Origin of the sequence: Vibrio sp. 2092 (assembly GCF_033339635.1) — a bacterium.
Classification (GTDB): Bacteria; Pseudomonadota; Gammaproteobacteria; order Enterobacterales; family Vibrionaceae; genus Vibrio; species Vibrio alginolyticus.
In genome coordinates this window covers 228,689-286,359 of record NZ_JAWOUY010000005.1, presented here as the reverse complement: position 1 = coordinate 286,359, position 57,671 = coordinate 228,689, and the positions used below count along the sequence as shown (strand labels likewise).

Annotated in this window: 53 protein-coding genes (2 of these 53 running past the window's edge); 19 read left to right on the top strand and 34 right to left on the bottom strand. The window is 44.7% G+C overall.

Features of this window, described 5'->3' with window-relative positions:
• The 6 genes from R7P80_RS11705 to R7P80_RS11680 form a co-directional block, all read left to right on the top strand.
• Window positions 1–605: the final stretch of a GGDEF domain-containing protein gene (locus R7P80_RS11705; RefSeq protein WP_053307917.1), read on the top strand. It extends 979 nt beyond the left edge of the window; 605 of the gene's 1,584 nt are visible here — the last part of the coding sequence; its start codon lies beyond the left edge, outside the window; its stop codon occupies window positions 603–605.
• 244 nt (window positions 606–849) lie between these two features.
• On the top strand, window positions 850–1,230 hold the full coding sequence (locus R7P80_RS11700) for a DUF3302 domain-containing protein (RefSeq protein WP_005375135.1): 381 nt from the start codon (window positions 850–852) through the stop codon (window positions 1,228–1,230).
• A complete protein-coding gene (locus R7P80_RS11695) occupies window positions 1,230–2,360 on the top strand; it encodes an HlyD family secretion protein (protein WP_213901266.1) in 1,131 nt (376 codons plus the stop codon). The genes R7P80_RS11700 and R7P80_RS11695 overlap by 1 nt, the downstream gene beginning before the upstream one ends.
• A 335-nt stretch (window positions 2,361–2,695) precedes the next feature.
• Window positions 2,696–3,244, top strand: a complete 549-nt coding sequence (locus tag R7P80_RS11690) for an ECF-type riboflavin transporter substrate-binding protein (protein WP_225491631.1) — start codon at window positions 2,696–2,698, stop codon at window positions 3,242–3,244.
• Between the two features lie 6 nt (window positions 3,245–3,250).
• Window positions 3,251–4,990, top strand: coding sequence for an ABC transporter ATP-binding protein (locus R7P80_RS11685; protein WP_225491630.1), 1,740 nt, complete (start codon window positions 3,251–3,253; stop codon window positions 4,988–4,990).
• Complete coding sequence (locus R7P80_RS11680) at window positions 4,987–5,826, top strand: energy-coupling factor transporter transmembrane component T family protein (protein ID WP_138939430.1); 840 nt, start codon at window positions 4,987–4,989, stop codon at window positions 5,824–5,826. Before R7P80_RS11685 ends, R7P80_RS11680 begins: the two co-directional genes overlap by 4 nt.
• Before the next feature lie 122 nt (window positions 5,827–5,948).
• On the opposite strand, the gene R7P80_RS11675 is transcribed toward R7P80_RS11680, so the two are convergent.
• The 4 genes from R7P80_RS11675 to napG all read right to left on the bottom strand — a co-directional run bounded on the left by R7P80_RS11675 (window position 5,949) and on the right by napG (window position 9,442).
• A complete protein-coding gene (locus tag R7P80_RS11675) occupies window positions 5,949–6,230 on the bottom strand; it encodes a YrhK family protein (RefSeq protein ID WP_025768568.1) in 282 nt (93 codons plus the stop codon).
• Between the two features lie 206 nt (window positions 6,231–6,436).
• A complete protein-coding gene (locus R7P80_RS11670) occupies window positions 6,437–7,618 on the bottom strand; it encodes an MFS transporter (RefSeq protein WP_005375129.1) in 1,182 nt (393 codons plus the stop codon).
• Between the two features lie 199 nt (window positions 7,619–7,817).
• Window positions 7,818–8,672, bottom strand: coding sequence for a quinol dehydrogenase ferredoxin subunit NapH (gene napH / locus R7P80_RS11665; RefSeq protein ID WP_225491629.1), 855 nt, complete (start codon window positions 8,670–8,672; stop codon window positions 7,818–7,820).
• Window positions 8,672–9,442, bottom strand: coding sequence for a ferredoxin-type protein NapG (gene napG / locus R7P80_RS11660; protein ID WP_149191635.1), 771 nt, complete (start codon window positions 9,440–9,442; stop codon window positions 8,672–8,674). The genes napH and napG overlap by 1 nt, the downstream gene beginning before the upstream one ends.
• A 395-nt stretch (window positions 9,443–9,837) precedes the next feature.
• Between napG and R7P80_RS11655 the strand changes: the two genes are divergently transcribed.
• Window positions 9,838–10,338: a GNAT family N-acetyltransferase gene (locus R7P80_RS11655; RefSeq protein WP_017820512.1), complete on the top strand. Its 501-nt coding sequence runs from the start codon at window positions 9,838–9,840 to the stop codon at window positions 10,336–10,338.
• A 46-nt stretch (window positions 10,339–10,384) separates the two neighbouring features.
• Here the strand turns inward: R7P80_RS11655 and R7P80_RS11650 are convergent, their stop codons facing one another.
• Together R7P80_RS11650 and R7P80_RS11645 are read right to left on the bottom strand one after the other, a co-directional pair.
• Window positions 10,385–11,362: an ecdysteroid 22-kinase family protein gene (locus tag R7P80_RS11650; protein WP_225491646.1), complete on the bottom strand. Its 978-nt coding sequence runs from the start codon at window positions 11,360–11,362 to the stop codon at window positions 10,385–10,387.
• Window positions 11,359–11,634, bottom strand: coding sequence for a GNAT family N-acetyltransferase (locus R7P80_RS11645; RefSeq protein WP_115386799.1), 276 nt, complete (start codon window positions 11,632–11,634; stop codon window positions 11,359–11,361). The genes R7P80_RS11650 and R7P80_RS11645 overlap by 4 nt, the downstream gene beginning before the upstream one ends.
• Window positions 11,635–11,761: 127 nt before the next feature.
• Between R7P80_RS11645 and R7P80_RS11640 the strand changes: the two genes are divergently transcribed.
• The gene (locus R7P80_RS11640; protein WP_042521645.1) at window positions 11,762–12,508 is read left to right on the top strand and encodes a flagellar brake protein; all 747 of its coding nucleotides are present in this window, start codon (window positions 11,762–11,764) and stop codon (window positions 12,506–12,508) included.
• 125 nt (window positions 12,509–12,633) lie between these two features.
• Here the strand turns inward: R7P80_RS11640 and R7P80_RS11635 are convergent, their stop codons facing one another.
• The 3 genes from R7P80_RS11635 to R7P80_RS11625 form a co-directional block, all read right to left on the bottom strand.
• Entirely contained in the window at window positions 12,634–13,593 is a 960-nt protein-coding gene (locus tag R7P80_RS11635; protein WP_213870604.1) for a porin, read from the bottom strand.
• Between the two features lie 397 nt (window positions 13,594–13,990).
• Complete coding sequence (locus R7P80_RS11630; RefSeq protein ID WP_005375120.1) at window positions 13,991–15,619, bottom strand: methyl-accepting chemotaxis protein; 1,629 nt, start codon at window positions 15,617–15,619, stop codon at window positions 13,991–13,993.
• A gap of 293 nt (window positions 15,620–15,912) precedes the next feature.
• Window positions 15,913–18,273, bottom strand: coding sequence for a Lon protease family protein (locus R7P80_RS11625; RefSeq protein ID WP_225491628.1), 2,361 nt, complete (start codon window positions 18,271–18,273; stop codon window positions 15,913–15,915).
• A gap of 187 nt (window positions 18,274–18,460) precedes the next feature.
• Here R7P80_RS11625 and R7P80_RS11620 point away from each other — a divergent pair, with 187 nt between their 5' ends.
• Together R7P80_RS11620 and R7P80_RS11615 are read left to right on the top strand one after the other, a co-directional pair.
• Window positions 18,461–18,958, top strand: a complete 498-nt coding sequence (locus R7P80_RS11620; RefSeq protein ID WP_005375116.1) for a hypothetical protein — start codon at window positions 18,461–18,463, stop codon at window positions 18,956–18,958.
• An 85-nt stretch (window positions 18,959–19,043) separates the two neighbouring features.
• Window positions 19,044–20,675 (top strand): ABC transporter ATP-binding protein, encoded by a 1,632-nt coding sequence (locus tag R7P80_RS11615; protein WP_213870606.1) that lies wholly within the window; start codon window positions 19,044–19,046, stop codon window positions 20,673–20,675.
• Between the two features lie 242 nt (window positions 20,676–20,917).
• On the opposite strand, the gene R7P80_RS11610 is transcribed toward R7P80_RS11615, so the two are convergent.
• Together R7P80_RS11610 and R7P80_RS11605 are read right to left on the bottom strand one after the other, a co-directional pair.
• Window positions 20,918–22,951, bottom strand: coding sequence for a prolyl oligopeptidase family serine peptidase (locus tag R7P80_RS11610; RefSeq protein ID WP_225491627.1), 2,034 nt, complete (start codon window positions 22,949–22,951; stop codon window positions 20,918–20,920).
• A gap of 120 nt (window positions 22,952–23,071) precedes the next feature.
• A complete protein-coding gene (locus R7P80_RS11605; RefSeq protein WP_005375112.1) occupies window positions 23,072–23,971 on the bottom strand; it encodes a LysR family transcriptional regulator in 900 nt (299 codons plus the stop codon).
• A gap of 162 nt (window positions 23,972–24,133) precedes the next feature.
• Between R7P80_RS11605 and R7P80_RS11600 the strand changes: the two genes are divergently transcribed.
• Both R7P80_RS11600 and lldD read left to right on the top strand, forming a co-directional pair.
• Window positions 24,134–25,825: an L-lactate permease gene (locus R7P80_RS11600; RefSeq protein WP_005375111.1), complete on the top strand. Its 1,692-nt coding sequence runs from the start codon at window positions 24,134–24,136 to the stop codon at window positions 25,823–25,825.
• A 315-nt stretch (window positions 25,826–26,140) separates the two neighbouring features.
• Complete coding sequence (gene lldD, locus R7P80_RS11595) at window positions 26,141–27,280, top strand: FMN-dependent L-lactate dehydrogenase LldD (RefSeq protein WP_005383962.1); 1,140 nt, start codon at window positions 26,141–26,143, stop codon at window positions 27,278–27,280.
• A gap of 90 nt (window positions 27,281–27,370) precedes the next feature.
• Here lldD and R7P80_RS11590 read toward each other — a convergent pair whose 3' ends face one another.
• Entirely contained in the window at window positions 27,371–27,718 is a 348-nt protein-coding gene (locus R7P80_RS11590; RefSeq protein ID WP_005375109.1) for a helix-turn-helix domain-containing protein, read from the bottom strand.
• Between the two features lie 301 nt (window positions 27,719–28,019).
• Here R7P80_RS11590 and R7P80_RS11585 point away from each other — a divergent pair, with 301 nt between their 5' ends.
• Window positions 28,020–29,123, top strand: coding sequence for a mechanosensitive ion channel family protein (locus R7P80_RS11585; RefSeq protein WP_065275477.1), 1,104 nt, complete (start codon window positions 28,020–28,022; stop codon window positions 29,121–29,123).
• A 72-nt stretch (window positions 29,124–29,195) separates the two neighbouring features.
• Here R7P80_RS11585 and R7P80_RS11580 read toward each other — a convergent pair whose 3' ends face one another.
• The 11 genes from R7P80_RS11580 to R7P80_RS11530 form a co-directional block, all read right to left on the bottom strand.
• Window positions 29,196–29,915 carry a carbonic anhydrase gene (locus tag R7P80_RS11580; protein ID WP_065275478.1) on the bottom strand — a complete coding sequence of 240 codons (720 nt, stop codon included), beginning with the start codon at window positions 29,913–29,915 and terminating at the stop codon, window positions 29,196–29,198.
• A gap of 141 nt (window positions 29,916–30,056) precedes the next feature.
• Window positions 30,057–31,025 carry a spore coat U domain-containing protein gene (locus R7P80_RS11575; RefSeq protein WP_065275479.1) on the bottom strand — a complete coding sequence of 323 codons (969 nt, stop codon included), beginning with the start codon at window positions 31,023–31,025 and terminating at the stop codon, window positions 30,057–30,059.
• A complete protein-coding gene (locus tag R7P80_RS11570) occupies window positions 31,022–33,448 on the bottom strand; it encodes a fimbria/pilus outer membrane usher protein (protein ID WP_406707479.1) in 2,427 nt (808 codons plus the stop codon). The genes R7P80_RS11575 and R7P80_RS11570 overlap by 4 nt, the downstream gene beginning before the upstream one ends.
• Window positions 33,448–34,203, bottom strand: coding sequence for a molecular chaperone (locus tag R7P80_RS11565; protein WP_065275481.1), 756 nt, complete (start codon window positions 34,201–34,203; stop codon window positions 33,448–33,450). The genes R7P80_RS11570 and R7P80_RS11565 overlap by 1 nt, the downstream gene beginning before the upstream one ends.
• A 20-nt stretch (window positions 34,204–34,223) precedes the next feature.
• Window positions 34,224–34,721: a spore coat U domain-containing protein gene (locus R7P80_RS11560; RefSeq protein ID WP_017820521.1), complete on the bottom strand. Its 498-nt coding sequence runs from the start codon at window positions 34,719–34,721 to the stop codon at window positions 34,224–34,226.
• Window positions 34,722–34,760: 39 nt separating this feature from the next.
• Window positions 34,761–35,306, bottom strand: coding sequence for a spore coat U domain-containing protein (locus R7P80_RS11555; RefSeq protein ID WP_021035866.1), 546 nt, complete (start codon window positions 35,304–35,306; stop codon window positions 34,761–34,763).
• Window positions 35,307–35,695: 389 nt separating this feature from the next.
• Window positions 35,696–36,727: an L-threonine 3-dehydrogenase gene (gene tdh / locus R7P80_RS11550; RefSeq protein ID WP_033906709.1), complete on the bottom strand. Its 1,032-nt coding sequence runs from the start codon at window positions 36,725–36,727 to the stop codon at window positions 35,696–35,698.
• Between the two features lie 44 nt (window positions 36,728–36,771).
• Window positions 36,772–37,965, bottom strand: coding sequence for a glycine C-acetyltransferase (locus tag R7P80_RS11545; RefSeq protein ID WP_065275482.1), 1,194 nt, complete (start codon window positions 37,963–37,965; stop codon window positions 36,772–36,774).
• A gap of 212 nt (window positions 37,966–38,177) precedes the next feature.
• The gene (locus tag R7P80_RS11540; protein ID WP_213903430.1) at window positions 38,178–40,508 is read right to left on the bottom strand and encodes a putative bifunctional diguanylate cyclase/phosphodiesterase; all 2,331 of its coding nucleotides are present in this window, start codon (window positions 40,506–40,508) and stop codon (window positions 38,178–38,180) included.
• Entirely contained in the window at window positions 40,505–41,437 is a 933-nt protein-coding gene (locus tag R7P80_RS11535) for a transporter substrate-binding domain-containing protein (protein WP_017820522.1), read from the bottom strand. Before R7P80_RS11535 ends, R7P80_RS11540 begins: the two co-directional genes overlap by 4 nt.
• A 62-nt stretch (window positions 41,438–41,499) precedes the next feature.
• A complete protein-coding gene (locus R7P80_RS11530) occupies window positions 41,500–42,909 on the bottom strand; it encodes an aminotransferase class V-fold PLP-dependent enzyme (protein ID WP_025768582.1) in 1,410 nt (469 codons plus the stop codon).
• 541 nt (window positions 42,910–43,450) lie between these two features.
• Between R7P80_RS11530 and R7P80_RS11525 the strand changes: the two genes are divergently transcribed.
• Complete coding sequence (locus tag R7P80_RS11525) at window positions 43,451–43,966, top strand: superoxide dismutase family protein (protein WP_017635497.1); 516 nt, start codon at window positions 43,451–43,453, stop codon at window positions 43,964–43,966.
• A 28-nt stretch (window positions 43,967–43,994) separates the two neighbouring features.
• On the opposite strand, the gene R7P80_RS11520 is transcribed toward R7P80_RS11525, so the two are convergent.
• From R7P80_RS11520 to R7P80_RS11505, 4 genes are all read right to left on the bottom strand, one after another.
• Window positions 43,995–45,368, bottom strand: a complete 1,374-nt coding sequence (locus R7P80_RS11520) for a sensor histidine kinase (protein ID WP_065275485.1) — start codon at window positions 45,366–45,368, stop codon at window positions 43,995–43,997.
• 116 nt (window positions 45,369–45,484) lie between these two features.
• Window positions 45,485–46,216, bottom strand: coding sequence for a response regulator transcription factor (locus tag R7P80_RS11515; protein WP_005375088.1), 732 nt, complete (start codon window positions 46,214–46,216; stop codon window positions 45,485–45,487).
• A 146-nt stretch (window positions 46,217–46,362) separates the two neighbouring features.
• Window positions 46,363–47,058: a spondin domain-containing protein gene (locus R7P80_RS11510; RefSeq protein WP_005375087.1), complete on the bottom strand. Its 696-nt coding sequence runs from the start codon at window positions 47,056–47,058 to the stop codon at window positions 46,363–46,365.
• Between the two features lie 9 nt (window positions 47,059–47,067).
• Window positions 47,068–47,751 (bottom strand): spondin domain-containing protein, encoded by a 684-nt coding sequence (locus tag R7P80_RS11505; RefSeq protein ID WP_005375085.1) that lies wholly within the window; start codon window positions 47,749–47,751, stop codon window positions 47,068–47,070.
• A 288-nt stretch (window positions 47,752–48,039) separates the two neighbouring features.
• On the opposite strand from R7P80_RS11505, the gene R7P80_RS11500 reads away from it, so the two are divergent.
• From R7P80_RS11500 to R7P80_RS11490, 3 genes are all read left to right on the top strand, one after another.
• A complete protein-coding gene (locus R7P80_RS11500) occupies window positions 48,040–48,513 on the top strand; it encodes a hypothetical protein (RefSeq protein ID WP_005375082.1) in 474 nt (157 codons plus the stop codon).
• Window positions 48,514–48,590: 77 nt separating this feature from the next.
• On the top strand, window positions 48,591–49,520 hold the full coding sequence (locus R7P80_RS11495) for a LysR family transcriptional regulator (RefSeq protein WP_005375081.1): 930 nt from the start codon (window positions 48,591–48,593) through the stop codon (window positions 49,518–49,520).
• Window positions 49,521–49,550: 30 nt separating this feature from the next.
• Window positions 49,551–49,934, top strand: a complete 384-nt coding sequence (locus tag R7P80_RS11490) for a VOC family protein (RefSeq protein WP_005375080.1) — start codon at window positions 49,551–49,553, stop codon at window positions 49,932–49,934.
• A gap of 51 nt (window positions 49,935–49,985) precedes the next feature.
• Here R7P80_RS11490 and R7P80_RS11485 read toward each other — a convergent pair whose 3' ends face one another.
• From R7P80_RS11485 to R7P80_RS11460, 6 genes are all read right to left on the bottom strand, one after another.
• On the bottom strand, window positions 49,986–51,425 hold the full coding sequence (locus tag R7P80_RS11485) for a PepSY-associated TM helix domain-containing protein (RefSeq protein ID WP_005375079.1): 1,440 nt from the start codon (window positions 51,423–51,425) through the stop codon (window positions 49,986–49,988).
• A 415-nt stretch (window positions 51,426–51,840) separates the two neighbouring features.
• Window positions 51,841–52,200, bottom strand: coding sequence for a hypothetical protein (locus R7P80_RS11480; RefSeq protein WP_080276971.1), 360 nt, complete (start codon window positions 52,198–52,200; stop codon window positions 51,841–51,843).
• 174 nt (window positions 52,201–52,374) lie between these two features.
• Window positions 52,375–52,764, bottom strand: a complete 390-nt coding sequence (locus R7P80_RS11475) for a cytochrome b562 (protein WP_225491626.1) — start codon at window positions 52,762–52,764, stop codon at window positions 52,375–52,377.
• 156 nt (window positions 52,765–52,920) lie between these two features.
• Window positions 52,921–53,673: a phosphatase gene (locus R7P80_RS11470; protein ID WP_005375066.1), complete on the bottom strand. Its 753-nt coding sequence runs from the start codon at window positions 53,671–53,673 to the stop codon at window positions 52,921–52,923.
• A gap of 83 nt (window positions 53,674–53,756) precedes the next feature.
• A complete protein-coding gene (locus R7P80_RS11465; RefSeq protein ID WP_170889967.1) occupies window positions 53,757–54,203 on the bottom strand; it encodes an SRPBCC family protein in 447 nt (148 codons plus the stop codon).
• A 99-nt stretch (window positions 54,204–54,302) separates the two neighbouring features.
• The gene (locus R7P80_RS11460; RefSeq protein WP_033906700.1) at window positions 54,303–55,226 is read right to left on the bottom strand and encodes a DMT family transporter; all 924 of its coding nucleotides are present in this window, start codon (window positions 55,224–55,226) and stop codon (window positions 54,303–54,305) included.
• Between the two features lie 128 nt (window positions 55,227–55,354).
• On the opposite strand from R7P80_RS11460, the gene R7P80_RS11455 reads away from it, so the two are divergent.
• Complete coding sequence (locus tag R7P80_RS11455; protein ID WP_033906699.1) at window positions 55,355–56,248, top strand: LysR substrate-binding domain-containing protein; 894 nt, start codon at window positions 55,355–55,357, stop codon at window positions 56,246–56,248.
• Between the two features lie 73 nt (window positions 56,249–56,321).
• Window positions 56,322–57,380 carry a S1 family peptidase gene (locus R7P80_RS11450; protein ID WP_225491625.1) on the top strand — a complete coding sequence of 353 codons (1,059 nt, stop codon included), beginning with the start codon at window positions 56,322–56,324 and terminating at the stop codon, window positions 57,378–57,380.
• A 16-nt stretch (window positions 57,381–57,396) separates the two neighbouring features.
• On the opposite strand, the gene fliJ is transcribed toward R7P80_RS11450, so the two are convergent.
• Window positions 57,397–57,671: the 3' portion of a flagellar export protein FliJ gene (gene fliJ / locus R7P80_RS11445; RefSeq protein ID WP_005384016.1), read on the bottom strand. Its footprint extends 166 nt past the window's final position; the window shows 275 of its 441 coding nt (coding positions 167–441); its start codon lies beyond the right edge, outside the window; the stop codon is at window positions 57,397–57,399.

Sequence of the window (57,671 nt, the reverse complement as noted above, 5' to 3'; positions counted from 1 at the left end):
CTCAACTACGCCGACTTTCACGCTTTGAGTTACAACTCAAACTCATTTTGTCAGAGCTAGAAAACAAAGAACTAAAAGAAACCACCAAGCAGCATAAAAATACTGTTGCTCAGCTACAGCAGGACGTCTTTACCGATCCACTTACGTCTTTACACAACCGACGCTGGTTAGAAGTTAAACTAAAAGATCTACTTCTGCACGATACTGCATTTGCATTGATGGTCATCGATATCGATCACTTCAAATCCATCAATGACGAACTAAGCCACTTGGTGGGCGACAAAGCGATCAAAAGTGTGTCACAGGAACTGGCGTCCTACTTCAGATTTAAAGGCGCATCGTGCGTACGATTTGGTGGTGAAGAGTTCCTCGTGATCCTTGAGAATACCCAACTGGAACGCGCAGAAATGCATGCCGAGAATTATCGTGAACGGATTTATCAATATGGTTGGGACGATATTCTTGGTGAACGGGGGCTGACCGTATCCATAGGGATTACCTTGCATCGAGAAGGCGAGAATACTCAGCGAACTTTTTATCGTGCAGACAAAGCTCTTTATCGCGCCAAAGCCAATGGCAGAAACCAAGTCTGTACCGAACTTTAAACCATGCCCCGGTTGACACCTGGGGCTTTAGTATACTTTTTACTTATCCTTCCTATATCACTTCACTGCTTGTTTAAATAAGTACTCAGCAACACCTTAACTGTCAATAAACATCAGTGGATACTTACATCGCATAAACATAATTCCTACATAAAAACCGCTTGATTCATCTGTAGTTAAGACAAATACTTAAATTGTTAATTTACGTAGATTTTCCATTTCGCAATACGCACAGGTAGGTAAGATGTTTCTAGACTATTTTGCACTTGGGTTACTCATCTTCGTTGCTTTAGTGATCTTTTACGGAATCATTGTCATCCATGATATTCCATATGAAATCGCCAAAGAGAGAGAGCACCCGCACCAAGACGCAATTCACTACGCTGGCTGGGTCAGCCTTTTCACTTTGCATGCGCTGTGGCCATTTTTATGGATCTGGGCAACATTATGGCGCAAGGAACGCGGCTGGGGTTTTAAACAACTAGAACAAGAAACACACGACATTCATCACCGCCTTGAAGAACTCATCGATGAAGTCAACGAACTCAAAAACGAAGTATCGATGTTGAAACAACAAAAGATTCAGCAAAAGCCTTTGCCTGAACAAAGTAAAGAGGACGAATAATGGACTTATTGCTGATTCTGACTTACGCAGCTCTTTGTATTGCCATTTTTAAAATTTTCAATATTCCTCTAAACAAATGGACCGTTCCAACCGCCGTACTTGGCGGCGTAGTGTTAGTGGGCACACTCGTGCTGCTTATGAACTACAACCACCCATTTACTCAATTGGGTAACCAAGTGTTCCCGACTACGCCTATCGTCTCTGGCGTGCGTGGCCGCGTGGTGGAAGTGCCAGTCCAGGCCAACCAACCGCTCAAAACGGGCGATATTCTTTTCAAAATCGATCCTGTGCCTTTTGAAGCAGAAGTTGCTCGCCTTAAAGCGAAAGTCAAAGAAGCAAGCCAAGGTGCCCTGGGTTTAGAGTCTGATCTAAGAGAAGCAGAAGCTGCTGTATTGAAAGCGCAAGCGGACAGAGATAAAGCACAAAGGGAATTTAGCCGATATCAAAGGGGCTTTGATCGTGGCGCGTTTACTGAACAAGATTTGGATACTCGACGCCAAGCGTATAAAGCGGCAGAAGCCATGTTAGACGTTGCGATTTTGCAACAAGAACAAGCGCAAATCGCTCTGGACTCTGAAATCGGAGGCGAAAATACCCAAGTCGCGCAACTTCTTGCCGAGCTGCGTAAAGCAGAGTTTAACCTAGAGCAAACCGTCGTTCGTGCGCCAACCGATGGTTACGTTACGCAATTGGCTTTACGTCCTGGTGTTATGGCTGTGCCGTTGCCACTTGCCCCGGCAATGACCTTCGTACATACCGAAGACATTACGTACACCGCGGCATTCAGACAAAACTCATTACAACGCTTGAAGCCAGGCTTTGAAGCAGAATTTATGTTCCGCGCTATCCCGGGCAAAGTGTTCCGTGGCGAAGTCATTGACGTAATTCCAGCCATTGGTGAAAGCCAAATTCAAGCGCGAGGCGCTCTGCTGGGGACTGATGCCTTGCGCACGAGCGGACGTGTTTTTGCGAAGCTGAAAATTACCGACGACTTGAGTGGATACCACCTACCAATGGGTACTGCGGTTGAAGTTGCAGTTTATTCAGACAGCTTTACTCACGTATCAGTGATGCGCAAAGTGCTTATTCGTATGAAGAGCTGGCAGAACTATTTATACCTCGACCATTAATGAACATATAGCGCATTCATTTATTGGTAAAAATAACATCAAACCGTGTAATCAGGGGCTGACGATCAGCCCCTGATTCATTCTAGCCATCCAGATAGATAGCATTCCCACTTTTATTAATATTCTGTATAATGCGCGCCTTATTTTTAATGCTTGCTAAAACCAAAGCCAGTCAAAGGGATGCGTGAATCAAATCACACATTTCCTGAAGAAAAATAGAGCAAACAATAAGCAGCTTGGTTGTTTTGAATATATGTTACACAATCAAATAACTAACGCTTTCCAACAATATAAATGAACGTTCTTTAAAATCGACTATTGAACTGAGGTTATCTATGAATCTTTCCGCTAAAACTGTTGTGGTTATTGCAATCGGTGCTGCTCTTTACGGTATCGGCGGCTTACCTATGTTTGGCATCCCTGTGTTTGCAAACACAACGCTAAAACCAGCAATGGCAGTATTAGCATTGTTCTCAGTACTATTTGGACCATTTGTTGGCTTCTTGGTTGGTTTTATTGGTCACTGGGTTACTGACCTATTTGCAGGTTGGGGCGTATGGCTCACTTGGGTACTTGGTTCAGGTATTGTTGGTTTGATTATCGGTCTATTCCCTTCTCTAACGCGCTACCGTTTGGAGAAAGGTGATTTCAATATGAAAGACTTCGCGTTATTCGTAGTACTTGCGCTATTAGGCAACGTATTTGGTTACGGTTGCTCTGCATTCCTCGACACGATTTTATACGCAGAACCGTTCACTAAAGTGTTTACCCAGCTTTCTATTATCGCGATCGTTAACACCATTCTTATTGCTATTGTTGGCTTCTTCATTCTTAAGTCTGTCGCTAAACGTAACAAGCAAAGCCGTAACTTAACAGAGGCTTAATGTCGAATGACAATCGAATTTTCTAACTTCTCTTTTAGATATGAGTCGCTGGACAAACCGACGCTAAAAAATATCAATCTAAGGATAGAGAAAGGAGAGAAAATCGTCATTATCGGTCCAAGTGGTAGTGGTAAATCTACCCTTGGGCAATGTCTTAACGGACTGATCCCACACGCAATCAAAGGGGAAACCAGTGGAACATTGACCATCAATGGTCAAGACACCGCCCCTTTCGACATGCACCAATACACTGAGCAAGTTGGCACCGTACTGCAAGATACGGACAGCCAATTTGTCGGTTTGAGCATTGGCGAAGACATTGCATTTGCGCTGGAGAACCAGCTAACTTCAAATATCGACATGTACCCATTGGTCAAAGCCACGGCCAAAATGGTCGACTTGGAACAGATGCTAGAACGCTCACCCCACGATTTATCTGGCGGGCAGAAACAGCGTGTTTCTTTGGCGGGCATTCTCGTCGATGATGTCGATATCCTTTTGTTTGATGAACCACTAGCTGCGCTTGACCCTAAAACGGGTAAAAAAACCATCGAGATCATCGATGATCTACACCGCGAAACGGGCAAAACCATCGTAATCATTGAGCATCGTCTTGAAGACGTTCTGCATTGCTCAGTTGACCGTATTATCTTGATGGAAAGCGGCAAAATCATTGCCGATACAACGCCAGATGAAATTTTAGCGTCGCCTCTGCTAGAAGATTACGGCATCCGTGAACCGCTTTATATTTCAGCACTGAAAGAAGCAGGCTGCGCGATTGAGGGCGATGCAAAACCTTCTAGCTTAACTACCTTACCGTTGGAGCAATATAAACCGGCAGTACAAGCATGGTTTGATGGTTCAACAGCACAACCACCTAAAACGCCAGCCGAGACTTTGTTTGAAGTCCGTGGCCTCACCTATTCTTACGACGGTGAGAAAAACGCGTTAGAAGACGTGAGTTTTGACATCAAGCGTGGCGAGTTTGTCTCTGTACTTGGCAAAAATGGCTCGGGTAAATCGACCATCACCAAACTGATTATGGGCGTTATTGAAGCGGATAGCGGCTCAATGAGTATGAATGGTCAAGATCTTAACGAACTGACCATCTTCGAGCGCAGCCAGAAAGTGGGCGTGGTGATGCAAAACCCGAATCACATGATTTCCCATCACATGATTTTCGACGAAGTGGCCTTCGGCCTCCGTAATCGTGGCGTTGAAGAGAAACAAATCGAAGCTAAAGTACTTGAAGTCCTTGAGCTGTGCGGTTTGAGCAAATACCGTCACTGGCCAATCGAAGCATTGAGCTACGGCCAGAAAAAGCGCGCAACCATTGCGTCAATTTTGGTATTGGAACCAGAGCTTCTGATCCTTGATGAACCGACGGCAGGTCAGGACTATCGAAACTACACGTCTATGCTGAGTTTCATCGAAAAGCTCAATCGCGAGTTGGGCGTAACCGTGATGATCATCTCTCATGACATGCATTTAGTGCTGGAATACACCACGCGCTCTATCGTGATTGCAGACAGTAAATTAGTCGCGGATGCACCAATGACGCAGGTATTCAGCAGTCCAGAGCTACTAGACCGAGCAAACCTCACCACAACAAGTCTGTTTGAGTTGGCTACGAAAGTTGGCATCGAAGACACCAATGGCTTTATGCAGCACTTTATCAATGTAGAAAAAGCGCACCGCCAACAAAAAAGCGACGACGTAAACCAACTAGAGAAAGCGGTGGCATGAAAGACAATAAGATGAAGTTTGGTATCAACTACATCGATACCCAATCACCACTTCATAAGTTGAATGGCATTACTAAGTTCTTGCTTTTCATTGCTTGGGTAACGGTGGTGTTGACCACATTTGACTTGCGAATCATCGCGCTGTTGATCGTGCTTGGTTTAGGCTTACTGAAAATGACCAAAGTGCCCTTTCATGTCTACAAACCGCTGTTATTCGGTACAGGCACGGTATTACTGATCAATGCCCTGTTTATGTTCGCGTTAGCACCGCAACAAGGTACTGAATTCATGGGCTCATCAACGGTTTTACTCTCGTTACCCGGTAATTACTCGCTCACTCAAGAGACGTTGTTTTACCTAGTAACAGTGACGTTGAAATACTTCAGCATGTTTCCAATCGCGTTGGTGTTTGTATTTACCACTCACCCGACGGAGTTTTCAGCCAGCTTGAACCGCTTGGGTGTACCTTACAAAATCGCCTATGCCGTAAGCTTAACGCTGCGCTACTTGCCGGAAGTGAAAAAGGACTTTGTTAACATCATGCACGCGCAACAAGCACGCGGAGTAGAACTGAGCAAGAAGGCTCCGTTGTTCACTCGTATGAAGAACGTCGCGAAGATTCTTGGACCTCTGATTTTCTCTAGTTTAGACAGAGCCGATCAAATCTCAAACGCGATGACGCTACGTGGTTTTGGCCGCCACTCCTCTCGCACTTGGTACAGCTTAAAACCACTGACCAAAGCCGATATGATCTGCATGGCTGGGATTGCGGTGATAGTGATTGCTGCGATCAGCAAGCGTGTGATGGACACACAACTGTTCTGGTATCCGTTTTAAATTCTGAAGCTTCAAACTGAACATAACGTGGTTAGTGTTGTGACCACGTTATCTTCCGTCTTTCCCCTCGATAACTCGCCTGTTGGCTTCTTGCTTGCAAGTATTCAAAAGAAGCGGTAATTTCAGCGGCTCGCTGATGTGCCAGAAAGTTGCTTATTCAAACGGCCAACATGAACTAAACTCATCAGTTTTATCAGGGGCTTAATGATCAACTGCGCACTGCCCACGATGAAAAGCCAAGTACCACTTTCAATCAACGAATCATTCAAAAAGAAAAAGCTACCAATTAAAAACCAAATAGCAATGAGTAGGTCGTTTGCAGCACCTAACGCCTCATAGCGGCGCTGAATAACGATGTGACGGCTTCCTAGATCTAAATCCAACTCTCTGCCATGTATCTGCACTGTATAGCTCCCCTCTTATTGTTTCGCGTCAGTTATGCCCAAGTTATTTCGAAATACTTAGTTCTAAACCCTAACGGACGTGGCATGCATTGACAACCATTGGAGGGATTATCTATTTGCAATAAAAAGAAAAGGGCGCATAAGCACCCTTTTTAGCGAGTCTAATTACAGGTATTCGCTTTAACGATTAGATAGTGAGTACCAACTTAACTCCACTTCAACAAGCGAGTTTCGTTGCCTTCTTCCGGCTTCGCTGGAATATTGAGTGACAACAGCAAGCTCACTGCTGCCATACCAGCGCCGATGTAAAATACGCTCGCAGGTGAAACAAGCCAGATGACACCAAACGTAACAGGTATTACAACTGCAGCAATATGGTTAATCGTAAACGCAACGCCTGCGGTCGACGCCATATCGGCAGGATCGGCAATTTTCTGGAAGTAGGTTTTAATCGCAAGCGCTAACGCGAAAAATAAATGATCGACAACATACAATGCTGCCGCCCACTCTGCCGTTTGCACCAAACCGTACCCGACGAACACGAAGATCAAACCGACGTATTCAAACATCAACGCTTTGCGCTCACCAACAACGCCGATAAAACGGCCTATTCGCTTCGCAAACAAGAAGTTAAAGACATAGTTAATCAGGAACAGCAACGTAATATCTGCGGCGGAGTAACCAAACTTTTCTACCATCAAGAAACCAGCGAACACCGTAAAAATTTGACGGCGTGCTCCACTCATAAACGTAAGCGCATAGTATAACCAGTAACGTTTACGCAGGATGAGCTTCTTGTTCTGAGGCACTTTTGTCTTAAATTGTGGGAAGGCAAATGCCATCACCAAAATGAGCACAAAACCTAAACCACCAGCCATTAAATAGACCGTTTTAAAATCAAGTTTGAGCTGTTCGAGCGAAACCCAAATGGCGCCGTAGGTAAACAGAGAAGCCAAAGCTCCAACAGAAATAAACTTACCCAGCATTTCTGGCGCTTCTTCTTTAGATAGCCATTGTAAAGACAAAGACTGCTTGAGTGTTTCAAAGTAATGGAAGCCGGTGGACATTAACAAGGTTGTAAAAAGTAGACCGTACAAAGTGGGAAAATAACCTGTTAATGCCGTACCAAGCGTAAGCATCGCCAAAGAGACGAGCATAAAGCGTTGCTCTCGGATAAACAGCAATACAAATACGGCGGTAAAGGCCAAAAAACCCGGAATTTCACGCACACTTTGCAATAAGCCTATGTCTGCACCATCAAAGTTTGCTTTCTCGATAACAAAGTTGTTCAACAACGCCATCCAGGTAGAAAAAGCAATGGGCACGATAATGGAAATTAACAGGAGGAAATTTTGCGGCGTTCTCCAGCCGTGCGATGAGGTAGTCATGATGTTTCCTTTAAATATGAAGGCATCATCATAGCTTTAAATGTAACAAATTCGCAATATCATTATTATTTTAAGCCCAGAGCAAGCAGATATGGCTGAGGAATATTGTTATGAAGATAAACATCGCGCTTAACTCCTTGGCTAAGCGCGATGTTCAAGTATCAAGAGAAATAAAGCATGAGTAAATGTGCTCAGTGGCTTAATCAATGACTTTTACTGATAGGCGATTTTTAAATTCAAACACATGTTCTGGACATACATCCAAACAACGACCACAGCTAATGCAGTTTTGATCCATAACTCGACGATCTCCCTCTTTCAAAGGCTGCCGAAGCACTTCTGGTTCTGGGCAAACGTAAAAGCAATCCATGCATTTGGTGCAATCTTCGCGCCGAACAGCAGTAACGCGCAACAGGCTTTTTCGGCCTATCACGCCATAGGTAGCCCCCAGTGGACATAAGTGCCCACACCACCCATGCTCAACCAAGAGTAAATCCAACACAAACACTAGGGCGATTAGCACCCAACCTGCGCCCATACCAAACACCAACCCGCGATGCAGTGCCGCAACTGGATCTAACCATGTCCAAAGAATCGCGCCAGATAGCGCACTGCCCAACATCAAAACAGGGATCAGCCAATAACGAATCATGGGAGACCAACGATAGCTCACTTTAATGTTGAACTTTCGACGCAACCACGCCGCCAAGTCTGTCACGATGTTCAACGGGCACACCCAAGCACAAAATGCGCGCGGAGCCAAAATCGCGTAAAACACCACGACAATCACTACGCCTAACAACGCATTAAACTCCGGAACATGCCCTGTCGCCAAAGCTTGAAGCACAATTAACGGGTCACTTAACGGCACGTTATCGAGCAACATACTTGATGACAGATTACCAGTTAGAATTCCCAGCGTCGGCCCAGCCATAAACAGCGCAATGATGGTGAACTGACATAGCCGACGTAAAATCAAAAACCGATGCGCGCGCCACCAACCAAGCTTTTCAAGCGCTTCTTGGCCAGCATTTTGAGCTAAATTCTTTGCCATTACTTACCTCCTTTTAGCGATTCAAGCGCACCTTCCGGTACAGGCGTCTCACTAGGGAGGATGTTTTCGAGTGGTTTGTCGATCTCTTTCCAACCAAAATTGTAGTGGCTGCCCACTTTGCCTTTCGCCAAATCCGTCGGGACGACTTTAATAGCAGCGACATCCAACACGCACGCTTGTTCACACTTACCACATCCGGTACACACTTCGGAATTCACTGTAGGGATAAGTTTGGCGTGATAGCCAGTTCGATCGTTGTGAACCATCTCTAACGTGATGGCTTCATCAATCAGCGGACAAACGCGATAACAAACGTCGCATCGTAACCCTTGCCAGTTAAGGCAAGTTTCATGGTCAATAAGAACCGCTGTACCCATTCGAGCATCATCAATATCGGTTAGTTTCGGATCCAACGCCCCACTCGGACAAGCGACAACACAAGGAATGTCTTCGCACATTTCGCAGGGAATATCGCGTGCAGTAAAGTAAGGTGAGCCAGTCGCGACGGGTGAAAGTAATGTCGCAAGTTTCAAGGTATCGTAAGGACATGCCTGAACACACAAGCCACATCGAATACAAGTTGATTCGAAATCGCCTTCCGGCAATGCACCAGGCGGACGAATAGGCACACCTTTGGTTTCTCGAGCTTGGCTTTGTAGCGATTGTAAGCCCAATACACACGCAGCTGCGCCAACACCAGCCGCAGTCCGAGCTGTATCACGCAAAAATCGGCGCCGACTTTGCGATATTTTAGACTGAGAGGATTTCATGCTATTTCCTCAACAAAACTCCCTTATCAAGTTAAGCATAAATAGCCCTAAACGTGTCGTTTCCCTATACCTCATAGGAGGTAACCCCATCCTCTATTGATTCAAGTCAACTGACGCACAGTGCCGTCGTCACAGTTTGACTAAATGCGTTTATTTACTGCGACATGAAATTCACCACGATACTCTGCAGTACGCGCCATTCTCAGTACAATAATTCAACACCTTTACAATCTATTCGCTCAATTCGATGATAAATCACTACTGAAAATTAAAAAAAAGACATCATAACAAGCTAATTTAAAAGGCATTTATCCATTAAACATAAAAAAATACTATCCAAATAAGAAAACTGTGGTTAGATTAAAAATTAAAACTAAAAAGCGAAGGAGAGAGGCATGGAAATTATCGTACGTCCAACGACCGTCGAAGACGCAGCGGCACTCGTAGAAATCTATTCACAACCAAAAGCACAACGTGAAACCCTGCAACTCCCAAAGCCTTCGCTCGCGATGTGGGTGGAAAGATTGTCAAACATACCTGATGGTGTTTATAGCTATGTCGCTGAAATTGATGGTAAAGTCGTCGGTAATATTGGCTTTCACCACTCTCTACGTCCAAGAACGATGCACACGGCATCGTTTGGCATCGGAGTACATGATAGTTTCCACGGACTCGGTATTGGTAGCAAATTGATAGAAACAGTCACTGAACTAGCAGATAACTGGTTAAATGTGAGAAGAATTCAGATAGAGGTCAATGCCGATAACGACGCCGCCATTGGGCTTTATAAAAAGCATGGATTTCAAATTGAAGGTGAAGCGATTGACGGTTCCTTCCGTGATGGTGAATTCATCAATACCTATTACATGGCGCGCATCAGACCAGGCCAAAGATAAAACAAAGCCTCCTACTAATTGGAGGCTTTTCTTTTTAAACTTCGACTCACTTTCGTAAGTAAGCCAACGCTCTGCGAGTCAATGCTTCTGTGTAGGGATTGATCTTCCAGTGGTCGGAACTCCAACCTTTCACAAAGCGCTGAAAGTCTGCCCAAGCCACAGCAAACAAAGGACGCCATTCACGCTCGACTTCATTAGGGTCAAGATTCGGTTGATAGACCATTAGCGCGTGTTGCAACTGAGCAAAATACGTATCCAAAACCCAAACTTCCATCTCTGCACAACGTTCTGGCTTAACGGCGCTACTCATAAACAGTGCCACATCTTTCATTGCACACCCACATCCAACGTATTGAAAGTCAACCGCAGCAACGCTTGATTCTTCTTCATCAAAACAGAAGTTCGCCAATTTGGCATCACCATGTACTAGTGTTTTAAACTTAGCTTGCGAAAGCGTTTGATCAATCAATTGAGCCGCATTTTGTAGCTCAGTGTCTTGCAATGCTTCAAGCTCGTCGGGTCTGGTTGCTAAGTGCCAGTATGTTCCGGTATGCCACAACTTATCCGAACGAACATCGATGTATCGCGCATGAAAGTTCGCCAACCAAGTGAGGCAGGCTTGTAGATGCTCTAGCTGTGCATCTGTGATGACTTTTGGAAAGCCCACCTCGGCGAGATCTTCCATCACAATGAGCCATTCATTCTCCGATTGGAACGTTTTTAGACCTTGTGGTACTCGGCAGCGAGTATCCACCCCTCCGGAAAAATGCTCATACCAATTCACTTCCACCTGATAAGAATGCAACTTTCTTTGATGAGAACGGTCCGTATTCCAGCCTCTAGGATGCTCTGAAGGCTTAGGGAGTTTTACATGCTTAATGATCACCGAACGAGTAGAATAAGTAACTCGGACTAACTCTCCATAGCCTCCCCATAGCGATTGTATGACTTCTACAGAGCGGTAATTACCTAGATTGAGTTCCTGGCCAATATTTTGGTAGCGTTGGTGGTTGTTACTCATCATGTGAGCAGATGTGACCACGTTTGGTTCTTCTCCATGTAGTGAATAACATATGGGCAAACTGGTTTGATTTGATAACCGAGTGACTCAATTTCTGGCAACACCGCTTCCATCATCACTTTTCCGTACCCCTTACCTCGCAGTGCTTCAGGAACAACCGTTGATGTAATGTGCATGACATTACCCTTAAGCTGATAAATTAACTTGGCTTTATAGCCCTGCTCTAAATCAACCCAGAATGTACTATTCGTGGCTTCATGAGTTACTTTATGCATATCTTGCTCTCTAATTTTTGTTACAGATTGATTGAATCAAACTATATCACTGAATAAAATCGATACCATGCGAGAGTGCTGCTTCGCCTCACGCGATTACGTTCTTACATCAGGTACGACAATTATAATGAGAAATATGAGCCCAATTGCCAGAGACGGCAAGCTACCTCTGCAAAGCAAGAAGGCACCAGAACGTCAGGCAAGTACATTAAATAGCACCGATGCAATGGCAATGGTCGAACACGGCAGTGAAGTGAGCTTAAACGTCACCACCCCCGTTGGTACAAAGTTTATTACAACCAGCACATTTGTTGGCTGTCACTCAAATAATACTGCATTGATAGAGGTTCCGAACATCTCCGATGAAGACTTGAAGTTCTATTTTCAAGAAGGCTTTTGGATCAATGTAAAAGCCTACTCTCATCGAGGTGAAGGGGCCGTTATCCCATTTCGGGCCCAATTACAGCATCGACTAGGCGATCCGTACCCAATTTTGGTGCTAGACCTACCCAACACTATGCAGGTCTTTCAGCTTCGCAAAGAAGTGCGTTACGAAGTAAATTTGAGAGCGCGTGTTTGTTTAGAAGCCTATCGAACTGAATGCGAAATAAGAGATTTATCTCGTAGTGGCTGTCGTTTTGTAACATCACCAATGAGCCGGCCACTTCAGGTTGGTGACCACGTTTCATTGGATCTAACGATGCCCGGAGAAAGTCGTATGCTAGCGCCATTGCGAGGTCGTATTTGTAATTTACAAAAATCAACGCACTATGCTCGCTACGGAATGGAGTTTGATGAGGTCGGTAAAAACAACGCTAAAAACCTCCTCAGTCACCTCAAATTTGATGGTACTAAGCTCACACTAAAAAGATAGATTTGATAGCCCCTATCGCTTATCAAGAAGCTTTGAAGTGCTAGAAAACAAGAAACCCCTTACTTTTCAGTAAGGGGTTTCTTGTTTTCTAAGAATAAGGCAGTATCTTAGATAAGAGTCATGACTTAGAAGTCGTAACGTAGACCTAGCGCTAGCTCATCTTTTTCAGCCGCGCCTTCGTTATCCATTAGATCGAAGTTGTATGATGCGTAGCCACGGAAGTTAGGCTTGAAGTAGTAAGTTACATCAACAGCTAGGTTTTCTACAGTATCTGCCTCTTCTAGTTCACCTTTGTTGAACGTAGAAGTGAATACAGTTTGACCCATAGTGTAAGCAGCGGCTAGTTCGTAGCCTTTGTAATCAAAAGTCTTACCTGCAACATCCATATCCGCGCCAGTGTAGTTACCAGCGAAGTAGAAGTCACCTACAGAGTATGCAGCTACCAGCATGAACTCATCGCTGTCGTTTTGATCTGCGTAACCAGCACCTAGTTCAAAACCAGTGTTAGCAAACGCGTAAACACCAGATAGAGAGAAGCCATCTTCCTCGTTGTCTGTAAAGCCTTGTGCATCTGTTGTGCGATCAGCAAAACGGTAGCTAGCACGTACAGCTAGTTGCTCGAATTGGCCTTTGTAAGACAGCATGTTATCTGTACGGTCAGAAACAGGCAGTTTAAGTGCTGCTGTGTTACCGTGGTAAGCCATAATGTCAGTAAAGTCAGTAAGAACCACTAGTGCGCCGTCGTTTTTACCGTAAGTTACTTCACCGTATTTGCCACCCAGACCCGCATAAGCGTAACGAGTTTCAAGATCACTATTGTTATCTACGGCACCTTCTTCTTTTGTTTTGAACTCACCTTCCCAAAAACCAACGCCGTATAGGTTTTCATTGATTTCCTGTTTGCCTAGGAAGTTAAGACGGATGCGAGTACGGTCTTCTGCCTTACCATCCATCATAGAAAGACGCGCTTCAGCGCGGCCGCCCATCTCAAGAGAAGTGCCATCTTGGTTGTATAGTTCTGAAGCGACAACTTGAGATCCTGATGCCATTAGCGCCACTGCTACAGCTAAAGTTTTTAATTTCATTGTTATTTTCCATATCATTGTTTTATATGTGTTTTCTCACCAGAAAAACAGGACTTTTCTGTACCAACGAGAAAACTGGCGGCATAGTAGCAGCTGTTATTTTTCACGCAACGTGTTGAATAAACAGCACTTATAGAAGAAAACACCACTTAAAATGACGATATGAATACCTCTCAACCATCAAGTTATCGGTTGAGTTAAAAAAAATGTTCGCGTCAAAAAAAAATTGACGAAAAAAATGTAAAAACAATATCACAAAACGTGATATTGCCCGCAAAAAAATCTTGTTAACTGACTGTTTTAGATAGACTTATTGATAATAAATCCGATTATTACAAACAAAAAAATCCCTGAGCATTCACTCAGGGATTTAGAGATTTGATAAGTAGATGATGAATTAAAGCTTAAAGAAACTTAATTGCTCTTTCTGCTTCTCTGCAAGTAATGAAAGCTCAGTACTCGCACTTGCACTTTGGCTGATGCCCGCTACGTTTTGGTTTACAAGCTCCGACATGTTAACCACGTTGCGATTGATATCTTGAGTAACTTGAGACTGCTCTTCGGCTGCGGTTGCTACTTGCGTGTTTGAATCGTTGATGTTGGCGACCGACTCGGTAATTCCAACCAACGCTTCATTCGCTTGTTGCGTCAGCTCGTTGTTGCGGCTAAGCATATCAAGGCTGACTTGCATACTGTCATTCGCCAGCCCAGACTGCGCTTGAAGCTCTTCAATGATCGTTTGGATCTCTTGTGTCGAGTCTTGAGTACGCGCTGCTAGCATGCGTACTTCATCAGCTACTACCGCAAAACCACGACCAGATTCACCAGCTCGCGCCGCTTCAATCGCAGCATTCAATGCTAGCAAGTTGGTCTGCTCAGATACGCCGCGAATCACTTCAATAACATCGTTGATCTGTACAGATTGCTCTTTTAGACGCAAAACAACTTGCGCTGCATCGTTCAATGCTTGAGACATTTGCGCACTTGCTTCCGCACTTTCTTGGAAGATGGCCAAACCTGATTGAGCAAGTCCATCAGCTTCACGCGCAGTTGCGTCAGCAGAGGTCGCGTTATCACTCACATTATTCGCAGTGCTTGCAAGCTCATTAACCGCAGATGCAACTTGCTCGATCTCCGCCAACTCTTGTTGAGCGTTCGCTTCCGCTTGCGTCATTACCGCAGCCAATTCGGTCGATGCAGATGCAACTTCCTCACTAATACGGGTTAACTGGTCCACAGTGTTGTATAACTGCTCTGCGGTTTGGTTTACATCTTTGCTCAGCTTAGAGATCTCATTGTCCCCATCGACATCTGCACGTACTGATAGATTACCCATTGCTAACTGACGCATCACTTCTTGCAGCTTTTGGATTGGTGTAACAATCATGCCAGATAGGAACCAAGCGCCTATCAATGAGAAAGCAAATACCGCTAAAACCGTCAACATAGCGTTATTTTGCACACGTTCATTTTGCTGATGACTTCTGATAGTAGATTGTTCAGCTTGCTCGTTTACATGCTTTGATAGCGTGTTAATTTGTTGGACCATTTCTCGACCAACATTGCGATACTCTTTGACAAATGCACGGTACTCGCTATCCGATTTCAAACCTTGATCGTATTGGTTGAAGAAAGCAACTGAGCGCTCTGAATATCGCACATAGGATTCAATTGCTTGGCGAACTTTAACGGCATCGTCACGGAATAGGTTTCGGGCTTCAATTGCACTTAAATCGGCATCAACTTGCTTTAAGCCTTCTTTCAATTCGGTTAGAAAATTCTCACGACGAGAAGCATCGTAAATAGCGTAAACCGCGCTTATGCGCAGAGGGTAAATTTGGTCGTCAATACTCGCCAATGTGTCTTTGTGAAAAACCAAAGATTCTTGGTTGGAAGCAATAACATCTTGCTCTGCTTGAAGATTGTTTTTAGTAATCCAAAGAGCAATAAACAAAACAATTGCGGTAAATAATACCGGAACCAAAATTTGCGTTCGTACTGACAAATTTTTCAGTGATAACTGCATGACAGGGCCTCAGTTGTATGCGTGATGTCTATATCCAAACAAACTCGATCAGTGCCTATAACAACGTTACTTTTCGGCAGTTTGAATATCTATGCTTCCTTGCGACGGGATAAATCCCAGACGAATAAACAAGCGGCGAATATTAGAGGTCGATCACACTTTTGTCTAGTACAAAAACTCTCCATTTTCAATCTGTTATTGACAACATCCCGACAGTAGCGTCGGGATATTGTCGTTATGATAAATTATGATCACTTATGATGAGATACATTCACATTTAGGACGGTTTCAGCCTATTTTCTCAACGAATTGAGCTTAGCTTGAGCAAGGCCAAAAATGGTATCGATTGGATAAGAACCTTCATCAGTTGGCTCACCAGCAACTTTCCCCGTAAACAATTCGATAGCTTCAGTAACATGGTCAATCGCCCAAATATTAAACTCGCCTTTTTCGACTGCTTTCACGATGTCGGAACGAAGCATTAGATTGTGAACATTAGAGCGCGGAATAATGACCCCCTGCCCGTCATGACGACCTTTAATTACACACACATCATAAAAGCCTTCGATCTTTTCGTTTACGCCACCAATAGGCTGAGCTTGGCCAAATTGATTCATCGATCCTGTTATCGCAATGTCTTGTCGGTTTGGTTGCTTTGAAAAAGCAGACACAACCGCACATAACTCAGCCATGCTGGCACTATCACCATCAACACCACCATAAGATTGCTCAAAGGTAATGGTTGTCGTTAATGGCACTCGTGCCGTTTTACCAAATACGGAAGATAAGTAGGCAGACAAAATCATCACGCCCTTAGAGTGAATACTGCCCCCCAAATCCACGCTGCGCTCGATATCGATAACATCCCCATCACCGTAACACGTCGTCGCTGTGATGCGATTCGGTGCACCAAACATGTAGTCACTAGTGCTCAATACCGAAAGTGCGTTCACTTGGCCTACGGCTTCTCCTTCGGTGCGAATCAGCGTTGTGCCGTTAATAAAGGTTTCCATTACGTTATCGCGTAATCGGCTTACTCGCATTTCTTGGTTATTGAGCGCCTCTTCAACATGACCAATACGGATCATGTTAGAGTTGGCTTGACGAGCCACGTAGTTCGACTCTCGAAGCAAGTTGGCGATATTAGCCGAATGTAGAGATAGCTTGGATTGGTCGCCAGACAAACGTGAGCTGTATTCGATGATCCGAGCAATGGCTTTGCGATCGCAATGCAGCATATTGTTGTCATGCACCACGCTAGAGATAAAGCGCGCGTAATGCAGCTCAGACTCCGGCGTACGTTTCATTTCGTCTTCGAAATCTGCCGTCACACGGAACAACTCGCTGAACTCTGGATCGTAATGTTGGAGTAATTGGTAAGTTCGGTAATCACCAAATAAGATAATTTTGATATCAAGCGGAATCGGTTCAGGATCGAGTGATACCGCCCCCGTCAATGTGACTTCTTTTTCTAGAGACGTAAAACTCAATTGACGAGCACGCAATGCGCGCTTCAAACCATCCCAAACGTAAGGCTGTTCAAGTACTTTCTGAGCATTCATTAATAGAACGCCGCCATTCGCCTTATGCAAGCTCCCTGCACGAATCAGCGAGAAGTCGGTAAACACCGTTCCCTTGAAAGTGGCAGTCTCAATCGACCCGAAGAGTGAATGATAGTTGGGATTTTCTTCAACAACGATAGGAAATTCGCTGCTTTTACGGCTTACCAAGACGTTCACTTTATAACGACGTGGCAATTTTTTATCCAAGGATGCCGTCGCAATTTCGCCTTGCTCACCACTTTGGTCAAGGAAGATATCTGCGTTTTCAACAATATCTTTTTGCAGCTCAGTTAAGTAGGTTTTGATTTCGGAATATTGCGCGTAATCCACTTTGAGTTTTTTGATGAAGTGAGTAATAACATCAAGCGTCACTTCATCATTGAGCTTTTTGATTTTATCGCTGTATGTCTCTTCCCACTCCGTAAGCTCACGAACCATCGAGCGCAATCGCACTTCGAGTTCATCAATAGCATCGCTGAATTGCTCTTGTTCTTTTTTGCTTAGTACATCAAAAGACTCTTCCGTATGAAGCTCATCACCGTTCATGGCGACAAACTGATAATCCCCCTGCGTAGTCAGTGTTAGGCTGATGCCTTTTTCTTTTGCCTCTCGACTAATACGATCCAGCTCGTTTTGTTGCTTAGCTGCCAATTGATTTTTTAATCGCTCAGCGCGGCTAAAGTACATTTCATTGTCGAATGCTAGGGGTAAAGCATTCAATAATTTGCCCATTAAAGCTTCAATATCAACACGTAGCTTATTTCCGATACCACAAGGCAGCTTTAATACCTTTGGTGTACGGGTATCCTCAAAGTTCGCAACGTAACACCAATCAAACAGGGCTGCTGCATCGTGCTGGTGACGATTCAGATAGCGCAAGATCATGGTGCGTTTACCTAGCCCATTCTGACCAATGGCGTAGATGTTATACCCTTTCTCTTTGATGGACATCGCAAACTCGACCGCTTTTTGCGCGCGCTCTTGGCCCACGATTTCATCAATTGGAGGTAACTCCTTGGTCGACTTACATGGCATATTCTCTAGATCTGCTACAGAATATAGCTGCTTAGCTTCCAATCTTAGTATTGCCATATCCACTTCCTTTTTTCTTATTTTCGTTATTTGAGTGTAGAGATTATTTGCTTAATTTTAAGTGATTTACCTTCCACCCTAGATTGATTGGACATTTTATGAACACATAAGTGATATTAACACGCACTTGCAATTGATAATCAATTTCATTTAATATCTAAACAAATCAAATGTTGTGGAGATGGATATGAATATTGAGCAATGCTGGATGCGCTACTTAAAAGCAGAGCAACTGATGGAACAAGGCCATTGGCCAGAAGCTCATCGTTTATATGACGACGTGCTCAACAATCTACCCAACCACATTCATTTAGCGCTAGAAAATGCACAAACTAAACCTTGCCAGTTTGTATGTCTCATTACGGGGCTTAGAGATGCCAGCGTGACGCAATCAGAGATTCTCAACAAACTCGGCTTACAACATGATGCGTTCTCAATACTCAATCAAACTTACGCGCTATTTCAATTTTTGCAGCTAGAGAGCCATGAACTGATTGAGCGCGTAGGTCACCTACTTGGTCAACAGAGCGAAGACTTGTTAGCTCACATGGCGGCATTTTGCTCTGCCCAACGTAATGCTCAATGGATGATAGAACTCGAGCACGTAACGCGCGCGCATGAGCAGTTCTTACATTTGCAAGCAATGAGTTCGGCAAAATCTTCGCCTTCTCACCTGTATAATTAATCTAAAGCTCAAGTATTGAGGCCAACTAGGTTTGTGCTGTCCATTGCTTGAGTATCATTTGCTTTATCAACCACAAGGATCTGTGATGTCTTCTAAAACCATTCTTTCGGTGAACAACCTATCAGTCAGCTTTACGACAAACGATGGGATCGTCGATGCAGTAAAGAATGTTAGCTTCGATTTAAAAGCAGGCGAGACGCTGTCCATCGTTGGCGAATCTGGCTCTGGCAAGTCAGTATCAACCAATGCACTGATGAAACTACTGCCAGACAACGCTATTTTGCATGAAAGCTCATCCATCATGTTTGAGGGTAGCTCCATCTTGGATAAAACAGAGCGTGAAATGCAAAGTATTCGCGGTGATCGCATTGGCATGATTTTTCAAGAGCCGATGACCTCACTAAACCCGTACATGCGGGTGGGTATCCAAGTCGCTGAGGCCATCATGTGTCACCGCCCGGTCGACAGACGAACAGCAAAAGCAAAGGTGTTAGAGCTGTTTGAATTGGTTCATATGCCAAACCCAGAAAAAGCGTACAACAAGTACCCACACGAATTTTCTGGTGGTCAATTGCAACGTATCATGATTGCGATGGCACTGATTAACGAGCCCGATATTTTGATCGCCGACGAACCAACAACGGCGTTGGATGTCACGGTTCAAGCAGAAGTGTTGCACCTGATTAAAGAAATTCAGGCTCAGATGGGCATGGCAATCCTATTTATTACTCATGACTTAGGCGTCGTAAAACACTTTGCAGACCGTGTCATTGTGATGTGTAAAGGAGAAGTCGTCGAAGAAGGCGAAACGCAAACACTCTTCGAGGACCCAAAGCACGAATACACACGTATGCTAATCAACTCGATTCCTAAAGGCAGTAAGGAGCCTATTAGCGAAAGGGCTACACAGCTGTTAAAGGCCGACGATATACGAGTCAAATTCTTGGTAAAGTCGCATTTTATTGCGAGCAAGAATGAGTACTTCGAAGCGGTAAAAGGCATTTCTCTTGAGCTGAAACAAGGAGAGACCCTCGGGATCGTTGGGGAATCCGGTTCAGGTAAGTCTACACTCGGCCGAGCATTGATAGGCCTACTGCCATCCACAGGTAAAATCGAATACAAAGGCCAAGATATGGCCTTGCTGACAAACAAAGAACGTTTTGAGCTGAAAAAAGACGTTCAGATGGTATTCCAAGACCCTTATGGTTCGCTTTCTCCTCGTATGACTATCGGCGAGATCATCACAGAAGGATTAACTGTCCACCAACCAATGTTGAGTAAAAAAGAACGTATGCAGAAAGCGCGCGACGTGCTCCGTGAGGTCCGCTTAGATCCCGCGTCCATCAACCGTTATCCGCACGAGTTTTCAGGAGGCCAGCGTCAGCGTATTGCTATCGCGCGAGCACTGATCCTTGAACCTTCGTTTATTCTGCTTGATGAGCCAACCTCTGCATTAGACCGCTCGGTGCAACTGACAGTGATTGACCTTCTGAAAGATTTGCAGAAAAAACACAATATTGGCTACTTGTTTATTAGCCACGATCTATCAGTAGTTAAAGCACTCTCTGATCGTGTTCTAGTCATGCAAAAGGGCGAGGTCATGGAGCAAGGTACGGCCGAAAAGATTTTCCAAAACCCTAAAAATGACTACACGAAAAAACTGATAGATGCCTCATTTGATCTTGAAAACAGTGAAAATCAGCACAATGCGGCTTAGGTTCATCACAGTTTCATATTCATAAACTAGGATTAAGAAAAGGTGATAAATTCATCTTGTCTTAAGAATGGCGTAGCTGCCTTTCGGTTTGGCCGCCGAGACTGGTTGGTTCAAGAGTCAGACTTAGTCAACCTGGCTCAAATACTGGCAAACAGTATGAATTGAGTTCCCCCAACCATGAAAAATGCCGCGACACTGTCGCGGCATTTTTTTATTCTCAGAAGCTTCGAACAACTAGGGCATTAAATCGACTCAATACCCATATTATGTAACGTAAATGCATACATGTCTGTGGTGAGGTCAATTTGCTTACTCAGCGGCATTCCTGCACCATGACCGGCATTAACATCAATGCGTATCAATACTGGATTAGCGCCTTGCTGTTTGTCTTGCAGCTCCGCAATAAACTTGTACGAATGTGCTGGAACCACACGATCGTCGTGATCGGCGGTTGTCACCAATGTCGCAGGATATTGCACGTTTTCTTTTACATTGTGAACAGGAGAGTAGCCAAGCAAGTATTGGAACATCGCTTCGCTTTGCGAAGACGTGCCATAGTCATACTTCCAGCCTTCTCCAGACGTAAACGTGTGGTAACGCAGCATATCAAGCACGCCAACCGCAGGCAGCGCGACTTTGAATAGTTCAGGGCGTTGCGTCATACACGCTCCAACTAACAAACCACCATTAGAACCACCGCGAATCGCTAGGCGATCCGAGCTAGTGTAGTCGTTTTCAATCAGGTATTCCGCCGCCGCAATAAAGTCATCAAACACATTTTGCTTTTGCTGCTGAGTGCCCGCGTTGTGCCAGGCTTTACCGTATTCACCGCCGCCTCGCATGTTGGCGACAGCGTATATACCACCCAACTCTAGCCAGTTGGCTACATTGCCAGAAAACATTGGAGTGAGGCTGATGTTAAAACCGCCGTAACCATACAACATGGTTGGTGCTCTACTATCAAGTGCAATGCCCTTCTTGTATGAAATGATCATCGGAACTTGCGTGCCGTCTTTTGAGGTGTAAAACACCTGTTTTGATTCATACTCATTACGATCGAACGGTGCCTTTGATTCTTGAAACAGTGTCGATTCACCAGACTCAACATCAAATGAGAAGATCGTCGGAGGCGTCACGTAGTTAGTGAATGTGTAATAAAGTGTGGTTTCTTCTTTTTTACCCGCCAGACCATAAGCCGTACCTTCTCCCGGCAATTGTACAGCTCGAATCCACTCACCTTGGTAGTTAAACTGCTGCACTTTAGAAAGCACATCTACCATATAAGTCGCAAACAGATAACCGCCACCTTTGCTGATTTCTAACGGCTGTTCTTGTTCAGCAATCACGTCAGCCCATTGTTCTGTCTGAGTGTTGTAGCTGACAACTTTGCCATTCGGCGCGTCTAGGTTGGTGTAAAGCAGCAAGGTTGCGTCTTGGCTATCAATTAAGTAGGTGTCTCCTTGCGTTGTCTCGCGCAGCGTCACAATTGCCTGTAACTCAGACTGTAAATCAATATAAAACAGACGATTACCCGATGTAGATTCTGCGCCAGAGATAATGAGGAGGCGATCATCTGTCGTCGTCGTACCAGACACATAACGATGAACTTGCGTATCCAACTCACCGAAAATCACTTTATCTTCAGACTGAGGTGTACCGAGTTCATGATAATAAAGCTTGTGATGCTCAGTTCGAGCTGACAACTCGCTGCCTTGCGGCTTATCGTAGCTTGAGTAATAGAAGCCTTTGCTGCCCAGCCAAGAAATCGACGTAAACTTCGCATCAACAATCTCAGGCTCTAACTGTTCTTTGGTTTCCGTATCAATGACAAAGATCTTACGCCAATCACTGCCCCCTTCCGAGATGGAATACGCGACCAAACGATAGTCTTTAGAGAAGCTGACTTCGCCAAGAGAGGTCGTGCCCTCTTCGGAGAAAGTATTTGGATCAAGGAAAACCTCGGCTTCTCCCTCGCCTTTACGTCGATACAATACGCTTTGGTTTTGCAAACCGTCGTTTTTGTAGAAGTAGGTGTAGTCACCACGTACAAATGGCTGGGAATATTTTTCGTAGTTTTGACTGTTCGCCACTAAGTCACGGATTTGTTGGCGGTACGGTATCTGACCAAGGAAATCGAAGGTGACCGAATTTTGACCCGAAACCCATTGTGCGGTTTCTTCACTGCGATCATCTTCTAACCAGCGATAAGGGTCGGCAATGTCGTGACCAAAATAAGTGTCCACGACAGAATCTTTAGGTGTTTTTGGGTAATGCATAACGTCCGTGTTACTCCGTTGTTTTTATTAAGTTGTTTATCTTCAATCGTTTTATTGCGGTGATTACCTTAGAGCACCCAATTTTGATTTCAACGACATTGTTTTAAATCTATGAAGAACCTAGAAATAATGAGATATCGTTAAGTACCGGTCACGAATGTGCTCAATAAGCAGCTTCACTTTGTTCGGTGGTTGACGAGTAAACGGATACACCGCGTAGATACCCAACTTTTTACCTACTAATTCAGGAAAAATATCCACCAGTTGACCATTACGAATATCGTGATACACCAAGCAGCGCGGGACGTAAGCAATACCATGGCCGCCCAGAGCGGCTTTACGTAATGCGGTCGCGTTATCAGTAGAAAAGCAGCCCGATACTTTGACGATGTAATTGCCATCTTCTCCTTTAAACTCCCAATCCGTTGCACCTGTGGTTTGGTAAGCGTATTGCAGACAATTGTGCGTGGTGAGATCAATCGGCTCGATCGGTTTCCCATTTTTCGCAATATAAGAAGGTGACGCGCATACCACCCATTGGGAATCGAGAATATGTCGTGCGATCAAACTGGAGTCGGCTAGGTAGCCAGTTCGAATGACTAAATCGTAACCATCAGCCACTAAATCGACAAAGCGATTATCCAATGACATGTCCACGGTCAGACCCGGATGAAGGTTACAAAATTCGGCAACAGCATCAGCAAGTATCAAATCTCCAGAGATACACGGCACGGACATTTTTATATGACCGCTCACATTCTCTCCAAAGCCTGCAACAGCATCCATAGCCTCCTGAGTGGCCTGCTTCACATTTTTAGCACTGTGGAGTAACACCTTACCTGCCTCGGTCAAGGTTAATTTGCGCGTTGTTCGATATAATAGCTGAGCCCCTATTTCTTCCTCCAACCTCGCCATTCTTTTGCTAACTACCGAATTTGTAAGGTTATTTGCCTCTGCAACCTTACTAAAGCTGCCAAGTTCGATTACTTGAGAAAATAGGATTAAGTCGTCTGCTCTCATACCATTATGTCACTTTTGGAATTAATTATTTTCATTATTTCCCTATATCAACAAAAAATAAAGGAGTAAATTCACGCCAAATTAACAAAACCATTACAACAAAAAGTCACCTCTACAGCGGATTGACACCGTTCGAGAAGTCAGCGTACGAAGGATGTACAAATGAGTGAAACCCTACTTGCCCTAGTGGCATTTTCGCCAATTGTTGTTGCCGCCATCTTATTGGTTGGTCTCAACTGGCCTGCTAAAAAAGCCATGCCTGTTGCGTTCGGTCTAACCGTCGCTATCGCACTTATGTTTTGGGATATGTCAGCCAATCGCGTACTGGCTTCCGTATTCCAAGGACTCGGCATTACTGTCTCTGTTCTATGGATCGTGTTTGGTGCCATCTTCTTGCTCAACACTTTAAAACACACTGGAGCGATCACCACAATCCGTAATGGATTTACCGATATTTCGGCTGACCGCCGTGTACAAGCCATCATCATTGCTTGGTGCTTTGGCTCGTTCATTGAAGGCGCATCTGGGTTCGGTACCCCGGCAGCAATCGCTGCACCACTGCTGGTTGCAATCGGCTTCCCTGCGCTAGCCGCTGTCCTAATGGGCATGATGATTCAGTCTACGCCTGTTTCATTCGGCGCGGTAGGCACGCCTATCATCGTAGGTGTAAACAAAGGTTTAGACACCCATAACATCAGTGAGTCGTTGGCCGCACAAGGTGCAACGTGGGAAATGTACCTGCAAGATATCACAGCACACGTTGCTGTCATTCACGCAGTCGTAGGTACGATGATCCCGGTATTAATGGCGATGATGTTAACACGTTTCTTCGGCAAGAACAGAAGCTGGAGTGAAGGCCTGGATATTCTACCATTTGCGCTATTCGCTGGTGTCTCTTTCACCGTTCCATACGCGTTAACCGGCGTATTCTTGGGCGCAGAGTTTCCTTCACTTATCGGTGGTTTGGTTGGTCTGTCTATCGTTGTTACCGCAGCGAAAAAAGGCTTCTTAGTACCAAAGACTAAGTGGGATTTCGAAAGCGAAGACAAATGGCCTGCAGAGTGGTTAGGCTCGCTAAAAGTCGATCTAAACGACAATCCGGGCAAGCCAATGAGCATCGTAAAAGCTTGGGTTCCATATGTAATGCTGGCAGTTATTCTCGTCGCAAGCCGCGTTAGCCCTGAGCTGAAAGGCTTTGTACAAAGCGTAAGTTTGTCGTTCAGCAACATTCTTGGTGAGACTGGCGTTAGCGCTGCGATTCAGCCGTTATACCTTCCTGGTGGCATTCTGGTGTTTGTCGCACTACTTGCTGCAATGTTACAAAGCGGTAGTGTAAAGCCATTGCGTGAAGCGTTTGGCGAGTCAAGCAAAACACTGATTGGGGCGGGTTTTGTCTTGGTATTTACCATTCCGATGGTTCGTATCTTTATCAACTCAGGCATCAACGGTGCTGACCTAGCAAGTATGCCCGTCACAACCGCAAACTTCGCCTCTGACCTTGTTGGTTCTGCGTTCCCAGCGCTGAGTGCCACCGTTGGTGCACTGGGTGCGTTCATCGCTGGCTCAAACACGGTATCAAATATGATGTTCAGCCAGTTCCAATTCGAAGTGGCACAAACGTTGTCTATTTCGAGTGTGATTGTTGTATCACTCCAGGCCGTCGGTGCTGCTGCAGGTAACATGATTGCGATTCACAACGTTGTTGCCGCATCAGCCACGGTAGGTTTGCTTGGTCGAGAAGGCGCAACATTGCGTAAGACGATTATCCCTACGTTCTACTACATTGTAATGACAGGCATTATTGGATTGGTGCTGATTTATGGCTTCCAAATGACAGATGTCTTAATGAAGTAACGCGAAACGCAGGGTTTACAACCCTGCCTAATTTGACACAGCTGTCTGCACTACTACCCCGACATGTTGATTTAGCTTGCTACATCAATTCCCCCGACAGCTGTGTCACCCTTTCCAGTTTGCATAACTGATTGAGTGATTTAATAAAATTTTTCAACCAATTATGTAAATGGGTTACCAACATCACCGGTTCAAACGTAAGTGAACCATAGGTAACTATACTCATTTTGATGTCTTCACTGCTTTGCGATGAAGACTCAACGAAAGAGCAAATTGCTCCACAACTTTGCTTAGAATAACCGCTAGGACACCATTATGATTATCTCAGCTTCTACTGACTACCGCGCTGCCGCGAAAGCCAAGCTTCCCCCGTTTCTATTCCATTATATTGATGGCGGCTCTTACGACGAACGCACGCTGAAGCGTAATACTGACGATTTAGGTGATGTCGCTCTTCGCCAACGCGTCCTACGCGATATGACAGATTTGAGCCTCGAAACCGAGATCTTCGGTGAGAAACTGGCAATGCCAATCGCGCTAGCTCCTGTTGGTCTAACTGGTATGTACGCGCGCCGAGGCGAGGTGCAAGCAGCAAAAGCAGCCGAGAAAAAAGGCATCCCATTTACTATGTCGACTGTTTCGGTTTGTCCGATTGAAGAAGTCGCACCTGCAATTGAACGTCCAATGTGGTTCCAGCTTTACGTGCTGAAAGATCGTGGCTTTATGAAAAACGTACTTGAGCGTGCAAAAGCAGCAGGTGTAACAACGCTGGTGTTTACCGTTGATATGCCAGTTCCTGGCGCACGTTACCGTGACATGCACTCAGGTATGAGTGGTCCTAACGCAGCCATGCGTCGTGTATTCCAGGCGATGCGCCACCCAAGCTGGGCGCTGGATGTGGGTCTACTTGGTAAACCGCACGACTTAGGTAACATCTCAACTTATCGTGGCGAACCAACAAAGCTAGAAGATTACATCGGCTGGTTAGGCGCAAACTTCGACCCTTCTATCTCCTGGAAAGATCTTGAGTGGATTCGTGATTTTTGGGATGGTCCAATGGTTATCAAAGGCATTCTGGATGAAGAAGACGCGAAAGATGCGGTACGTTTCGGCGCAGATGGCATTGTGGTATCTAACCATGGTGGCCGTCAGTTAGATGGCGTACTTTCAAGTGCTAAAGCACTACCAAGCATTGCGGATGCGGTAAAAGGTGATCTTAAGATCTTCGTAGACTCTGGTATTCGTACTGGTCTTGATGTCGTTCGTATGCTCGCACTTGGTGCAGACTGTACGCTTCTTGGCCGTTCATTTGTGTACGCATTGGCAGCACAAGGCGGAGCAGGCGTTGAAAACCTACTGGATCTGTACGATAAAGAAATGCGTGTAGCAATGACGCTGACTGGCGCTAAGTCTATCGCGGATCTTTCACGCGATTCGCTAGTGAAAATCCCATAATCTTTGCAATCGAGCAAAACAGAAACGAAAAAACGAGCCAACAGTGGCTCGTTTTTTATTGCTCTTCAACCCGATAATTTGACGAGCAAGCTAGCTAACTTGGTGAACGTACTCGATCACGACTTGGTTTCCGTCGATAAACACGTTACTGATATCGCCATCCACCGTCACACGATTTTGTAAATAAACGGTACCAGATGCAGATAGATCACGCTCCGTCAAAGACGGAATCACCTGACCAGGACGTACATGTAGCTGCTCGCATAGCTGTTTTACAAAACCTAGCGTCAGTGGAGAATTACCACGTAACAAGCCAGAAAACTCGTGTAGACTCAAACCAAGGCGCTTCGCCATTTCCATTTGAGTGATGTGCATTTTGGCTTTTTGTGACATCCAGATGTCGTAGAGCGCGTTTCGATCCAGCTCTGTAAATTCCATATCTGCCTCCGCTAATTCAAGAGCCAATACACTCTCACACTTACTTAAGATAAATGTTAGCGATAAGTCAGAGAAGTTATAATTGATCGTCCAAATATCAACCCTCAATCATTGGTAGCGTACCTCTGAACATGCATGAAGCGGTCGCTCAACAGAACATTGAGGTGACTCTCTTGTCATCGGAAGGAAAAGTCCATCTCGGACGGTTTAGACATAAGTAAATGATTTAAAGGAAATCACTGGGGTGAAGGAGTAATATCTGCTACCTTTCCTTCCATGGTTCACTAGAAATAAGTTACATATGCCACAGTGGTTTACCGAATTACAAAGCTACATTGAAACGTCTCATCAAAATTGGAGTGGGAGCGTCCTTTTCATTACGCTCGCTAGCTTTATAGCTTGGATAGCTTGGCGGCTGATCCGCTCTCGCCTCGCTGCGCTCGTAGAGAAAACGCCCTTCCACTGGGATGACATGTTGCTTGATGCGCTAAAAGCACCAGTCAGTACACTCATTTGGTGTTGGCCAGCAACCGTCTCTATCGGCATCATATTAGAGAGCGAGCTCAACGATAAAATAAACTGGTTGAGTACGCTGAAACTGATTTTAATCATCAGCATCTTCGTATGGACCGTTATGCGGCTCATTACCAATGTTGAAGAGCATGTTCTCGAACAAAAGAACCGAGATGAAACAACAGTACAAGCGATAGCTAAGGTCGCGCGCCTGTTCTTTATTACCGTCGGAATTCTAACCGTAATGCAGGCATTTGGTCTGTCACTATCGGGCCTACTTACCTTCGGTGGTGTTGGTGGTTTGATCGTCGGTTTAGCGGCGAAGGATTTGCTGTCTAACTTTTTTGGAGGTCTTATGATCTACTTCGATCGTCCATTTAAAGTTGGCGATTGGATCCGTTCTCCAGACCGACAAATAGAGGGGACAGTAGAACGCATTGGCTGGCGCATGACCATTATCCGAACTTTCGATAAGCGTCCACTGTATGTACCAAACTCAGTGTTTAGCAGCATTGTCGTAGAAAACCCATCTCGCATGCTGAACCGACGTATCTACGAAAAAATTGGACTTCGTTACGACGATGCTGAAAAAATGCCGCAAATTATCACCGCGGTAAAAGAAATGCTGAAAAATCACAAAGACATTGATGCACGCCAAACTCTTATCGTTAATTTCGATACATTCGGTCCATCATCATTGCACTTCTTTATCTATACCTTTACTAAAACCGTGAATTGGGTGAGATACCATGAGGTTAAGCAGGACATACTGCTTAAGGTAATCAACATCATTAAAGAGCACGATGCAGATATCGCGTTTCCTACTCAGACGCTTAAGCTCGACCCTATACAAATGGTAAAATCGGAAGAGCAAGAAGATCACGGCTTCTAGTTCTCACCAATACCCCAATAATCAAGCCCGCTGTGTTTAAGCGGGCTTTTTATTTTTCTTCGCATGAAGTGGTTATTGTTGCGTTAACACCATACGTGCATTCAGCGGTTGGATTGGGCGATTGTTTTTCCCCATTACTTCCGAAAAAGATTTTATCTGCTCAGGAGAAATAGTTTGTGCTTCTTTCATCACCAACCAACGCACACCTTCAGAGCATGGTGGTGTCGTTAGTGAGCCGTTAAAGCGGTAGTAGTCTTTATCACTTGGGATAAGGGCATCCGCATCAAATGGAACCTTGATGGTAACATCTTGATCTTTAGTTGGAATGTTAGCTAGCATCTTAGCTAGATCTGGGTTCGCGTCACCCAGTTTAAAGAACACCGCGACAACAGCTAGATGACCTACTTTGTCGGCATGCACAAAGTGTACTTCTAGTGGGTATTCTTTACCATCCACATGGTTTTCAGATGGCGTATGGAAGTGGAACTGTTTCAACATAAACTCTTTACCATCAATGGTGAGTGTGTTTTTACCTTCTAAACCAGTCTGTAAAGTGTGACCGTTGTTCAGCAGTGAAATTGCCTTACCTTCGTAGTCGAAATTCAATTTTTCTAGCTTCGCTTCGGTCGCCGATTCAATGTTGATTGGGCTCTGGTTTTGACCTTTCGCGCACTCAGATGCAAACTCACCCCAATGAGCTGGCCCATGGTTTCCCTCGTAGCCCCAGCTTGCTGCATAAGCTGTTCCTGTAAATACCAGTGCCAAACCTAATGTTGTTAGTGACTTCTTCATCATTTTCCTTATTTCTGAAAGTTAAATTCCGTAAGAATAAAGCCATACTAATCTCACAAAATTAAGCAGTGACAGAGTGAAAACTATGATTACAAAAGATTTTTGGAATAGAAGCCTCTAATGATGTAATTGACATGATGCTCAAAATTGAACGTCAACGATTATTGAGTCGGTGTAAGTACCTGCAGGAGGGGTCGTTTGGCTGGTTAGTATCTGCGCGCGATAATTATAATTCTGTGGCGTGATACCATCCGGAATGGAGCCGCCAGTATCGACGTCACTGTGTTCACGACGTTCAGAACTGGTTCCTCCCCAGCGCTCCATCGTTGATGACTTATAGATTTCATACTCCAAATAGTGACCACTAGAAATCATTCGCCGCTGACCGCCGGACGCATTTAGGCCGTCATTCAAGCCAATGGAGAAGGAACTATTCTTGGTACAAGTTAACGATATAACCTGACTGACTGGCTCAAAACCGGCCACTAATGGGGACGAACCAAAATCAATATCTGGCGCCGTGATCATACAATCAGGGGTCACTTCCAACTCAACCGTAATCACGCTTTGAGCGCTGCCATTGGCGCGGCCAATGCATACCCCTAGAACCCCGATACCCTTACAGTAATCCCAAATCCAGGATACGGTGATTTGGTCTTTATAAGTCCCAGCGGAAAGATTACTACCCACTCCCGTCCGAGCATAGAGCGGAAACTCGGCTTGAGTGCCAAACAACCCGAGTAAATCGAGTAACCCGATTTCAAAAAAATTGTAAGTTTGGCCGAATACATACTCTTCTGAAAGACCTGGATCGCCAAAAATCTGATAGCTGAGCTCCGAACTCGGATCATCCTCATTTAATAGCAAACCATTATTTATGCTGTTAAACGTTGCTGATACGTAGTCGCCACTTAACAAAGACACAAGTGTAGAAAAGTCACACGTAATCCCCGCATGAGGCTGAGCTGAGCTTTGCTGCTGAGAGCTTGAAACAGTAAACGAAGAAACATTGCCAAACAAGATTAAAGGTGTTGCCGCCGTGAGCTGACAAGCCATTGTCGAGCACGAGAAAAAGAAAAGTAGGCTAGCAAGCCAGCGGCGCAAAATCATAGTGCGGTCTCTTCTTCGGCTTTGATACAAACCTGCTCAGGCAATGTTTGTATTTTTTGACTGTCACGCTGATACAACCCCTCAATAAACACTTTACATGGCGGCTGTCCTTGAGGATAAAACTGAATGTAGCGGCCTGGGTCAACGCCTTCAAAGTAGGTAAAACCATCCCAACCAATTTGGCTTGTTAAGCCCGTTTCTGAGCGGCCATATGTACCAATCGGAAGGAACAAATGATTTTCGTCTACCACCGTCATGCTCAGTGCAATTTGTAGCTCTATTGGGAACTCTAACAGGTAGCCGTAGCCCGAATGTATCGAAGCAAACTGCTCTGTCGCAGAAAACGCAGCATTGGCTGGTAAATTAAGTGGATCGATTTCATATTTGGCGGTGTAATACGCCGTAGCCCAAGGAACAAGTAGGTAACCTTCATCGTCTGTCACTCCGACAATTTGATTTTCATATTTAACCGGAATACCTTCAAAACCACTGGTGCTCACCACCGCGAAGCTGTCATACACTTCATTCGCCGGGAATATTTCTCCATCCAACGTAGAGACCGAACCTGCCATTTCCGCAAAATAATCATAGTCGCCACTGGTGCCATTTAACCCAGCTCTGAACTGCGCCCATGACGCACGGTAGGTCAAATCGGCCTGTTTACGGTTTTCTGGTTCTTCGTTAATATCATGCGCTAAATTGACGCCCCATCCACCTCGTATTGGCGCGAGGCGGCTGTAACCCACTCGACCTCGCACATCGCCATCGTCCTCTCTTTTCAGCGTTAGCCCCGAACTTCCCCCCAAAGAACTGAAAGGTAGAGAGAATTGCGCCAACGTAACACTCTGACCACCAATACTATGGTTGTAAGAAAGGGACATATTGATATTAAAAGGCAGAGCGTAGCTATAAGTAAGGTTTAGGGTACGTGAATCTGAGTCGGATTGTTGAATATCAAAGTACCCACCAGAAAGTGAGCCCCAATCTCCCAAACGGACTCCCATATTGATTTGTGATAGATGACGCGACGCGAGTGAAGCGTCCTTGCCTTCATCGAGCATTTCGTAATTTGGTAAATGAGATAAGGTATAAAAGTCGGCTTGTTCTACTTGAGTTCGAGCAGCGAAGCTAAACAGCCGAGACTGATAACTATAACCTAGCGCATATGAGGTAGATTGATCCTGAAAATTACTCACACGAAACGAGGCATCCACCGTACCCAAGTTGAAAGCATTGGTGACAAAGCCCAGCCCCGCAACGATCAGGTCATCTTTTGCTTCAGCTTGAGCTTCTAGTGTTAACCAATCAGTCATGCCATGACGCAGAGCGGTAACCACGCCACCGTCTCCATAGTCGTTAGATGCATTACCGAAATTTTCTCTGATCGCACCAATACTCGCACTGTAAGATGTAAATCCGGTCTTGAGTAGATCGGAAGAGAGAAAAAATGGGCTGGTCATGACCGTTTGCTTACCTTGAGCATCCGTTGCAATTACCGTTGCTTCCCCAGCACCAGAGAGCATTGGAATATCGTTAATAATGAAAGGACCGGGCCCAACATTCATTGAGTCAGTTTTAAAGCCATTGATAAACAAATCTAACGTAGTGGGCGCTGTGACCTCACCATAAAATGCAGGTAACGGCGTCGTCACGACATCCGGACGCATAGAGAAATCATGTGACAACTGAATACCCGCCAGTCTTACTGGTTGGCTCCAAGATAAAGGGCGAACAATATAGTCCCCTACCTCCATACGAATTCGCTTCTCTTGATTGACGTACTCGTAACTCGTATCAAAACGAGTGTACTGGCTGCTTTGCTGGGACTGAACATCGCGATGAAAGTTAGATTTAAATATCCCGGTAGTAGAAAAAACGCCAAACTCAGAAAAGGCTCTGACTTCATGATTGATAGAAACCTCCTTTTGTTGGCTTTCGTTCTCGTACACACCAAATACGTTGTAGTTAAGCAGGCCACCACGCCCAAACTGAGCCGGGGAAAATCGCCCCATATCCTGCGCTGATAAATTCTGCATCGGTAACCAATTAGGCGGTACGTCAATTGCGAGTTGCAATGACGATTGCAAGTAACGCACGTTAACACCTGGGATAGACGTAACCTCAAGTCTCTCTTCGGTTCCAGGCAACGACTTGGCGGTAACCCCAACTGAAATGAGGTCCTCCCGGAGCAAAAAGAACTGATCGCCAACTCGCTCAACTTTCGCAACAAGCCCTGTTGCTCTTTGATTGATCACCAACTCCAGATTGAGGCTAATATTCTCAAACTTTTCTAATGAGAAATTTTCAGGACTCGGTAGCTCAGAGAAATGGTTTGCTGAATTTGCACAAAGACCAATACTGCTCCACGTTACGCTAAGTAATACCAACCAAAAGAAAGCATTCATTGTATTAAATCTATTCATTATTGCTTCAATGGTATTTGGTAACGTTTACCTCCAATATTCGCGCTCAAACTCAAGGGTCTGACATTACTATGGGGAATAGACCAAACCTTATACTGTTCAGGAAGAATATAGCCAGCTAGTCCATCGGAAATAACGACAGGATCTTTATTTGGTAGATTCAACTGTAAATTCACTAAGCGAACATGGTGTTTTCCTGAATTTTTAATGTGAACAAAACGCTGATTATTTTTCTTAATAAACTGTGCCTGTAAATCATCCCATAATTCACTGTCACGGTTTGGTTTTTGATTATCAGTCAGCCCTTTCCCGTAAATAAACAAAGGTATCGAGTAACGCATTCGGACTTTTACAGCGAGTTCATTTTCCGTCAATTCTGTTTGAGGGTTTTGAGTTGGCGGTAATTCATCTATGATCACTCGGTATGCATACTCCTTACCCGCAGAGGCCTCATCTTGGTTGATGATGCGGATTAACTGCTTTTCACCTGGTTCAATTTTGACAAACGGAGGGGTTGCAATTAACTGGCTTTGACTTGAATAACTATCTTCTCCTTCGTTTTGTTCCCACTTAAAAATTCTCACCTGTAAATAAGAATCAACACTGCCTTTATTTACCATCCAAAGTGATGTTGCATTGCTCTCCTCTGATATTTTGGGGTAAATCGGCCAAATTAATAATGAGTTAGCGTTGGCATTTGAGAAAAAAACAAAAAGGAAGGCTATTAATAATAGTTTTTTGAGTATGAATTCCATTTCACCCCTCCAAAGTTCACTTACCACTCTAATGTCAGCGTAAGCGTATCCATATAAATTCCAGCCATTTCATTCCCATTTATTGTCGCCTTTGCCCAGATAGGAAACTGAATATTATCTGGGTCTTGGTCAGTATCGACGGAATATTGCGTGTCAATATCAAGCACCTGCGTGTAATTTAGATCCTGGAACAAAAAGTAATCTACCGTTGTCGCTTCTTCACTGTGCTTTAGCTTACGTACACCATCCGATGCATTCATCCCGCCATTTACGGAAACATTCATCGTAATACCCGGAGTACAGCTTAATGTGAGTGATGAACTGTAAGTGATGCTGCCTTGTACTTCCGTCGCGTAAACTGAAGAATGCTCACCAAAATCTAACGTGCCTATTTGCCCGGCTTGGGTTGCGCTTTCTTCTTGTACTGCGCCGTTAATCAAACAACCTGTATCTACGGTGGCAGACACCTGAAAAGTTTGTGTCGCATCAGCCAGCACAGTTAAAGAGCACAAACTCATCGCGACAAGTGAAAAGCCCCTAACAACCAGCGTCACGTTTTACCAGCTTAGCGTCACACTGATGGTATCGGAGTATGTACCGGCAATGCTGCTCGTACCGTAAGCTTTCGCAAAAAGCTCAATAGTTTGCGATGTTGCACTAGTAAATTCAGACAGAGCTACCGTCCCACCTTGTATAATTTGTGTGCTTCGGTCTGAGTCGGTAAACAACGTATAATCAATAAATTGCGCGCCATTTGACATCGCGTAGGTACCAACGGTCGCACTTGCATCATACAATCCGGTGCCCAATGTAAACGTCGGTGTCACACCGTTACTACAAAGCACTTCAATACCCGTCGCACTACCACCATTTACCACACCATCTTGTTCACTGAAGATTGCAGGCACGTCTCCAAAGGCAAGTGAGCCAAAGCCAACGCCAGAAGCTGCATCTACCGCATTATTTCCATTAATCACACAACCTTGTACAAGGTTAATTGAAACATCAATCGTACCGCTCACTGACGCTCCATTCGCTTGCCAACTAAATGAGGTTAAGAGCAGAGGCATCATCAGATAAAATCTTTTCATATAAAGCTCCATTTTTACATTCCACTGTATATCGGTAACCTTTTTATTAGTTATAGCTCAATTATGACAAACCAAATGCATATAAAATGTAAAACAATAAAAAGAAGCAGGATAAGGATAAAGACGAACGGAAAATAAAAACATTAAACTTAAAAATGACGTTTTTTAAGCATGTAATGCTAAAAAATAACCACTAAAAACAAATGGTTATTATCTTATTCCAAATACAGAATCGACAATGAGTTAGAAGGTAGGGTGAAGTTGAGTGGAAAAAATCTAAAAAAAGTAGCAGAACGATACGAGAAGTTTAGAAAAGATTGGCGACCATTTCTTCCCGAAACAAAAATCTTCATGAAACAAAAATGCGCCCCAAAAAGGAGCGCATTTCTTACTTGAATAAGTTATTCCCAATCAAGAATAACCTTACCTGACATGCCGCTGCGCATTACGTCGAAGCCTTCTTGGAAATCGTCAATCTTGTAGTGGTGCGTGATGATTGGCGATAGATCCAGACCAGATTGGATCAGTGAAGCCATCTTGTACCAAGTTTCGAACATTTCGCGACCGTAGATACCTTTGATCACCAAGCCCTTGAAGATAACTTGGTTCCAGTCGATACCCATGTCTGATGGTGGAATACCGAGTAGTGCAATACGACCACCGTGGTTCATTGTGGTTAGCATTGAGTTGAATGCTGCTGGGTTACCAGACATTTCTAGACCTACGTCGAAGCCTTCTGTCATGCCTAGCTCAGACATTACGTCTTCTAGCTTCTCTTCAGCCACGTTTACTGCGCGTGTTACACCCATCTTACGAGCAAGTTCTAGACGGTATTCGTTCACATCCGTGATCACTACGTGACGAGCACCAACGTGCTTTGCTACTGCCGCTGCCATGATACCGATTGGGCCAGCACCTGTGATAAGCACGTCTTCGCCTACTAGGTCGAAAGAAAGTGCTGTGTGTACTGCGTTACCAAACGGGTCAAAGATAGACGCTAGATCGTCAGAGATACCTTCAGGGATCTTGAACGCGTTGAACGCTGGGATCACTAGGTATTCTGCGAATGCACCTTCACGGTTAACGCCCACACCAATCGTGTTGCGACATAGGTGAGTACGGCCGCCACGACAGTTACGACAGTGACCACACGTGATGTGACCTTCGCCAGATACGCGGTCACCGATTTCAAAGCCACGAACTTCCTGACCAATCGCAACCACTTCCCCCACGTATTCGTGCCCAACAACCATAGGCACTGGAATGGTTTTTTGTGACCATTCGTCCCAGTTGTAGATGTGTACGTCTGTACCACAGATAGCGGTTTTTTTAATTTTGATCAGAATGTCGTTATGGCCAACTTCTGGTTTATCAACCTCAGTCATCCAGATGCCTTCTTCAGGCTTTAGCTTTGATAATGCTTTAATTTTCATAATGTAACCTTAATTAAAGGCCCTATTGTCTAAGGCCTAGAATCTTAAATAAGACCCATGTCCTTACCAACTTGGATGAACGCGTCGATTGCACGGTCTAGTTGCTCGCGAGAGTGCGCCGCAGACATTTGAGTACGGATACGTGCTTGACCTTTTGGTACTACAGGGAATGAGAAGCCGATTACGTAGATGCCTTTCTCCAGCGCACGCTCTGCAAATTCTGCTGCTACTTTTGCGTCGCCAAGCATGATTGGGATGATTGCGTGGTCAGCACCACCCATTGTGAAACCCGCGTCTTCCATACGAGTACGGAAGTGTGCTGCGTTTTCCCATAGACGATCACGTAGGTCACCACTCTCTTCTAGTAGATCTAGAACGCGGAGAGAAGCGCTTACGATTGCTGGTGCAACAGAGTTAGAGAATAGGTATGGACGAGAACGCTGACGTAGCCAGTCAATCACTTCCGCTTTACCAGATGTGTAACCGCCTGAAGCGCCGCCCATTGCTTTGCCTAGCGTACCAGTGATGATGTCGATACGGTCAACCACGTTGTGGTGCTCGTGCGTACCTGCACCTGTTTTGCCCATGAAGCCAACAGCGTGAGAGTCATCAACCATAGTCAACGCGCCGTACTTCTCTGCTAGGTCACAGATAGCCGGAAGGTTTGCTACTACGCCGTCCATTGAGAACACACCGTCCGTTACGATAAGAATGTGGCGAGCACCTGCTTCTTTCGCAGCGATCAGTTGTTGCTCTAGCTCTTCCATGTTGTTGTTTGAGTAGCGGAAACGCATTGCTTTACATAGACGAACACCGTCGATGATTGACGCGTGGTTTAAAGCGTCAGAGATGATTGCGTCTTCTTTGCCTAGAATAGTTTCAAATAGGCCCGCGTTTGCGTCGAAACATGATGTGTAAAGAATCGTATCTTCTTTACCTAGGAACTTAGAAAGCTTCTGCTCAAGCTCTTTGTGGATGTCTTGCGTACCACAGATAAAACGTACTGAAGCCATACCAAAGCCGTGCTCGTCCATGCCTGCTTTACCCGCTTCGATAAGTGCCGGGTGGTTAGCAAGACCAAGGTAGTTGTTCGCACAGAAGTTTAGTACTTCTTCACCAGTAGAGATTTTAACAGCCGCTTGCTGTTGAGACGTGATGACACGCTCTGATTTGTAAAGGCCTTCCGCCTTTACTTCTTCGATTTGCTGCTGAATCTGTTGGTAGAATGCAGAAGACATTTGAAATTCCTTCCTAGTTATTTTGGCGAGTATTTACTCGTTTAGAATTAGGCTTAGCCTTTATGTGACGGGCGTCACGGGCTATCACTCATCAATTAATTGTAGTGTAATTCAAGGAAGGAGGAAGGATTATACCTTAAGGTGGAAAAGCATTAATGAATCCTAGGCACAAATTCGATTAATGCTTTTCTATGAGTTTGTTATAAAAGGAATTATAGCCAGGTAGGCTTAGCCAAAAGTGCTTCAAAGTCCTTAGCAGGTAATGGTCGGCTATAGTGGAAACCTTGTCCGAACTCACAGTTTAGGTTTTTCAGGTAATCCACATGACGCTGTTCTTCGATGCCTTCTGCGACGATCTTAAGATCCAGCGCTTTCGCCATTGCTATGATTACGTTCACAAGCTCGCGGTCTGAGTCGTTCTCGAACATATTTTGCATAAAGCTACGATCAATCTTTAAGCGGTCGAACGGAAACTTCTGCAAGTAACTCAGCGCAGAATAACCAGTACCAAAATCATCAATAGTAAGTTTGGTGCCTAACGCTCGTAAGTTATTAAGCATGTCTAATAGCTCAGAATCGTGATTGAAGAGGAGACTTTCTGTCACTTCAATATCGAACTTATCTGACGGAAGACCAGACTCCTCAACGCTGTGTTTAATAAACGTAAGTAAGCGCTCGCAGTACCTAAATTGAACACTAGAAAAGTTTACAGAAACAAACAACGGAGTCAGACTCTGCCATTGTGCCGCTTGTCGACACGCTTGTTGAATAGCAAACTCACCAATTTGATGAATTAAACCATTTTTCTCTGCAATAGAGATAAACTCTTCAGGGTTTACGAATCCGTACTTGTCATCATTCCAACGCATTAGCGCTTCTGCCCCTACGATTTTACCACTACTCAGCTCAATAATTGGCTGATAATACAGCTCTAACAACTGATTGGAGATCGCACTTCTCAGACGATTTTCCAGATCCAAATAGCGTTGCAAATCTTGGTTCATATTATGGTTATAAAAACAAAAGCCATCACGCCCATCTTGTTTCGCCCGATACATTGCCATATCTGCACATGCAAGAAGCTGCTCAGCGTTGTCTCCGTCATCCGGGAACACAGACATTCCGACGCTACTACTCAAGAAGAATTCATGGTTGTTCCAAACAAACGGATCGTTAAACGCCGAAAGTACACTTGAAGCAACTCGCTTTGCAGTATCATTATCAGGCAAATCAGGGATGACGAGTAAAAACTCATCCCCACCAATTCTCGCCAATAAGTCTGTTTTTCTCGCGACTTGATACAGTCGCTGAGCACTGAGTTTAAGGATTTCATCCCCAACAAAGTGTCCCATTGAATCGTTAATCTGCTTGAAGTGGTCTAAGTCGATGAACATCACCAAAACTTTAGACCCACTACGCGATGCCCTAATTAACTCCAAAGCCAATCGCTCGGAACCATAACTACGATTAGGCAAATTAGTTAATGTGTCATATTTAGCTTGGAAGGCGAGTTCTTTTTCAGACGCTTTTCGACGTTCAATTTCGTTCGTTAATTTTTTATTCTGTTGAGAAAGAATATCTTTACGCTTTTTTTCTTCCTCAAGCTTAATTTTCAATTCAATCCTATTATTGTTCGTGATGAATGCATAACATAAAGCAATGACGATCATAACGGCCAGAATACTCAAACCAATAATAAAGAGCCGTGATGTAAATATATCTCGTTCACTCAAAGGCTCGAACCACGCCATCAATTTAAAGTGATGTTTATCCACAGGCACTTCAAAGTAAATTTTTCCGTCTACAGCCTCAGAAACGAAATAGTTCTCATCCTTATTGTGAGAAGGTGTTTTATTTATGGTATCCCATACAACCATTTCCACGTCTTTTATTTTTAGCACCATTCGGCTATAACTATCTTCGTGTTCTTGGTTAGTAAGTTGGTCAATAACAATATTCTTATTAAGATCGGCAATTAAAAAAGCAACAGGCTTTCCGGAGAACTTAACTTGCTTAATGACTTGAATGCGAACGTCATCATTGTATCGCGTCGCACAAACCTCTTCGGGATGCCCGTGTTGAGTCATTAAGGTTTGTATGTCCATTTTGTGCTCGGCAAGGTTTTCAGATCCAGTGGTGACAATGGTGACTCCATCACTGCCTACCAGCGTGAGCTTCTTATAGATTTGGCTGCTATTAATTAGCTTACTGTCTATCTTCTCATCGAAGCGACGCTTTAAATTAATTAGACTGGCTCCTAATCCATACTCCATTGACATGCCAGAAGCTAAATTACCAAAGAATGTTTGTATTGTTTTATCTGTAGCTAGATTATCAACATCTTCACTCGCTATGGTAAATAAATTATCGAGTGTGCTTGCATAACTTTTTACTTTTAAATCTAGTTCTCTGTATTGAGATTCTTTTAACTTATTTTGACCTACGCTAGTCACAGTAATAAGCATAGCTAAGTAAATTGAAACTAATATTGCGCTTATTGTAATAAATCTTTTACTGGAAAATTTTTTAACGGCCTTATTCATCGGAGTTTCTTTTTATCTTCTATAAAGTAATCGTTATAAAAGTAGTAAATAGATGGATAGTATTTTTTTACTAGTTTTTCGTATGAACCGTCTTGTTTTATCGAGTCTAAATAACGATCAAATGCTTTGCGTAATTCAGGGGAATTTTTACGGAATGCAACAGCCATTTTTTGATTCTCAGATATAGGGCCAATGACTTTTATTTCACCCGGCCATTTTTCGAGGGCAATTAGCGTATCCGCAACATCTAATAATGTGCTTTCCGCATCATTTTTCATTATCGCTGGAACCATCTCATTAAGGAGACGCGCCCCATCAGGTAATATAACTTTTGCACCTGTGTCATATAAGTCATAAAGGTTAGGATCCAAGCAAGAATGTTCTAAAGCTAACACTTCGCGACCATCGATCAGCTGCTTGACGTTTTTAACATCTTCATCGACCGACCCACTTGGTTTAATCGGGCTCAGACTAGAGTCGGATCTGGAAACCAACCATACACCTGAAGGAAAATAATCTTGTGAAAAATCGACAACCTCAGAACGCCAATCAAGAATAGTAACGCCATTTGCGATCAAATCGCCTTCAATTGGAACACTTTCTCCGACAACAGCCTGCTTGTTGTGATATTGCACATTTTGCCCTGTCAACTTACCAACCACGTCGCTCCACTGTGCTGGAACATACTGGTACTGAACACCTAACGACTTGGCAAAACCTTTTATTATCTCTACATCCAAGCCAGTCAAAGTTTCCACTTCACCTTGTTCAATATAGGAGACAAAGTTAGCGTACGGGACACCAATGTGACGCAGTACACCGCGTTCACGGATTTGTTGTAAATCGTCTGACCAAGCGGCAGACGACGCAACAGAGGTAACCATGAGCGCCACCGTCGCTAAAGTTCTTTTGAATGTTATGACTGACATAATAATATCCTTACCTTTCACAAAGCGCCCAATAATGGGCGCTTGAGTGATAAACAACGATGTTAGAACGACGAGTAATACAAATTCGTCATCGCCACTACGAGCCCTTCCACATCTTGTTCGTCATGGAACAAATGCGTAGAGATACGCAGCGCGTAAGTATCAAAGTCATCATCCTTATGCAGCTTAAAGCTAGTCGTACGGATGATGTAACCATACTCTTCACGTAAACGATCTCGGAATTCCGTCAGTATCTCTTCATTAGTTACATCGGAGAACGGGTTAACCGTCGTTAAGCCACTGGTTAAGCCTTCCACGTTTGGTGAATACATTTTGGCTTGTGGCAAGTACTCTTGAAGCAAGGTTTTACATAAACTACCAAGGCTTACAACTCGCTCTTCGATACGGTCTCGACCAATCTCATCCCACATTTTGCAACTATCAACTAGTGCTTGTTTCGCAGGATAGTTATCGTTACCAATGTATTGCATTTGCAGCTGTTTACCTAGGTAATCAGCATGAGAAAGTGAGGAGTTGATCAACCATAACGGGTTCTCTCGGTCACTCCAATACTCATTCAAACGGTTACCGTTATCACGAACATACAGAATACCTGTCGCGCCCGGACCACACTGCCACTTATGACCAGATCCTGCATAGAAATCACAATCCATATCGTGGAAATCAAGGTCAAACATACCGACCGTATGCGCGCCATCAACAAGAGTAGGTACACCATACTCTTTTGCTAAAGCACAAATGGCTTTTGCTGGTAGCGCGGTTCCTGTTTTGTATGTGATATGAGAGAAAACAATTAGGCGAACGTTTTGATTCGCATCAAGCGCGTCTCGGAACGCTTGAATGTAATCTTGCTCAGAAACGTTTTCGGTACCAGTAAATACTGGTAGTTGAATTTCTACCACATCCACACCAAAACGATGTTTCGCTACGTTCATAGGTGATGTTGCAGCAATATGTTCATGGTGTGTCGTTAGAATCACATCACCTGGTTCAAAGTGTAAGCCATTAATGATCGAGCATAAGCCATCAGTAGTGTTGCGGCTGAGAATGATCTCTTCTGGGTTAGCACCAAAACCTGGTGCGACGTCTTTAACCATCTCTGAAACATAAGGCCAAGAGCCAAATTTGCCTTTCATGTCCCAAGGATATTTAGCCACCAGCTTGTTGTTATACTCGTAATCTTCAAGAACATGTTTTGGCATTGAACCTGTTGTACCAATGTTCATGTAAGTGGTTCGTTTGTCCAAAACGAACTGTCTTCGCACTTTACGCCAGAAGCGCTTATCATGTTTTCTACCTAGCCCGCGGCTGCTCCAATCAATTTTCTGTTCTCGTGCTTGAGCTACGCCTGAGAAAGCGGAAGCACTCACACCAGCAACAACAGCTCCTGTTGCGCCTTTCAGAAAATTACGGCGGCTGCTATTAGTCTGAATAGATTCCTTGTCTTTCATCTTTTTCAATCCTTGTCGGAAATTAGCCATATTATTAATTTTAAGTGCGTAACTATCTGTTACTAAAACATTATTACCCATTACAATCAGAGTTTAATTTTTTCCTCTGCCATTAAGTGACTTTAGTTCCAATTTTTTATCTTATTTGATGATATAAGCAACAGTTTGACCACAAATCTATAAACAACAATGTTCACATTAATATATTCGTTAATTTGATTATTCTTTATTGCGGACAATTCCACCAAATTCTTTATAAAACAATTATGAGCTTTGTTATAAAGTCATTAAAAATTTAACTTTGCGTTAATTTAAAAATATTCAGGCTATTTTAAGATTGGCGTCTATTCTTTTTATATCTTAACGATCTCAACATGTTAAGACTAAATAAAAGAAAGCTGATTTCGGATCGAGATATCAGTTTAAGACTATAAAGTGATACACATCACTCTATGACATAAACTCACCGCTCAACAGACATAAGTAAAACAGGTTTTCACTAATATGTGCTTGAGCGTACACCCTAAAAGAAGGAGGTCCCATGTTAAAAGGATTGCTATGCATTTCAGTTGCATCCGCTCTTGTCGCCGCCCCTAACGCGCTAGCAAAAACGGTAGAAATGACTGCTCTCAACACCAATGAGAGCGCTGGTACCATTGAGATTTCACAAAGTGATTATGGCGTTGTTTTTACGCCTCAATTATCAGGTTTGTCAGCAGGTGTGCACGGTTTCCATGTTCACACTAATCCATCTTGCGATAGCATAGAAAAGGATGACAAAACCGTATTAGGCGGCGCAGCAGGTGGCCATTATGATCCTAACAACACAGGGAAGCATGGCTATCCTTGGACCGATGACAATCATTTAGGCGACTTGCCTCCACTCTATGTGGACATGGACGGCAATGCCAATCAGCCCGTTGTCGCTCCTCGCCTAAAATTATCGGATTTAAAAGGTCGAGCGTTAATGATCCATGCAGGTGGTGACAATCACTCCGATCACCCAAATAAGCTAGGTGGTGGTGGCGCTCGCGTCGTATGTGGTGTTATTGAATAAACATTAACTTTATGTCTCACACTTCTCTTTAGATTGCGAGAAGTGTGAACTTCTGTTGATACTGAGAGGAGGTTGCATTGGTCTCAAGGTAGCTGTGGTGAAGCATTAAGATCGATTGGACAATCTTCGTCCCGATCCCCAAAGAACCGCCCTCCGCTTCTTCCTCGATGTGATTGACGAAGGTAAAGTGGATGCGCGACTTATCTTCACTCAAATACGCTTGGCAATGCACTTCCGAGCCAATTGGGCTGTGGCGCAATGCATTTTCAAGCAGGTTCAACACCAACCGCTCTAAGAGTCCTTTATCACCCACGGTTTGGATTTCACTATCGATATCCACTTTCAACACCACTTCTTTACGAGAAAACTGGCTCTGCATCGTTTCAGCACATTCTGCCATCAACGCTCCCAAATCCACGGGGCGGTACTCGTAGTTTGGCATTGGTGCTTCTTTGCGCGCGGCGTCTAATAAAGAATGCAGTTGAGTTGAGAGCTTCTCACAATTTCGGAAAGCGACGTCAATCAAAGGATCGGATTCCGGATGTTGCAAACGCCATGTTTCCAAATAGCCCAGCACGCTCGATAACGGCGTTTTTAAATCATGACTAAGCTGCAACAAGCTTTGACGACGATGAGACGATTGATACTCCAACTGTAAAAACTGCTGCTGAATGTGCTTTGCCATCATCTGATAAGAGTGCGCAATCGGCACGAGCTCCGGCACTTGGTGAGTAAAATCAGGTTGCAGGCGGAAATCATGTTCAGCTTGCTGTTGAAGTTGCTTGGTCACACGCTCAATCGGGTTCAATAGACTACGTTTGACCAGCACATAAGCCCCGAGGGCAAAGCCTAAAATGGACACTAAAACCAATCCTGCCAGCGCGATGTAAGGGGTATCGACTTGAGCGTTGGCAATGGCGTCATGTCGGGTACTGCCAATCACCACGTAGAGATAACCGACCGTAGAGCCTAATTCCTCTATCGCCGCAACAGAAAAGACTTTGTGCTCACCACGATTGCGTGGGTCTTCACCCAAAATAGGAAAAGGCTGGTCATTTAAGAATTGCTTAATGGGATTGAGATCCACCTTCCCCATGATCTCCGCTCCTTCCGGTGCTGCATGAGTGGTTATGTTGCCTTGGCTATCGAGGAAGTAGATTTCAAAGTCAGGGCCGATCAGCATGAGCGTGTGAAAAATCGACTTGAGCGCTTTAGGGTTGTAATCCGTCCCGATCATCAGCGGGTTATCATCACGCATGTGGCTGGCTAGCTCTTTATGCAAGCTTTGCTTGGTGCGTAACTCAATGGTTTCTTTTTGCCAATTGTAAGTCAGTGCAATCACCACCGCCGCGAGGCAGAACCACAAGCTAGTAAATACTACCAAGCGAGATTTGAAGCTCATCCTATCGCCTCCTTAAACAGCGGTGTTTTTGCAACACCCGTGATGATTGAAAAATGACGGTGAAAACAACTGCCGACTTACTGTCTTGGCTTGATGTTTTGACTTACTTTCTTACATTAGAGTCTTGGCTGAAACTTATATCCAACACCCCACACGGTTTGAATGAAGTGATGATCAGAATCAGACAACGACAACTTGCTGCGTAAACGGTTTATGGTGCTACACACCGTATGGTGATAACCAGAATGACTGGTGTTCCAAACGTGATCGAGCAATTCATCTTTACTGTAGACTCTGCCCGGACGAGTCGCGAGAAACTGCAGCAAAGTAAACTCTGTCGCGGTAAGAGTGACGTCTTTGTCGTTTAGGGATACTTGGTGCAACTCCGGAATGATTCTCAGCGGACCAAAATCCATCGCATCGTCGAGGACTTCATTTGCCACCTTTGCTTCTGCGGTTTGGCTGACTCTGCGTAGCACGTTTCGCACTCGTGCTTGGAATTCTAATACGCTAAATGGCTTAGTGATGTAGTCATCAACGCCCGCTTCTAAACCGTCAACCTTGTCCATTTCACCGTCTCTCGCTGTCAGCATGAGCACTGGACTCCAATCTTGTTGCTGACGCAAATAATGACAGATGTCTAGACCATCACCATCTGGTAAACCTCGGTCAAGGATCAATAAATCAAAGGGTTGTTGCTGGTATTGCGTTTTAGCATCGGCGACATTTGTGGCCCGCGACACTTGGTGTCCTTGAAACTTGAGATGCATCTGAACCAGTTCTGCCAAATCATCGTCATCTTCCACCAACAAGATGTTCGCGACTAAATTGATTGCCTGTTGTTCCATGGTCCTTTCCTTGCCTTCGAGTATCCTCACTTTGCACATGACCGGAACAAATTAGAAAATCTTTCAAAAAAGTTTCCGATGACGCCATGAGGGATAAAGCGCTCGGCTACAAACGCTTTGGAAAGGAGACGTCATCGGAGCCTGTGTTACTCGACTCGAGTGATGGTGACTTTCGCACCTGGGTTCAAGAAACGATGGTTCGCAGAAAGTGCTGAGTTTGCTAATCCGTCATCTTGGCTAACAACACCCGCATGGAATGCAACAGCGTCACTGCTGTCATTACGAGCGGCGTTGAAGCCCTCACCGCCACCTGCTGGGCCCGGGATGGTTGCAGCAAGTTCATCGTTTAGCTCTGTACCGGAATCCCAAACGTTCATGCTCATTTCGTAGCTTTCACCTACTGCGAGCGATTTGAGCGATAGCCCCGTTTCGCCAACAAAGGCATCATTGGTATTCACAAACATAGACGCCACAGACAAGTAACCGTAACGACTAGGGTCAACCGTGATGGTGACTTCGTCCGATGCACCCGGCAACACCAATCCATTGCCCGAAATACCTTGGTAAACACTGTCATTGCTGTTCATCAACTCAATCAGCTCAGCGTTACTGCCGCCTTCGGCAAGGTGCTCAAGTTCAACAGATGCGGCTTGTCCAATTTCAAACAGTTGGTAGTCACCATTGTGAGTGAGTACCGCGAGCGGAGACATTGGTTGATTCGCAGTCAAGTTCGCCACGTTGACGGTGTAGCGGTACGATTTCACTACGTCATTATCATCATCGCTTGGGCAACCGGCGAGCAAGCCGACTGAAGCTGCTACTAGTAAGATTCTGTATTTCATACATCCCCCTTACTTCACAACGATTGTGATGGTTGCAACTGGGTTTAACCAACGATGGCTACTGCTGTCTAGGTCACTGATGCCACCGGTTGGATCGCTATCACCAAGGTTACCCGGATGCACGTGGACTTTGTCGTTAGTTACCGTTGCTTCAACGCCTGTGCCGCCAGTACCAAACGTAATGAAAGGTGGGTTTGGCATGCTAGACGCAAGTTCATCGTTCGCTTCTGTACCGGCATCGTAACTTCTTAGCGTTGCTCGGTATGTACCCGCTTCCGTTGGAATCTTCCAGCTATCTAGGCCGACAAAACCGTCATTGGTTGGCAACAACATCGCGCTCAGAGAAAGATATCCGTGGTCGCCACTGTCTAAGGTGAAGGTGGTTGCAACACCCGGATTCAAAATGCCACCAGCAGGGTTCTCAACCACCGCACCACCAGCGTTACCAATCACACTAGCAAGACCAGAGATATCACCGCCTTCTGCCATTGCTTCTAGTTCTGGCGTTGCTGCTTGACCCGTTCTGAACATTTGAAGGTCAGAGCCATGTGCAGCAACAATAAGTGGCGTAAAGTAGATGCCTTTGGTTGCGTTTGTCACGGTGATTTCCAATTCCGCCGCATTCACTGATGCAGAGCCTAATACCGTTGCGACTGAAGTCATGACGAGTCCGAGTTGGGTACGTTTTTTCATTGTGATTCCATCCTTTAATGAGGGTTGAACTACCCAAGCCCATGTGTACGGCTTTACTTCTTTGTTCGTGACTTGAGTAGGTTAAGCATTACGTTTCGAACGTTTTGCGTTCTTGCCTCTAAGAATGACGAGCAAATCTATCAGCAACTTCATCGAATTCTCATAAAATTCTCACAAGTTCTGTTCGAATTCTGCCAGCAGCACTTTTTTACTCTTAATCAGGTATTTACACGTCGCGCTTTCCCCTCCTACAATGCGGTATTCTCTGTTTAAATCACGATTCTCAGCATGATTCATAACGTTCTGTCTGCCTACTACGGCGAAATCTACGGCATCGCTTTTTTCAACCACTACTTGAGCCATTACGCCCAAAGTGAACAACAAACACTGTGGCAAACCTTGATTGAAGTGGAAGAACTCACCGCAGAAAAGCTCAAACCTGTACTGCTAACACATGGCATGGATATCGAAAGTCGACACCAAGAGATGCTGGATAAAGGCTTGGCAGATGCAACCAAGTGGATTGGTTTACCATGGCAAGAGTTGGTGGCGACTCTTCTGAAGTGGGTAGAACCTTATGAGGTCAAGTATCGAGAGTGGCATGAAGAAGTGAAAGCTTCACAGCAGTATTCAATCGCTGAGCGAGAAGCTATCGAGTTGATTGCAGACCACGAAACGGCCATTTATCACTGTTGGCAGCAATACCATGCTGGTGAATCTGGCTTGCCTGCACTCAATGCATTTTTGGCAAAATATCGTTAAAGCGAGACGGTGACACTTGAACCTCGTGAAACCGTACCAGACAATATCGTTATTCCGCTGCGCAGAACTGAACAATTATGGTTAATCCAAAACTCATTGCCCTACTTCCTGACCTTGCTTCGTTTATCTTGGTGGTAAACGAAGGCAGTTTTACCGCAGCTGCTAAACAACTCGGCGTAACGCCATCGGCTTTAAGTAAGTTGATCACACGGTTGGAACAAGCCCTCTCGGTCAAGCTGTTTGAGCGCACGACTCGTAAATTGATCATCACTCAAGCAGGGCAAAAGGTTTACGACCAAAGCATCGCAATGGTGAATGCCGCGCAGCAAGCCGTTGAGTTATCTGCGGAAGATCATGCCGAGCCAACAGGCGCACTCACAGTGGCAGCCCCTGAAGCATTTCTTAATTCGGTGCTTCAACCGTTTGTGTTGCCATTCCTAGAACGTTATCCAAATATTCAGCTTAAGCTGCGTGCAGCAGATGGTGAGATCGATCTGTTCCGCCAAGGCATTGATGTCGCATTTAAGCTCACCGACAAACCCGATGAAAATCTGGTACTCAAAGAGATCAGCAAGACCAACCTTGTTTTGTGCGCCTCTCCAGATTACCTAGCCAAACATGGTATGCCTGAGCATCCCACTGAACTTGAGCAGCACGACTGTATTTACCTTGCCGAGAACGACAAAGACAACATCTGGTCGTTCTTTAAAGAGGAAGCCTTTCATTCGATTGCAGTAAGTGGACGCTACGCCGTCAACCATTCTCAAATGCGCTTGAATGGGGTTAAGTCTGGCTTGGGAATTGGAATCTTCCATGACTTCGTGATCAAAGACGCATTAGAGCAAGGGGAAGTGGTTGAGGTTCTGTCGGATTGGATGATTAAGAGTAACTACCACGGCGCTATCGCGATGCAGTATGCACAAACCAAATACATGCCTGCTCGCCTGCGTGTGTTTATCGACTTCGTTAAGGAGCATTTAGTCTCCGAGGACACTAACCATGCTTGAGGATACGAGCCATGCTTGAAGAGGCTAACCATGTTTAATGCTATTCATCACGTCGCGATCATTTGCAGCGACTACCCAAGATCAAAACGCTTTTACACTGAAGTGTTGGGATTAAAAGTCATTGCTGAAAACTATCGTGAAGCCAGAGACTCCTACAAGCTTGACCTCGCTTTACCTGACGGCAGCCAAGTGGAACTGTTTAGCTTTCCGGGCGCACCAGAGAGACCGAGCTTTCCTGAAGCACAAGGGCTACGACATCTCGCGTTTTTGGTTGATAATGTTGAGCAAATAAAAGCCTACCTAGAATCGAATGACGTTGAAGTTGAGCCAATTCGTATTGACGAATTCACAGGCAAAGCCTTTACCTTCTTCCAAGACCCAGATGGCTTGCCGCTGGAGATTTACCAGAAATAAAAAGAGCCAGCACTTCGCTGGCTCTTTTACTATTTCATTCTTTGTCTGTTACTAATTCAACGCCGTTTTCAGCTTCTCAACGCGGTTGAACAACAGCCAATCCAGTGCGAGAACCGTAACAATTGCCAAACCGCCCATCGGGAACGCCAGACACAATATCACCAGCGTTACTAAGCCAAGCTTCCAAATACCGCCCTGCTGAAACTTAGGTGGCGCGCCCAATGTGGCACTGCGACTTGGTCTACGAATCCACCACATCACCACACCTGTAATTGAGATTAAGATGAACGCCAAACAGAACACCACGTTGAGCACTTTGTTAAGCACACTGACATCACCTTGATGCAATGACACACCTGCCGCCATGAACTTGGCAAACAAACTGTAATCTTGCCACGTGACGTCCACCAACAAGCGACCGGAATATTGGTCAAAGTGGCTGGTGCGATCTTGTCTTGGGTCGGAAATATCGCCACCCATAGAGTTAGCTGCAACGGTGTAAACGCCCGTCTCAGAGCGCGGCAAAAACAACTTATAACCAGTGAAGCCCAACATTTCAGCCTTGAGGATGATATCATCAATAGAGAGCGCATCATGGCTGCCTGCGTATGCCATCTCTTCCTTCATGTTGGCATGATCATGAGCGGGTTTGTCTTTCGACTCTGGCACAGCAGCGAGCTCTAAGTTCCATGGCATCTCTTCTGAAGCACCGTGGTTAAGATCTTTATGTGTCAGTGTGGATTCCGGTTTCTCACCCCATGTATAATAGGTTGGGAAGGTATTCCAAGCTTGCACCATTTTCGCACCCCAGATCCCTGCCCAAGATAAACCTGAAATCAAAAAGAACAACAGAACAATCGACAGCACACCACCTAAATTCGCATGCAGGTCACGCATCAAAATCCGAGGGCCATTGTTAAAGCGAATTTTCAAAAAGCCAGCGCGGCTGGCGTTGTCTCTCGGTACCCAAAGGTACAAACCAGACACCAATAGCAAAATCCCCAAACTTGCGGCGATTTCAATCAAACGGTCGCCTAGGTCGCCGATGAGCAACGTGCCGTGAATGCTGTTCATCAGTTCATAGATGCTATCACCACGATTAATGGTGCCTTGTACGTCTCCTGTGTAAGGATTTACTGCAACAATCAGTGAGCTGCCTTCTTGGTTTTGAATCGAGAATCGGTTGGCAATATCGGCCGTTTTAGCAGGTACAAATTGAGTGACATTAAAATCGGGATACGCCTGCTTTACGGTTTCTAATTGTGCAGAGACAGGAATCATGTGCTCTTGTGGTGAAACTTGTAATGTCGCTTCGTATCGAGCCAGTTCGATTTCGTCATCAAACAACATCACCAATCCCGTGAGGGAAAGCATCAGCATAAATGGAATGACGAACAAACCTGCGTAGAAGTGCCATCGCCACGTCATAAAGTAGATGGATTTTGCGCGTGAGGCTTCCTTGAGTTGAGGCTTTGCCGAGTTTCTCAACATGTGTATTTTCCTTTTTTCATTGTTGAACACCCAAATTCAGTCAAACGCATCCTACACATACGCATTCGTATGCGGCGTTATTTGACTTAGATTTGGGAGTACCACTGCTCGAAGTGGCAGTGTTGCTGACTATATACCCAAGTGACTTCAAGATGCTGGATTCAGAGCGTTGTCATTGATTCGAGTGCAAAGAAAACAACGCTGTGTAATAGACAACTCTTTCCAAGTTGTTTGAAGCAGCAATCGGAGCAATGACACGCTCCCGAAGGGCGAGTTGTCTTGGCTTGTATACTTTGTTGTCGATATCTTGATTTAGACCCACTAGACCTTTAAATCGCCGCCGCGTCTACAAACCAAGTCATTCTCGCTGAACCAAGCATCTCGAGGTTACTTGGGTATCGTGTAATTGTTTTTGTTATGAGAAAAGGGAAACTGGCGGCGCTCGAGGAACTGGTGTTTCAAATCGCACACTTAGAGCCAAATAAGCGTAGCTGTCAGAAGTCACCAAGCTCTGTCTTGAAAGTATCGGTGTCGTTGGAAGTGTATCGTGATGAAAAGTCGAGAAGTGGCTAAACGGACAAGGCTTGCCTTTGTGGCTGACCGAATTGTCGCCCTCTTCTATTTGGACCAACTCAAATCCGTTAAGCGTACATAGCGTCGCCCACACGCCCATGCTGTTACCATGAGCATTGATAACAGGCATCAGCGTCACTAGCACCCAACTGAGAGCACTAGCAAATAACATCGAGCGGTAAAAAGGAATTAATCTACGCATAACGGTGACTTAACAAATTTCACACAGCGTAACCAATTTTGAGTGATAGCTCAAAAAACAGTATCAATAAGTGGTTGCTACCTCACAGGTTTTCTTGAATGCATCGATTGACAGGCGCAAAAAAGCCCGCCGAAATGGCAGGCTGATGGTCATTTCTTCAAGTTGGATAAACGGTTAGCTAAACAGTTTGCTCCAGATACTTGGGTTGCGTTTGTCGTGGTACTCTTCACGAAGGCTATCGATTTCACGCAGTTGGTCTTTCGCTTCTTGTAGCTTGCCCGCATCAAGATCCGCTTCAATCTTATCTAGCGTTACCGTCAGCTTGTTAAAGCCTTCTAAGTAAGTATCAAACTTCTCTGGTGGGTAATTACCACGCTTAGATTGTTCAACAATCGCTTGCAAGCTATCAATCGCAGATTTCATGGTTTCGACATCAGATGCTTCTGCCGCCTGTTTGAATTCCATCTTCATCTGTTTCATGTTTTGTTTTAAATCAACCGCTTCTGCCATTGCGTATGTTGAGCCAAACGCAATCGCACACCCTAGGACTAAAGGACGTAACATTTTTCACTTCTCCATTTATAGTGCCGAATTCTGTGTCGGCTTTATTCACCCAAATAACCTACGCCATAAGAGGCGAAAAACTAGCTTAGTTGAGTATTTCCGGGTCGCAGTGTAAAGCAATCTGGCGTCGGGTGCATACCTTAAATGTAATCAAGTTTATGCGTTGAGAATGCTGTCATATTCTGCAATTGGTTTACGGCCTCTCAAAGCTAAGAAAGACAAAAACTGCTGAGCGGTGTGAGTAATCACTTTCTTGCTATCAATACCCACTTTGTCCATTAACTCTCCAACCAAATCCAGATTACCAACATCGTGACAGAAATGCGCGTCACTGCCCGTGGTGAAGAAAACACCGAGATCTTTCCCGATTTGTGCAATCTCGTGGCAACGGTCTACGCTGCCTACTCGGCTGTTGCCTTTCAGCGTGGTGTTATTAATTTCAATCGCGACATTGTGCTCTTTCGCGCACGCTAAAACGGTCTGAAAATCAAAGTCGAAATTTGGATTACCAAGATGACCGAGCGCATCAATACGACCACTCTGAATGACATTAACAAGTGCTTCCGTGTGAGTTTGCTTGTTTGCAGGACGAAAAACGGGTTCATGAAAACTCGCGATCACCCAATCTAAGTTGCGGTCCACACTCAGTGGAATATCAATGTCGCCTTCGGTATTCATAATGTTAGATTCAACGCCACGAATAATCGCAACGCCTTCAAGAAAGCGAGGCAGAATTTTCTGGTTCGAGAAGAACCAGTAATGAGGCGCACCCGGCATTGATTCTGCGTGATCGGTCGTGCAGAACATATCCAGCCCGTTCTCTTTTGCCAACTTTGCATTTTCAATCAAGGTACTGTACGCGTGACCACTGGCGTACGTATGTGTATGGGTATCAACTTTAAATTCCATCATCCACTCTCTTAGGTGCGCTATCTTGCGTGCTATTGTATACCTTCAGGCAACGCATCGTCAGCCCAAGATAAGCAAGAACCCTAAGCTTGCTCTTCACAAATGGCTTTTATCAAGGGTAAGGCTTTTTCCCATCCGTGATTAAACATGGAAACAAAGTCATTGTGAGTATGAATGGTAACATTGAGTAGTAAACGATCGTTGTTGGTATCGATCTGGTAGATCTCTCGCGATCCGATCCACCTAGATGCTAGGTCAGCATCGAGTTGTTGACGATTATCCGGATTAAAAATGGCAACATGATGAAATTCAAGTTTTTGAAGGGGTAGCACCGTATCTATGATCGCCCTTGTCCCGCCCATATCTGGATCAAAAAAAGTGATGCCACCTCCTTCTTCCCAAGCTCCTTCAAATTGAGACTGCGGTGAAAAGGCTTGCGCCCAACGTTTATACAACTCAACATCGGTTAGCACTTCCCACACTCGTTGCGGTGTCGCCGAAATTTCGACGTAATAATTTAGCGTAAGCATGATTTCTCTCCCTGAACCTTTCTTGACGCTAGCCCATACTCAGGAAAAATCAAACCACACGACCAATTTATCTACCTGCCCCCTTCATTTTCCGACAGACTAAGAAGTTCTCGCTTGTAAACCGCCACTGCGATGCGCCTTAAAGCGAACCCAACATGTGTTCAGTATGATTGCGAGCACTATTAAACTCATCCCAACAATTTGACTTTGACTCATTCGGTCTTCAAAAAACAGGCTCTGCCAAACCGCAGTGAACAATAAGTTAGTAAAAATGAGTGGTGCAAGTTGAGAGCCACTGCTTGCCAGTTTATATGCTTTGGAGCGAAAAACTTGGGTGTTAATGATCATCAGAGACATCATACCGATCCACAGCGTATTTGAAGAAATCTCAGGCGCCATAACACTCATATTAAGTAACACGTCGAAGTCGTTAAACAAAGTTAGCGGCAACAGAAATACGGCAGCAAAACCAAACGCCCAAAAGTTGATTTCTAGCGGCGACATATTTGTTTTACTCACTTTATATAACGTAAGCTGAGAACCAGAATTGAAGAGTCCACCAGCCAAGCCGAGCAATAAATCCGCTCGCCATGTGATCTCACTTCCACCGCCCGCCAACATAACCACACCAGTGAACGCCATTGCTAAAGCCGCCAATGTTGAAACACGAATGCGCCCCCTCATGAACAGCTTTTCAACCAAGGGAATAAATAATGGGCCAGTAGCAAACAAAACGACCCCCTCAACGAGCGTTAACGTTTGTAATGACGCGATAAAGCAAAGTTGTGACAAACCGATACAAAGAGCACGCAATAAAATAGGCTTTAGCGTGCCCGCTTTAGGAAAGGTAAGGTTTTTCACACGAAGTAAGATAAGCAAGATAAGCGCAGGCACCAAAAAACGTAAGAAGCTAAATAGTGTGACGGAAAGTTCGCCTGACAACTGCTTTGCTAACAGTCCAGTAACAGATAAGCTTAACGTAGACATCAACATGAAAAGGATAGATTTATTTACAGCATTCATTCAATACTCCTTAATATATGGAGCATTTTAAAAGACATCACTTATCGTAAATAGCGAGTAATATTAACCATTGATGTAAGAAAAACTTACAGTTTAACTTATCTATCACCAGCTACGGTTTTTAAATTATGCGGAAACTAGTCCCCTTAAAGTCCATCTACGCATTTGTTGCAGTAGCTGAGTCTGGCAGCATGACAGAAGCAGCACAGATATTAAGTGTGAGCCACTCAGCCGTAAGTCAGGCAATTAAATCGCTGGAGAGTCAAGTCAACAAGCCTCTATTTGATCGCATAGGCAGACAAGTTCAACTCAACGCGGACGGTAAAAAGTATTACAGGAAGGTGGCACCCGCTTTAGAGCAAATTGTCGATGCAACGGAAGCACTCATCCAAGATCAGAACTTGCAGCGTGTTACGCTCAATATGGTGAATTCATTGGCTCTTCACTGGTGGATTCCTCGAATGTCAGATTTACAAGGGTTTGCTCCTCAATTAGACGTTCGTTTATCAAACCTGTCTGGCAGATTCAATTTAGAACAAGAAGGTATCGACGCGGCCTTGGTGCATGGAAATCCCGAAGAATGGCAGGATTACTACTGCGAAAAGCTCAGTGAAGATGAACTGGTTTTGGTGTGCAGTCCTGAATTGATAGCGAAGACCAAGGACTCAAACATCACTCAACTCTTAAAGCAGTATCCCATCATTGAAGTTACTAACGAACGAAGAAAAAATGACTGGAACGTGTGGCTGGACGCGACGGGTATCCAGCGACCTAAAAATAAAAAACCAATCACTTTTAACATGTCGATACAAGCCGTCCAGGCCACAACTCGTCGTTTGGGGTTATTGGTCACTCATCGCTTGTTTGTGAAGGATGACATCAAATATGGTCAGCTAATCGAGCTGGGTGAACCCGTCATTAATCCTCATCAACAGCTTTACTTTGTATGCCCGCCACACAAGCTAAAGCTTGAATCGTTTCATCTGTTGCGATCTTGGCTACAACAATCATTCAACTATTAGAAACTTTTGTTAAGCACATTCACTGAAAAACTAGTATAAAGTTAGAAGAGCACTTTTCATCCAAGGATGGTTTATGAAGCAGTATCAAATATGGCTAAGCGCACTCTGTTTTGCAGTATCTTTGAGTACGACCGCTGAAGTAGAAAATGATAACCGCCTTTCAGAACAAGGGATCTCCACGGCAATTATTGGGGGTCAGCAGGCTACCCAAAACCAACTTCCTTTTTTTGCACGTCTTATTCTACATAAAACTGGCGCTAATCAGTTTGCCAATATTTGTGGGGGAACCATTGTAAACGACCGCTTCATTTTAACTGCGGCTCACTGCGTAGAACCAAGCGTTTTTACTGACGGCTGGACAATCAACGACCTACGAGTGTTAGTCAAAAACCCTACGATGAATGACGTGTTTGTTGAAGAATTCAAAGATGTTCGCTCTATCACGATTCATCCTGATTATGTGCCTAGCGATTTATGGATTAATGACATCGCTGTCCTTGAATTGACTCGCCCTATTACCGATAACGTTCAATCCATCACTTTACCGCAAGACTTTGGAGACTACAGCAGCAAGACGGTTTATCAGATATTCGGTTTAGGTCAGACCTCGACTAGTGATGAAAACGGGCCAAACTATTTACGCTGGGCAGAAGTAAAACCCCTTACCGACACCCAATGCGTTTCGTTGGTAACAGGGTTTAACGCTCAGGAAAGTTTATGTGCGAATGGATTTCCTGAACGAAGCTACACTGGCATCTGTCGTGGTGACTCAGGCGGTCCTCTCACCTATCAAGACAATAATGGCATGTATCAGCAAATTGGCATTGTGAGCTACGGTTCTTCAGTTTGCGAATCCGCTGCGATTCCAAGTGTGTTTACCGAGATTTTGAACTATGCAACATGGATTGAGACCCAAACCAGCTCAGGTGTAAAAACCAGTTATAACGCCCTCTTAGCAAGTTCGGAAGATTATCATAGCGAAGGGGACTCTGGCTTTGAGCCTGTCGATACCAACACATCTGGCTTTGGTAACAACGGCAGCAGTGGCGGCGGTGCTCTCGGATCAGGGTTGATCATGCTTGGAGGCTGGTTTGGTTGGCTAAGACACCGCAGAAATGATTCGCGCTCCTAGTTGCGTCAACAAGACATCATAATATCTTGCGCTTAACGCGAGAGTTAATGATGTCTTCAATCATCTTTTGCTCTTTTTTCGCTTTTTCATAGTTCTGCTTAGTACGCCAACGCTCAAGCACTTTTTCTAACCCTTGAACGCGTGCGTGCTTGTGTTCTAGTGTTTTCTGTACAGATGCACATTCCGCTTGCATAACGGCTTGCTCTTGCTCGTGGTGACGAAGCATTCTTTGTAGCATTTGGTCAACACGATTAAAGTTCATCAAAGCCGCGCTCGTCAGCGTCGGGCCGG

What these genes read in the sequence shown, in the direction of transcription:
- R7P80_RS11700 (WP_005375135.1), top strand. Translation starts at nt 850, where the DNA reads ATGTTTCTAGACTATTTTGCACTTGGGTTACTCATCTTCGTTGCTTTA.
- R7P80_RS11695 (WP_213901266.1), top strand. Translation starts at nt 1,230, where the DNA reads ATGGACTTATTGCTGATTCTGACTTACGCAGCTCTTTGTATTGCCATT.
- R7P80_RS11690 (WP_225491631.1), top strand. Translation starts at nt 2,696, where the DNA reads ATGAATCTTTCCGCTAAAACTGTTGTGGTTATTGCAATCGGTGCTGCT.
- R7P80_RS11685 (WP_225491630.1), top strand. Translation starts at nt 3,251, where the DNA reads ATGACAATCGAATTTTCTAACTTCTCTTTTAGATATGAGTCGCTGGAC.
- R7P80_RS11680 (WP_138939430.1), top strand. Translation starts at nt 4,987, where the DNA reads ATGAAAGACAATAAGATGAAGTTTGGTATCAACTACATCGATACCCAA.
- R7P80_RS11670 (WP_005375129.1), bottom strand. Translation starts at nt 7,618, where the DNA reads ATGACTACCTCATCGCACGGCTGGAGAACGCCGCAAAATTTCCTCCTG.
- napH (WP_225491629.1), bottom strand. Translation starts at nt 8,672, where the DNA reads ATGGCAAAGAATTTAGCTCAAAATGCTGGCCAAGAAGCGCTTGAAAAG.
- napG (WP_149191635.1), bottom strand. Translation starts at nt 9,442, where the DNA reads ATGAAATCCTCTCAGTCTAAAATATCGCAAAGTCGGCGCCGATTTTTG.
- R7P80_RS11655 (WP_017820512.1), top strand. Translation starts at nt 9,838, where the DNA reads ATGGAAATTATCGTACGTCCAACGACCGTCGAAGACGCAGCGGCACTC.
- R7P80_RS11650 (WP_225491646.1), bottom strand. Translation starts at nt 11,362, where the DNA reads ATGATGAGTAACAACCACCAACGCTACCAAAATATTGGCCAGGAACTC.
- R7P80_RS11645 (WP_115386799.1), bottom strand. Translation starts at nt 11,634, where the DNA reads ATGCATAAAGTAACTCATGAAGCCACGAATAGTACATTCTGGGTTGAT.
- R7P80_RS11640 (WP_042521645.1), top strand. Translation starts at nt 11,762, where the DNA reads ATGAGAAATATGAGCCCAATTGCCAGAGACGGCAAGCTACCTCTGCAA.
- R7P80_RS11635 (WP_213870604.1), bottom strand. Translation starts at nt 13,593, where the DNA reads ATGAAATTAAAAACTTTAGCTGTAGCAGTGGCGCTAATGGCATCAGGA.
- R7P80_RS11630 (WP_005375120.1), bottom strand. Translation starts at nt 15,619, where the DNA reads ATGCAGTTATCACTGAAAAATTTGTCAGTACGAACGCAAATTTTGGTT.
- R7P80_RS11625 (WP_225491628.1), bottom strand. Translation starts at nt 18,273, where the DNA reads ATGGCAATACTAAGATTGGAAGCTAAGCAGCTATATTCTGTAGCAGAT.
- R7P80_RS11620 (WP_005375116.1), top strand. Translation starts at nt 18,461, where the DNA reads ATGAATATTGAGCAATGCTGGATGCGCTACTTAAAAGCAGAGCAACTG.
- R7P80_RS11615 (WP_213870606.1), top strand. Translation starts at nt 19,044, where the DNA reads ATGTCTTCTAAAACCATTCTTTCGGTGAACAACCTATCAGTCAGCTTT.
- R7P80_RS11610 (WP_225491627.1), bottom strand. Translation starts at nt 22,951, where the DNA reads ATGCATTACCCAAAAACACCTAAAGATTCTGTCGTGGACACTTATTTT.
- R7P80_RS11605 (WP_005375112.1), bottom strand. Translation starts at nt 23,971, where the DNA reads ATGAGAGCAGACGACTTAATCCTATTTTCTCAAGTAATCGAACTTGGC.
- R7P80_RS11600 (WP_005375111.1), top strand. Translation starts at nt 24,134, where the DNA reads ATGAGTGAAACCCTACTTGCCCTAGTGGCATTTTCGCCAATTGTTGTT.
- lldD (WP_005383962.1), top strand. Translation starts at nt 26,141, where the DNA reads ATGATTATCTCAGCTTCTACTGACTACCGCGCTGCCGCGAAAGCCAAG.
- R7P80_RS11590 (WP_005375109.1), bottom strand. Translation starts at nt 27,718, where the DNA reads ATGGAATTTACAGAGCTGGATCGAAACGCGCTCTACGACATCTGGATG.
- R7P80_RS11585 (WP_065275477.1), top strand. Translation starts at nt 28,020, where the DNA reads ATGCCACAGTGGTTTACCGAATTACAAAGCTACATTGAAACGTCTCAT.
- R7P80_RS11580 (WP_065275478.1), bottom strand. Translation starts at nt 29,915, where the DNA reads ATGAAGAAGTCACTAACAACATTAGGTTTGGCACTGGTATTTACAGGA.
- R7P80_RS11575 (WP_065275479.1), bottom strand. Translation starts at nt 31,025, where the DNA reads ATGATTTTGCGCCGCTGGCTTGCTAGCCTACTTTTCTTTTTCTCGTGC.
- R7P80_RS11570 (WP_406707479.1), bottom strand. Translation starts at nt 33,448, where the DNA reads ATGAATAGATTTAATACAATGAATGCTTTCTTTTGGTTGGTATTACTT.
- R7P80_RS11565 (WP_065275481.1), bottom strand. Translation starts at nt 34,203, where the DNA reads ATGGAATTCATACTCAAAAAACTATTATTAATAGCCTTCCTTTTTGTT.
- R7P80_RS11560 (WP_017820521.1), bottom strand. Translation starts at nt 34,721, where the DNA reads ATGAGTTTGTGCTCTTTAACTGTGCTGGCTGATGCGACACAAACTTTT.
- R7P80_RS11555 (WP_021035866.1), bottom strand. Translation starts at nt 35,306, where the DNA reads ATGGAGCTTTATATGAAAAGATTTTATCTGATGATGCCTCTGCTCTTA.
- tdh (WP_033906709.1), bottom strand. Translation starts at nt 36,727, where the DNA reads ATGAAAATTAAAGCATTATCAAAGCTAAAGCCTGAAGAAGGCATCTGG.
- R7P80_RS11545 (WP_065275482.1), bottom strand. Translation starts at nt 37,965, where the DNA reads ATGTCTTCTGCATTCTACCAACAGATTCAGCAGCAAATCGAAGAAGTA.
- R7P80_RS11540 (WP_213903430.1), bottom strand. Translation starts at nt 40,508, where the DNA reads ATGAATAAGGCCGTTAAAAAATTTTCCAGTAAAAGATTTATTACAATA.
- R7P80_RS11535 (WP_017820522.1), bottom strand. Translation starts at nt 41,437, where the DNA reads ATGTCAGTCATAACATTCAAAAGAACTTTAGCGACGGTGGCGCTCATG.
- R7P80_RS11530 (WP_025768582.1), bottom strand. Translation starts at nt 42,909, where the DNA reads ATGAAAGACAAGGAATCTATTCAGACTAATAGCAGCCGCCGTAATTTT.
- R7P80_RS11525 (WP_017635497.1), top strand. Translation starts at nt 43,451, where the DNA reads ATGTTAAAAGGATTGCTATGCATTTCAGTTGCATCCGCTCTTGTCGCC.
- R7P80_RS11520 (WP_065275485.1), bottom strand. Translation starts at nt 45,368, where the DNA reads ATGAGCTTCAAATCTCGCTTGGTAGTATTTACTAGCTTGTGGTTCTGC.
- R7P80_RS11515 (WP_005375088.1), bottom strand. Translation starts at nt 46,216, where the DNA reads ATGGAACAACAGGCAATCAATTTAGTCGCGAACATCTTGTTGGTGGAA.
- R7P80_RS11510 (WP_005375087.1), bottom strand. Translation starts at nt 47,058, where the DNA reads ATGAAATACAGAATCTTACTAGTAGCAGCTTCAGTCGGCTTGCTCGCC.
- R7P80_RS11505 (WP_005375085.1), bottom strand. Translation starts at nt 47,751, where the DNA reads ATGAAAAAACGTACCCAACTCGGACTCGTCATGACTTCAGTCGCAACG.
- R7P80_RS11500 (WP_005375082.1), top strand. Translation starts at nt 48,040, where the DNA reads ATGATTCATAACGTTCTGTCTGCCTACTACGGCGAAATCTACGGCATC.
- R7P80_RS11495 (WP_005375081.1), top strand. Translation starts at nt 48,591, where the DNA reads ATGGTTAATCCAAAACTCATTGCCCTACTTCCTGACCTTGCTTCGTTT.
- R7P80_RS11490 (WP_005375080.1), top strand. Translation starts at nt 49,551, where the DNA reads ATGTTTAATGCTATTCATCACGTCGCGATCATTTGCAGCGACTACCCA.
- R7P80_RS11485 (WP_005375079.1), bottom strand. Translation starts at nt 51,425, where the DNA reads ATGTTGAGAAACTCGGCAAAGCCTCAACTCAAGGAAGCCTCACGCGCA.
- R7P80_RS11480 (WP_080276971.1), bottom strand. Translation starts at nt 52,200, where the DNA reads ATGCGTAGATTAATTCCTTTTTACCGCTCGATGTTATTTGCTAGTGCT.
- R7P80_RS11475 (WP_225491626.1), bottom strand. Translation starts at nt 52,764, where the DNA reads ATGTTACGTCCTTTAGTCCTAGGGTGTGCGATTGCGTTTGGCTCAACA.
- R7P80_RS11470 (WP_005375066.1), bottom strand. Translation starts at nt 53,673, where the DNA reads ATGGAATTTAAAGTTGATACCCATACACATACGTACGCCAGTGGTCAC.
- R7P80_RS11465 (WP_170889967.1), bottom strand. Translation starts at nt 54,203, where the DNA reads ATGCTTACGCTAAATTATTACGTCGAAATTTCGGCGACACCGCAACGA.
- R7P80_RS11460 (WP_033906700.1), bottom strand. Translation starts at nt 55,226, where the DNA reads ATGAATGCTGTAAATAAATCTATCCTTTTCATGTTGATGTCTACGTTA.
- R7P80_RS11455 (WP_033906699.1), top strand. Translation starts at nt 55,355, where the DNA reads ATGCGGAAACTAGTCCCCTTAAAGTCCATCTACGCATTTGTTGCAGTA.
- R7P80_RS11450 (WP_225491625.1), top strand. Translation starts at nt 56,322, where the DNA reads ATGAAGCAGTATCAAATATGGCTAAGCGCACTCTGTTTTGCAGTATCT.